The sequence below is a fragment of the Flavobacterium flabelliforme genome (genome assembly GCF_017948675.1).
GTDB classification, from domain to species: Bacteria; Bacteroidota; Bacteroidia; order Flavobacteriales; family Flavobacteriaceae; genus Flavobacterium; species Flavobacterium pygoscelis.
In genome coordinates this window covers 1-57671 of record NZ_JAGFBU010000007.1, presented here as the reverse complement: position 1 = coordinate 57671, position 57671 = coordinate 1, and the positions used below count along the sequence as shown (strand labels likewise).

Here is a 57671-nt window from a genome sequence, read left to right as displayed (position 1 = left end):
TATGATGAACAAGTAACTTCGCTTCAGTTGTTTGCTTATTCTTTAATTTTAGTTTCAATTGTTGTTTTTAATGAAAGAGCTTTGTTTTCTAAAAGAAAGAATGCTTTATCATCAAAAATGTAATGTTCAAAATAATTTATACTTCAGAAAAATGAAAAAAATATATCTCGATAACGCTTCTACTACAGTATTGCGTCCGGAAGTAATTCAGGAAATGACTCATGTTTTGACTGAGGATTATGGAAATCCTTCTTCTACTCATAGTTTTGGTCGTACTTCTAAAAGTATTTTAGAGCTTTCTAGAAAGTCTATTGCTCAAAATTTGAATGCCACTGCACAAGAAATTATTTTTACTTCTTGCGGTACAGAAGCTAATAATTGGATTCTTCGTTCTGCCGTTAAAGATTTAAAAGTAACGCGTATTATTACCAGTAAAATGGAGCATCATGCCGTTTTATATACCGCATTAGTTTTAGAAAAAGAATTTGGAATTCAAATTGATTATGTTGCTATAAAACCAAATGGTGAAATTGATTTGACACATTTAGTAGAGTTACTTTCACAAGAAAAGAAAACATTAGTTAGCTTAATGCATGTGAATAATGAGACAGGAACTGTTTTAGATTTAGAAAGAGTTGCAATCATTTGTAAGGAACATGATGCTTTATTTCATTCTGATACGGTTCAATCTGTAGGGAAAACTATTATCGATTTACAAAAAACAACAGTTGATTTTATTGTAGCAAGTGCTCATAAATTTCATGGACCTAAAGGTGTTGGTTTCGCATTTGTTCGTAAAAACTCAGGTTTACAACCGCTATTTTTTGGTGGTGAGCAAGAAAAAGGATTGCGTGCAGGAACGGAAGCTTTACATCAAATTGCTGGAATGGCAAAAGCATTAGAACTTTCCTATAGCAATCTAGAAGAGGATAAAATTCATATTTTAGAATTAAAAACAGAGCTGATTTCAAAACTAAAAACTGCATTTCCTACGTGTAAAATTAATGGTGGAACAAACGGTTTTTATACGATTTTAAATGTTCTATTGCCTTTTTCTGAAGACAAAACAGCGATGATTTTATTTCATTTAGACATGAAAGGAATTGCAGTCTCTAGAGGTAGCGCCTGTCAATCAGGAAGTATCAAACCCTCTCATGTTTTAGTAGAAATCCTTTCTGAAGAAGATTTAAAGAAACCAAGTTTGCGTATTTCTTTTAGTCATTTCAATACCAAAGAAGATATTGATAGTCTTATGGATGCCTTGCAAAAGATTTAAAAAGAGTAGCCAAATCAAGCATTAACTTTCGTAGAGACGCAATCTGTTTTTAACGGAAACTAGCTCCCTTTGCAGGTTGTCTATTTTTTGTAAAAGATTAAAAACAACATCAATTCCTTCTGTGTTAACAGCCAATTCTTGATGCATGCGTATCATCTTTTCTATTTCATATATAGCATCCGATTCTATATATGAAGTAGTTTCGATTGTTTTTATTGAGACTAATCCCATTTCGTTAAGATTCGTAAAAAAGGATATTTCTACTTTATAATGAGAGCACAATTCTGTTATCGGAATTAGTTTTTCTAGATTCATAAGGTTTGCATTTTAGCTAGTTCTGTAAATAATTCCTTTTCTTTTTCTGAGAGTTTTTCAGGAATTTTTATTTGATACGTAAGATACAAGTCACCAAATTCTCCCTCTTTTTTATATACAGGAAATCCTTTTCCTTTCAGTTTTACTTGAGTCCCATTTTGAGTTCCGGGTTTTACCGTCAGTTTTACTTTTCCTTCAAAAGTAGCTGCAGTAATTTCTCCTCCTAATACGGCGGTGTATAAGTCTAAAGCAACATTGGCATAAAGATTATTTTTATCTCTTTTAAAATCAGTATGGTTTTCTATAGAAAAAGTGATAAATAAGTCACCTTTTGGACCATTGTTGGAGCCTTCGCCACCTAAGCCACTTATTTTTATTTGCTGTCCGTTTTCGACTCCTGCTGGAATTGTAATTCGGATGTTTTTTCCATTTATCGTTAAAGTTCTTTTGTTTGTGGTGTAAACATCTTTTAGATCAAGTCGAAGTTCAGTACTAAAATCTTGTCCTTTATAGGGTGTATTTCGGCGACCGCCACCAGCAGATCTTCCGCCAAACATTGATTCGAAAAAATCAGAAAAATCACCACCCTCAGAAAATCCTCCTTGTTGGCTATTGCCTTGGTATTGCTGTTGTTGTCTTGATTTTTCAAACTGTTCCCCGTTTTGCCAGTTTTCACCATACGAATCATATTTTTTACGATTTTCGGGATGGCTTAATACTTCATTTGCTTCATTTAATTCTTTAAACTTCCTTTCGGCTTCTTTGTCGTTAGGGTTTAAATCAGGATGGTATTTTCGAGCAAGTTTACGATAAGCCTTTTTTATTTCGCTTTCAGTTGCCTTTTTATCCACTTCAAATACCTTATAATAGTCAATGAATGCCATTTTGTTTTTGTTTAGTTGATTTTGTTATCGTACAAAAAAAGGAGTAGTAGAAGTACAAAACCAAATTTAATCATTTTTTTGATGTAAAAACAGGCAAATTTATTTTATTGTACTTCTTTTTAGTGCGTAAAGTAGCTCAAACAAATTTCCGCATTAAAGTTTTGAGATCGAGCTTTTAGGTTTTACTCTAGGAATTGTGTAGTACTTAAAATTGAATTTAATAAACTAAAAACATAAATTTAATCTGCACAATGAGGATTAGAAATCAGGTAAATATCTTTTTATTCTAGAAAAAAGAGTATCGAGTTTCTATCATTTCCGGTCTTTATTTTTAGCTTTTTACAAATTTAAAATTCAATATTTCTAATTTATAATTTTTATAAACACTTAATATAATGGTATTAAAAGCATCTTAATTCAAAAATAATTTTATTTTTGTAGAAAGCGTTTTAACTATAAAATTGAGTTCACCAATTTGACTTTGCGTTACTTTACGGAATCTAGTGCTGTTCTTATTCCTTTCTCCTATATTAAGATATAAATTACTATTGAATGAAAATAAATCCTATACCAGCCAATGAAGTTGAAAGATTAAAAGAACTCAAAAAGTATTCAATTTTGGATACTTTATCAGAAGTAGAATACGATTCAATTACTCAATTAGCCTCATATATTTGTGATACACCCATTGCTTTAGTTAGTTTAATAGATGAAGAAAGACAATGGTTTAAATCAAGTGTCGGTATTGACGTTAGCGAAACCTCCAGGAATATCTCTTTTTGTCAATATACAATTATGGGTGATGACATTTTTGAAGTTCCAAATGCTTTAGAAAATGATTTGTTTGCAAAAAATCCTTTAGTTACAGGAAACCCTAATATTCGTTTTTACGCCGGATCACCGTTGCGAACCAAAAATGGTCTTAATATGGGATCCTTGTGTGTGATTGATACTAAAGCAAGAGTGCTTACGGAACAGCAAAAAAAGGCTTTGCAATTATTATCCAATCAAGTGGTCACTTTGTTAGACTCTCGAATCAAACATTTTGATTTTCTTGAATCTCAAAAAGAACTTCAGAATTTTATAGATTTGTCTAAAGATTTGGTCTGTATTGCAAATGTAAACGGATTGTTTTACAAAGTAAATCCTGCTTTTACAACTGTTTTAGGCTTTTCTAAAGAGGAGTTAGAAGGCGTTCCTTTTACCAATTTTGTACATATAGATGATTTGCCTTCTACACTAAATCAAGTAGAAAAACTGTCAAAAGGGGAGTTAACAATCAGTTTTGAAAATCGTTTTCGTTGCAAAAACGGACAATATGTTACTCTAAGTTGGAATACGTCTCCCGATCCAGCTACTGGAAACCTTTACTGTATTGCTCGAAACATGACTAAAGAAAAAGCAGTTGAGCAAAAATTAATTGATAGTAATAATTTATTAGATGAATCTCAGAACATTGCTAAAATTGGAAGTTGGAAATTTGATTTAATAACTAATGACCTTATTTGGTCAGATGGTCATTATCGAATATTTGAGTTAGAAAGACAGCCTTCAGGACAACTTTTTGAAAGTTATAGAAGCAGAATTCATAAAGATGATTTAGAATTATTAAACAAGACTTCAGAAATCGCCTTAAAAACGGGAAAGAACTTTAAAATAAAATATAGAATTGTACTTCCAGATCAAAGTATTAAGCATATTCTAGAAATTGGTCAACCTTTTACAAATGATAACGGTGAAGTAATTGAGATAAAAGGGATCGTTCAAGATATAACTGAAATAACTATTGCCGAACAAAAAATCATATTAAAGTCGAAAGAAATCAACGATATTAGAGCAGCTTTAGACGAATCTGCAATTGTTTCTATATCAGATAAAAAAGGAATGCTTACGTATGTAAATGATAATTTTTGTTCAATTTCTCAATATACAAAAGAAGAATTGATAGGAAAAGATCAAAGTACTATAACCGGTTCTTTAGACAAGGACATCTTAAACACTATAATAAAAGGGAAGGTTTGGAAAGGTGAAATTAAAAACTCATCAAAAGATGGTTTATCCTATTGGGAGAAAATGACAATTGTTCCTTTTTTAGGTGAAAACAATAAACCCTACCAATACGTTTCGATTAGTACTGATATTACCGATCAAAAAATAGCCGAAGAAAGTTTAAACAACGCATTAGCAGATCTAGAAAAAAAGAATAGAGAACTTGATGAGTTTGCTTACGTAGTTTCTCATGACCTGAAAGCACCTTTAAGAGCTATTAATAATCTTGCCGAATGGATTGTTGAAGACATGCCATCAATGCCGGAAGAAGTAAGTTCTAATTTTGATTTACTACGTGGAAGAGTCTTGCGAATGGAAAATTTAATTAACGGTGTGTTAGAATATTCGCGTATTGGCCGCGTTGCAATTGAAAAAGAAACAATAGATATGACCTTGATGCTCGATCAGATTATTGATATTATGGTTCCAAAGCTCGATTTTGAAGTTATAATTGGCCAAAATTTCCCTACCATACTGTCTGAGCGAATACTGTTAGAACAAGTTTTTAGTAATTTAATTAGTAATGCTGTTAAATACAATAACAAACCCATAGGAATAATTGAATGTTACTATGAATCATTACCAGATTTTCATCAATTTACGGTAAAAGATAATGGGCCAGGTATTGCAGAGGATTACCATAATAAAGTTTTTAAAGTTTTTCAAACTATTGTAGCCCGCGATGTAAAAGAAAGTACTGGAGTAGGATTATCTATCGTAAAGAAAATTATTGAAGAAAAAGGCGGATCCATACGTATTGAATCTAAAGAGAATGAGGGATGTAGTTTTATTTTTACAGTTCCTAAATAAATAAAAATGGAGAAATCGCAACAAGATTGCCAAGAGGAATTGGCTGCTTTAAAAAAAGAATTTGATGATTTTGTATATATCGTTTCTCACGATATAAAATCGCCCATGAGAGCAATAGCTAATATTGCCACTTGGATAGAAGAAGATTTATCCAATGGGCTCACACAAGATGTAACCAGTAATTTCGAATTACTTAAAAATAGAGTAAATCGATTAGAAAATATGATGAATGGGTTGTTAGAGCTCTCTCGTGTAGAACGAGCAGAATTAGAATTTTATTGCGTTAATATCCCTAAAATGATGTCTAGTTGTTTTGATTTGTACCGTAATAACCATGTAGAATTTACTTTAGACACTACAATTGTTACTGAAAACTTCATTACCTTAGGTGCAAAGTTCCAAAAAGTCATACTTGGTTTATTAGACAATGCAGTACGATTTAATGACAAAGAGCAGATAAAAATCAGGGTAACTATTTTAGAAAGTGATGACGAATTTACTATAGAAATTACCGACAACGGACCAGGAATTCCCGAAGAAGTAGTGCCTAAAATATTTTCTATTTTTTACACTGTAAATTCTAAAGATGTTGTCAATACAACAGGAGCGGGATTAGCAATTAGTTGTAAAATTTTAAAATTAGTTGGAGGTAAATTGAAATACACTGCGGGAATCAGTAATGGTTCAATTTTTACGTTAAATTGGCCCAAGAATATAATCTTAAAAAATTAAATTTATGAACCAAAAATTGGTGAATATCTTGCTAGTCGAAGACGATGAAGTAGATGTTATGAATGTAAAAAGAGCATTCTCTAAGAACAATATAATGAACCCTCTTTTTGTTGCTGGAAACGGTATTGAAGCTTTAGAAATGCTAGAAAATCAAATAATTCCGCTTCCAAAAATCATAATTTTAGACATCAATATGCCAAAAATGAATGGAATTGAATTTCTTAAAATTATGAGAGAAAAAGAAAAACTTAAAAACATATCCGTTTTTGTTATGACTACTTCAAACGAAGATACCGACAAAATTAACGCATACAATTTGAATGTTGCAGGATACATTCTTAAACCATTATCTTTTGAGAAATTTCTGACTTCAGTAGCAACTCTTAAAAACTTTTGGCAGTTATGTGAAATGTAAAAGTTCTAATTCATTTTTTATGGGGAATTTCAGTATCTTATTGGTCGAAGATAGAGTAACTATTATAGAAAATATAAAAGGTTTTTTTTCAGAAAATGAAACAAGACCTACTTTATATTCTGCCACCAATACCATTGATGCATGGTCTATGCTAGAAGGTTTTTCTAAATTAAATCCAATTCCTAAAATTCTTCTCATTGATGTAAATAGAACAAAAGAGGAAGGCATACTTTTATTAAATACCATTCGGAACCATCCCGATTTAAAATCAATTTTAGTTTTTGTAATCACAGATGCTGCTCAAGAAACAAATAAAGCAGCAGTTTTGAAATTGAATATTGCAGGTTATATTCCCACTTCGTTTCAAAGTCAGGAATTATATTACTGCTTTTCAGTACTAAATGACTATTGGAATATGATTGAATTCTAAGTTAAATAATTCACCACTATGGCAGTTGTTTTAAAAATATTAATAATGGACGATGATAAAATCGATTCCATAACCATCAGCCGTTCCATAGCGCAATCTGGAATTATAGCTGACGTTGATACCGTTTTTTCTGCAAAAGAAGGATTGGTGCTTATCCTGTCTTTACAATATGATCTTATTTTTTTAGATTATATGATGCCAGATACAGACGGAATTTCCTTTTTGAAAAAAATTAGAGATCTGGAAATTGAAACACCTGTAATTTTTGTAACTTCTCAAGGAGACGAAAAAGTGGCCAGTCAAGCCATTTTAAGCGGAGCATCAGATTATATTCCGAAAACTTTATTGACTCCAGATGGAGTATCACAAAGCATTAGAAATGCAATTAAATTACATGAGAGCTTAAAGCTTAGAAAAATTACCGAACTAGAACTCAAAGTAAATTCAAACCGACTTTTAGAAGCACAAAAATTAGCTAAAATTGGAACTTGGGAAGTGAACTTAAGCAACAATGAATTGTTTTTTTCTGAAGAATTCTTTACCATTTTTGAAGTTGAAAAAGATAATTCTCCTACGATAGAATTTATTAATTCCTGTTTTACGAATCCGAAAGATTTAGCCCTTTTTGAAAAAAATCTTAATATAGTTAAGAGAAAGAATAAAGAAGTACAATTTCATCATAGCATCACTACTAAAAAAGGAAATATAAAATATATCAATCAATTTATTAAATGTTTGAATGATGAAAAAGACAAGCCTTATAAGATTTTAGGAACTATTCAGGACATTAGCGAACAAAAACGAACTGAAGCGGAGCTTATAAAAGCGAAAGAACTTGCCGAAGAAGCTGTTGTCATAAAAGAGCAGTTTTTGACTAATATGAGTCACGAAATTAGAACTCCTATGAACGGTATCATTGGTTTTTCTAAAGTTTTAGAAAACACTAAATTAGATAATGACCAAAAGCAAAGTGTAGAAGCCATTAAAAAAGCAGGTCAAAATTTGATGGTTATTATTAATGATATTCTTGATTTTTCTAAAATTGAAGCCAATAAAATGACTTTTGAAGAAGTGAATTTTTCTTTATCAAAAACAGTTATTTCTGTGATTGAGTTACTAATCTCTAATGCCAAAGAAAAAAAAATAAAGTTATTATACGATATTGATTCAAATATAAATGATAATTTAATTGGAGATCCAACAAAACTTTTACAAATTTTATTGAATTTAGTGGGTAACGCTTTAAAATTTACAGAAAAAGGTTTTGTAGAATTAATTGTTACTGAACTTCAGCAAACTGCAACAGACTGTTTGTTAAAATTTTCTGTAATTGATACTGGAATAGGAATTCCGGAAGACAAAATCGATTCTATTTTTGAGAGTTTTAATCAAGCCTCTAATGAAACAACTCGTAAATACGGAGGAACAGGACTTGGACTTACCATAACTCGGAAACTGGTTGAGTTGCAAGGCGGTAAAATTACAGTTGAAAGTGACGTTTCAAAAGGAAGTGAATTCTCCTTTTCGTTACACTATAAAAAGGCACAAGACACAATTGGTAATACTAATGATTTAGATGATAAAAAAGTATCACCAGAGTTTCTTAAAAACATTAAAATTCTTTTAGTTGAGGACAATGAACTGAACCAATTGCTTGCCATTAAAGTATTTAAAAAATGGGATAAAGAAATTGATGTAGCTGCTAACGGAAAAATTGCCATCGAAAAGATCACTAATAATAATTATGATATTATTTTAATGGATATTCAAATGCCAGAGATGGATGGTATTGAACTTACAAATTATATTAGAACGCACATGGGAGTCAAAGCCAACACCCCTATAATTGCCCTGACAGCGCATGCAACAGTAGGTGAGGAGCGAAAATGCATTGATAATGGTATGAATGATTATCTATCGAAACCCTATGATTTTGAGGTTTTATTATCTAAATTAAATCAAAATTTGAAGTCATCTAAGGTTCAATCTTCTGTTTTAAAAGTTTATAAGAACCCAGAAATCACTTCGGAAAATCTATTTGATTTTAAATATTTAAAAGATTTAGCGGAGGGAGATTTCGCTTTTATAAAAAACATGGTGGCTCTTTTTTTAAATAATACACCACAAACATTAGATGCAATTTTAGATTCTAACCAAAATGATGACATAAAAGTGTTAAATGACGAAATTCACAAACTGAAATCTTCTCTAAGTTTATTGGGTATCACAAAGGCTTCGGAGAGCGTTGCTATTATCGAAAACGAAATGCTAACAAATCCTTTAGGAGACCTAAGAAAAGAAGAAGTTGTTAATTTGAATGAAATTTGTAGATTGGCAATTAAACAATTAGAGTTAATCGAAGAATTTTAAAGCCTTAAACAACATTTGATTTGATTAAAATAAAAAATAAACTATCGATTTCCTTACTATAATTCACCAAAAAGAACTGCGCTATGAAAACAATATTAATTGCTGATGATGATGAAATGACGCTTAAAGCGATGGAATTTAAAATGCTTAAAGAAGGCTATCATGTTATTTTATGTGGAAATGGTCAAATCGCTTTAGACAAAATTGTTTCTGAAAATCCAGATTTAATTATTTCGGATATTATGATGCCTCACATTAGTGGTTTAGATATTGTTAAGAAGGTTAAAGTGGAACTAAATTTGAACATTCCGATAATTATGCTCTCAGCAGTAGGATTAGAAAAAACGGTTTTAGAAGCTTTTGAGCTAGGAGCGGATGACTTTGTGACTAAACCGTTTATTCCAAATGAATTATCGGTGAGAGTAAAACGACTTTTATTACAAAAATAATTATTTTGCAATTATATAAATGTAACCAAAAAGAGCTTACAAATAGTATTAACTATAAGTAAGCTCTTTTTGATTTGAAAAGGTATTGAAGTATCCCTATTATTGTAATGGGAAATGAGCTTCGAATGTTTTAAAACGACGGTCTAAATCAGCTTTTAATTCTTTTTTTACTTTTTCCTCTTTTATAAAACTGTAGGTAATACTGTTGTAAACAAACTGTTTTATATCGGCATAGGAAACATCTTTATATCTTTTGGCTAATAACACATATTGCTCTGTCATATTCGTACGTAAAATACCTGCATCATCAGTGCTTATTACAATAGGAACCCCAAATTCTTTATACAATGTAAAAGGATGTCTACTTTCTTTAACTTTTAAAATAAACTCATTACTCACTAAGTTAATTTCTATGGGAATTGATTTCTTTGCCATATAACGCAGTAAATTGTAGGAGTCTTTCTCATAAGCCATCGCAACACCGTGTCCAATTCGATTGGCTCCTGCGGTATAAACTGCCGCTCCAATATGCCAAGTAAGTTCTTCGGGCTGAACCAAACCTAGGGTAAGTTCACCAGCATGCATCGTGTATTTTACGTTTGGATATTTAGAATGACAGTACTTAAACATCACCATATGCAACCAATAATCCTTCATTGAAGTTTCACCGTCTTCAGGGGAAACTATATTTACACCAGCCATAAGTGGGCTTGTATCTGCAGAAATAAAGGCAGTTACTAAATTTTTAAACAAATCAACAGGTTCCATAAAACGCAATACAAAATTCTGATAACGCATGGTAAATTGCGAGTCATCCATTTTTAAATCTTTGTGTAATGGAGCAACAAAGTTATTATTAAAATTTTTCGCATCCGCTTCTGCTCCTTTTTTCAATAAAGAGTTGTATAGAGAGTCTAGTGATTTTAGAATTGTCTTTTCGTCTTTTACAACTGCTAATTTTCGCAATCTCAGATTGAATTTTGTTAAATCATTGATGTTGATTTGTGTAGGAATTGTAGATAATTGAGTTTCAATATAACTTACATTTTCAGAGAGTGCTCTTTTTTTTAATTCTAATAACCCTTGACCAAAATTTCCTTGAATTGCTGGTTCAAACTTCATGAAAGATTCAAAAAATAGTTTATCTGAAGGATAATCCACAAAATTATAGTCTTTTACAGACCACTTTTGCATAATTTTTTGCTTGTAACTATCAATCGTTCCATTTTTTATTAAAGAGGAGAATTGCTGCCAGTTTCCAGTTGCTGGTTTTTCTTTTAATACATCCATGGTTTCTGTATTCAAATAAAAATCATCTTGTATTGCATGTTCCAATAAGGGCTCAGCATATATGGAACCTGAAAAATGATGATGTAAATCACCGCCTTTTGGCATTTGTGAAAAAAAAGCGGTCAATGCCGCTTCATTATCTCTTATTTTTTCAAAATAATCACTAGTGGCTTGCGCACAGATAGTGTTTATTATTAAAATGAATAACAATGTATATAGAGATTTCATAGTGCTTTAAGTTACTATTTTCAAAAAACTTCCTCATTAAAGAGATGTAGTTGTCTAAAAAATAAAATTTGTCAAAGATGAATATTTTTGATTGATTTTAAAAATTTATAGGCTAAACTATTAGGGTAAGTAGTATAATTTAATCTTAACAGGAAAATTTAATATCTATATTAGGTGTTTGGAGAACGGTTTTAAAAGTTTTATTTTTGCTCTTCCAAAAATAAACGCTCCACTCAGAACCTACTTTAATTTATAGTAGTTAAATTCAACAGCTTCTTTTTCAGAAATTTTATTTGTTTTGAAATCATTTCTGTTTGTTCCAGTATAGCCAGAATCACTTACTATTTATGAAAAAAGTATTTAATTTATTTGATTTTTCACAAAAAGTCAATTTTAGAACCGAGATTTTAGCAGGCTTAACAGTTGCTATGACAATGATTCCAGAATCACTTTCATTTGCAATATTAGCTGGTTTCCCCCCTTTAATGGGTTTATATGCCGCTTTTATTGCAGGTTTAGTTACAGCTGTATTTGGAGGAAGACCTGGAATGATTTCTGGAGGAGCAGGAGCTACCGTAATTGTCTTAATTGCTTTAATGAAATCAAACGGATTAGAATATGTATTTGCAGCTGTGGTATTAGCAGGAGTTTTACAAATTTTAGTTGGTATTTTTAAATTAGGAAAATTTATACGTTTGGTACCACAACCTGTAATGTTTGGATTTGTAAACGGGTTGGCCGTTGTCATTTTTATGTCACAGTTAGAACAATTCAAGAAAGTAGTTAACGGTCAAGTAGAATGGCTTTCCGGAACTCCTTTGCTAATCATGTCAGGATTAGTAGCTCTTACTATTGCAATCATTTTGTTTTTTCCTAAAATAACTAAAGCAATTCCACCGTCATTAGTGGCAATTATAGTTTTATTTGCTTTAGTATTTTTCTTTGGAATCGAAACCAAAACTGTCAAAGATATTGCTTCTATAAGTGGTGGTTTTCCGCCGTTTCACATTCCCAATATACCTTTAGATTTAGAAATGCTACAAATTATATTTCCCTATGCTTTAATCATGGCTTGTGTAGGACTGACAGAAGGACTTTTAACTTTAACTTTAGTAGATGAAATTACGGAGACAAAAGGGAATGGTAATAGAGAATGTATAGCACAAGGAAGTTCTAATATTCTAAATGGATTTTTCTTTGGTATGGGAGGATGTCCAATGATTGCCCAAACGTTGGTGAACCTTTCGGCAGGATCTCGGGCCCGCTTGTCTGGAATTATAGCAGCATTAACAATTTTGCTAATTATTTTATTTGGTGCTCCTGTAATTGAGCGATTGCCAATGGCAGCCTTAGTTGGCGTTATGATTATGGTAGCGATTGGCACTTTTGAATGGGCAAGTTTTAGAATCATCAATAAAATGCCCAAACATGATATTTTTGTTGGAATAACAGTTGCCGTAATAACTATTTTACTTCATAATTTAGCTCTAGCGGTTTTGATTGGAGTGATAATTTCTGCATTGGTATTTGCTTGGGAAAGTGCTAAAAGAATTCGTGCTAAGAAATATATCGATGAAAAAGGCGTGAAGCATTATGAAATATATGGTCCTTTGTTTTTTGCTTCTACAACTGCTTTTCTAGAAAAATTTGACGTTTCTAATGACCCAAATGAAGTAATAATTGATTTTAAAGAAAGTAAAATTACAGATATGAGCGCGATTGATGCCGTTAATAAAATTACCGAAAAATATGCGAAGCTAAATAAAAAAGTGCATTTGCAACATTTGAGTGCAGATTGCAAAACCTTATTAAAAAATGCAGATCAAATGATTGAAGTAAACATTATCGAGGACCCTACTTATAAGGTGGCAACGGATTAATTAAAAAATATTACTTCACCTTCTTTATCCTCTTTTTTATATCATTAGAACAGGTGAAGTTTTACTTTTTGGATATCAGTTTTAAAATAAAAAATTATCGTGTCATGGCTTCCGCTGCTAATCTTCCAGTTTTTAAGGCGGCATTAATAGAACCGTTTAGCAAATTATCTCCACAAATATATAGCGTATCTGAGATTTTAATTTCAGAACTCTTGATGTCATTTCGTACACTTTCCTGACTTGGCAATGCATATTCAATTCGATATGCTTTTAGCATTTTCCATGAATCTACTTTTTCACCGTACCATCTTTTAAGTTCTTGTTTCATGTTTTCGGCAAGAGTAGAATCATCAAGAGGTGGAATTCCGTTGTAAGAAACAGAAATAAGCACTTTCCCTTTTGGAGCATAAGTTTCAGCAACATTTGACATTATAGTCAAATTATTTACCCATTTTTTATTGGTTGAGGCATTAAGTATGACTACGGCTTTATCAGTAGGTGCTTTATTCGCTTCAAAATAGATAGTAGTTACTTGATGTGAAGTCATTTTTTGTTTAGGAAAAAATTTTTGACTTAATGAATTAGCGTTGGTAGCCAAAAGAATTTGATTGGCTTCAAAAACAGTTCCATCGGAAGTGATTACACTATTTTCATTTATTTCAACTACTTGTGTGTTGTAACGAATACTATTTTCAGGAAGTATTGCAACTAATTGTTTTGGAATTTCTTCCATTCCTAAAGCGGGAACTGCTACATCGCCATCAGAAAACATTTTCATCACGAAATCAAACATTCTACTCGAGGTTTGTAGCTTGTTTTCTAAGAAAATTCCAGATAGGAAAGGACCATAAAAACGATCAATCATTTTGTTGCTAAACCCATAGTCTGATAATTGCTTTCGAGTCGTTTGTTCTGGCTGTTGAAAAATTTCTTCTATAGTTAATTTTTGTAATTTATTTTTTAGCCAAAGTGTCTTTATTTTATCTTTTAATGTACCAACAGGAGCAAAAAGAGTAGCGAAGGCCGCTGACGGTCTTCGGAAAGGATCTGCAATCTCAAATTGACCATTATCATAAAGTACAGTCGCACCAGGTAACAATTTTTTTAGATTTAAATCCTTATAATTGAGCAATGATTTTGACTCTGGATAGGCAGTCAAAAGAACCTGAAAACCTCGATCGAAAAGAAAACCTTCATGGGAGTCAGTTTTTATTCTTCCTCCTGCTCGCTCTGTAGCTTCTATAATTAATACTTTTAGTCCTTGACGGTGTAAATGTACAGCTGCAGAAAGTCCTGCTAATCCTGCTCCAATGATAATTACATCTTGTTTCATGTTTTTTGATAATCTTTCCACAAAAATACATTAAATCTAGTTCATCTCGATTCGAAATAAGAAAATTTTAAATTATCCAGAACTCTTCAAAGCTTTTTTTATTGAATTTTAATCTTCATTAATAAATCAGTCTGTTCGTCATTTCCTAATCTAAAAATATGTTTATCAAAGATTACAAAACCATGTTTGTTATAAAATTGAAGTGCTCTTTTGTTTTCTTCCCACACACCCAACCAAATCATTGAGCTGTTATTATTTAGTGCTATATCGATCGCTTTTTGGAGTAATAATTGTCCAATGCTTTTACCATAAAAAGGGTTTATTACATAAATTCTATGTATTTCCAAAGCATTAATATCAATAGGTTCCGTTTGGGCTTCATTACTATTTATTTTTATATAACCGATAGGTTCCTCGTTAGAGTAAGCAATATAAAAGGCAGAATTAACATTAAGTATCTCTGTTGATAATTGCTTTGTGTTAAAACTTTTTTCAATATAGTTTGCAAGATTTTCAGCGGTGTTAACCGATTCAAAGGTTTCTGTAAATGTTTGAATACTTAATTTTCGCAGGGTTTCTAAATCAATTATTGTTGCTAATCGGATTTCAATTGGATTCATTTATGCAGAAAATTAAAATTTATTTAAACTCAAAAATAAGCAAATAAAGCCAGTTTGCACTTAATAAATCTATGGTGTTATTATAAAAATCAATTTGATTAGTTTCTATTTATTAATTTCTATCACTACTTTTATAGAATCAATAAAAAAGAACTAAAAGTAGAGTATATGAAAATTGTGATATCGCCAGCTAAATCTTTAAATTTCGAAAAGGAATTACCAACTGCACAACATACAGAACCGTCTTTTTTAAAGGAATCGAGAGAGGTTCATAAAATTTTAAAAGATAAAAAACCTGCTGAATTAGCAAGTTTAATGAGCATTTCGGATAAATTAGCAGATTTAAATTGGAAAAGAAATCAAGAATGGAAAGCACCTTTTACTACAGCAAATGCACGTCCAGCGATTTATACTTTTGATGGAGATGTTTATACGGGATTAGATGCTTTTTCGATTCCTTTAGATAAATTAGATACTTTACAAGATCGTTTAAGGATTCTTTCTGGTTTATACGGTTTGCTAAAACCACTAGACTTAATGCAAGCGTATCGTTTAGAAATGGGAACAAAATTAGCTATTGATGAGAGTCAAAATTTATATCATTTTTGGAAACCAATCATCACAAAAGCATTAAATAAAGAACTTCAGGAAGGGGAATTATTTGTTAATTTAGCGAGCAATGAATATTTTTCAGCTATTGATGTCAAAGCTTTAAAAGTTCCAGTAATCACTCCAGAGTTCAAAGATTATAAAAATGGTAAATTAAAAATAATTAGTTTTTTTGCCAAAAAGGCTAGGGGAATGATGGTGCGTTATATTATTGATACCAATGCAGAAACCATTGAGGATTTGACAGGATTTAATTATGATGGCTATCAATATGATGCTAATTTGTCAAAAGAAAATCAGCTTGTTTTTACTCGTTAATAATTTAAAATAAAAATAAAAACGCCGAAATCATAATGATTTCGGCGTTTTTTATTAAAATCAAATTAGTGCATTGCATCTGCAGGATTGATTTTGTTTTTTCCTTTTTTAATAAAAAAGATAATTGGAATACAACAAAGGAACATAATACCTAAGTAGAGAAAAATATCCATGTAAGCCAAAACGGTACTTTGCTTTAATACCGAATAATCGATTACTTGATAGGCTTTTTTCAGAGCCTCGTTAGTACTAAAACCCTTAGACATAAACCCTTTTTGTAATAAGGCAATCTTTTCTTGTACTTCAAGTTTAGTTCCGTCAAGATTAGAGATTAAATCTACACGATGCTTCTGACTGAATCTTGTAATAAAAGTGGTAATGATAGCAATACCAAAAGAACCTCCAAGTTGTCTCATCATACCTGTAAAAGCAGCACCTTCTCCAATATGTTTTCCTTTTAAGGTAGAAAGAGATAAAGTGGTTATCGGTACAAAAAGTAAACCCAATCCAATTCCTCTTAAAATTAAAGGCCAATATAAATGTTCAGTACCGGTGTCTGGTGTCATATTATTATACATCATTAAGGTAAAGAAAAAGAAAATTAAGAATCCAACTCCAACCATATATCCTTGCGGAACCCCTTTTTGAATCAATCGACCAACAATTGGCATCATAAAAGCTGTAGTTATTGAACCTGGAATAAGTAACAATCCTGCATCAGTAGCAGTCCACCCTAGAACAGATTGTGTATAAATCGGGATAATTAAAGTTGATCCATAAAGTCCGAATCCAAGAATAAAACACATGATTGTTCCAATTCTTAAGTTTCCGTCCTTTAAAACACTTAGATTAACAATTGGATATTTATAAGTCAATTCTCTCCAGATAAACAATACCAAACCAAAAACCGATACCACACTAAGTGCAGTGATTGTAGTATTATTAAACCAATCGTCTTGCTGACCGTGTTCTAAGACAAATTGTAAAGAACCAATGAAAGCCGATAAAAGTACAATTCCCCACCAATCGACTTGACTTGCTTTTAGCTTTTCACCATATTTTGGACTTCTTACAAAAGTAAAAGCTAAAATAGCAGCTATAATTCCAAGCGGTATATTGATATAAAAAATATAAGGCCAAGAAAAATTATCTACTAAATAACCTCCTAATGGCGGGCCAAGTGTAGGCCCAACAATTACACCCATTCCGTAAATAGCTTGCGCCATTCCACGTTTAGCCATCGGATAACTTTCGGTTATAATGGTTTGAGCCGTAACTAATAAAGCTCCACCACCAAGTCCTTGTATAAATCGAAAAGCTATAAGTTCCCAAATATTAGTGGCGTTTCCACATAAAAAAGATGCAGTTGTAAAAATAATAATGGAAACCACAAAATAATTACGTCTTCCAAATTGTTGTGAAAGCCAGCTCGTCATCGGAATAACAATAACGTTTGCAATTGCGTATGCGGTAATTACCCAAGCTACATCAGTTAATGTGGCGCCAAGGCTTCCCCTCATGTTGGTCAAAGCTACGTTGACAATAGTAGTATCTACAATCTCCAACAGCGCACAAAGTACTGCTGTTATCGTAATGATTACTCTTCTAAAGCCATATTCTACTAAATCGTCTTCAGTTCCTGTCATTTTATTTTACATGTACGTCAACATCAACATTCATCCCTGGTCGTAATAATTTTATTTTTTCAGCATCGTTTGAAGCATCTAAACTTATTTTTACGGGTAATCTTTGAATTGTTTTTACAAAGTTTCCAGTGGCATTATCTGGAGGTAAAATAGAAAATCGAGATCCTGTAGCAGGTGAAAAAGAAGTAATCGTTCCTTGAAATTTGTAATCTGGATACGCATCTACTTTTAAGGTTACTTTTTGTCCCATTACCATTTTGTTCAATTGTGTTTCTTTGAAATTAGCAATTACCCAAGCTTCTTGGTTGTTGATAATATAAAATAACGATTGTCCTGGTTGTACTAATTGTCCTGGTTGAATATCAATTTTTGATACTTGCCCATCAATTGCTGCTGTAATAACAGTATAGGAAATATTTAATTTTGCAGCATCTAGTAAAGCTTGTGCTCTTTTGATATTGGCAGCAGCTACTTCAGTTAATTTATCTGAAGCTTTAGATTTTGCTATAATAACTGATTTTTGATACGCACTAGCTTTTTGTTGCTGTTGCAAAATATGAACTTGGTTTTCTGCTTCTTGTTTTGCTGTAGACGCTTGTTCGTATTGTTGTTTAGTAATCGTATGACTTTTATATAAATTACTGTAACGATTATAATCACTTGTTATTTGTGCCAATCTAATTTTAGCACTTTCTATATTTCCGCTTGCAGATTGTACATTGGCATCTGATGCAGAAACACTTGCAAGAGCACTACTAATGTCTGCTCTTGAAACTTCAAAGTTTCCTTCGGCAGCAGCTAGTGCCGCTGTAGCTTCAGCAATTTTTAATTGGTAATCTTTTTTATCGATTGTAAATAAGGTATCACCTTTTTTTACAAAATCGTTATCCTTAATATATACTTTGTTTACATAGCCTGATACTCTTGGAATAATCGGGTTCATGTTTTTCTCAATTTGAGCGTCATCTGTTTGCTCATGTGCTAGTGAGTGAATGTATTTGTAACTTCCATATCCTCCTCCTAATACGACCAATACCACTAGGATAATAATAAATTTTGTATTTGTTTTTTTCTTTTCCATGTGAGTAATTATTATATTTTTGAAAGGTTGAAAGTTTTTGATAATTGTCCTGTTACTGAAAGTAACTCATAATATTTTTGAACGACATTAGCTTTGGCTAAAGCTTTATTAATGGTAGCGTTTAATTGCTCTACATCTGCCTCTAGCAAATCATTAGTGTCTGATAATCCGTTGTCGTATTTATCTTTTATAATTCTATAGTTCTCAGTAGATTGCTCTACTGCTTCCCCATAAACATTACTTTGTTTAAGGGCTAATTGATAATCTTCTATTGATTTTTGAACTTGTATTTTAATATAATCAGTAAGCATGTCTTCTGAATTTTGTACTTCAGATGCTTTGCTTTCCGCTAGTTTTACCATTGTTCCATTTTTTAGAATCGAACTCAAATCATAAGAAACTCCAACACCAAAATTCATTGCGTTTTGAACTGTAACTACATTCTTAACATCTAATATCGTATATCCAGCAATAAGGGATAGAGAAGGATAGTAAGCACTTCTGGCAACTTTTATATTTGCTTCACTTGCTTTTTCCTGAAAATGTATTGCTTCTAGGTCCTTACGATTTTGCAAAGCAGGTTCTTCATTTGTTGGAATATTATCCATCCTAAAATCAACAAAATCACTTTCTTTTACTTCTAATTTAGTATCAGCAGGTAATTTTAATAATGTTGTTAAAGAAAAATTGACAATGTTCAAATTATTGTTGGCTTCATCTAAGGAAAGTTGCACTTTAGAAACCTGTAATTGTGATTTTAATAAATCATTTCTAGGAATGATCCCGTTTTTCTCTAATTCTAAAAAATCAGTTACACGTTGTTGTGCTTTCTTTTGGTTTTCTTTTAGAAGTTCTACCGTTTTTTGTGCTTTGTACAAGCTGGCATAATAATTTACAACACTCATGGCAACATCTTCTTTAGTTTGCAAAGAATTGGCTGTTTCTGCTTGATAGAGATTATCGTAAACCTTTATACTGTTTTGAATTTTGAATCCTGCAAAAATTGGTAAGTTGGCATTTGCCTGAGCAATCATCAATTGGTTTACAACTGGAACAGAATTAGTAGAACCACTGTTTTTATTGATTTTTAAATCGACAGAAGCTTTTGCTAATCGTTGGTACTGTCCAGAAACCTTAAAATCAGGATACTGATTGTTTTTTACAGACTGTAATTCATATTTTTTGGTATTCACTTTCGTGTTTGCCAAAGAGACCTCATTACTTTTGGTCCAAGCCATATGAATGGCTTCCTCAAGGGAAAAACTCGTTCTCTCTTGTGCTTCAATAGAATTAATTCCGATGAAGAAGATTCCTAAGAACATTATTTGACTAACTTTCATATACCAGTAGTGCTTTTATTGTTTGTTGAATGTGTTTTGTGAGAATTGTTTTGATGTAATTATTATATAAAGCTTCCGTATTCAAGTTTAATAAGTTTTCAAAAAAGGGCTTATTCATCTGAAAATGAAAAAATGTACCTAAAATAGTGGGAGTGATCAGCGGAATGACAATATCCTTTTTAAAAACACCTTTGGTTTGTCCTTCTATTATAATGGCTTCTAAGGACTTGAGATTTCCTTTTTTGAGTTCAGAGAAAGCCTCGTGATTTAAATTTCTCTTTTTTGAAGTAAATTCGAAATGTAAAATTCTGTAAATTCCTCTATTGCAATTGACACGATTAATGTAAAGTTCAATTAGCTTATTTACTTTTTCAATGGGCTCTAGATTTTCTAGTATCAAGTAATCTAATTGCAATTTTAAGTCGGATGTTCTATAAATAATTAAATCTTCTAGTAGCCTTTCTTTAGATCCAAAATAGTAAGAAATCATAGCGATATTTATTTTCGCCTCCTTAGATATATCTCGTATCGAAGTACCATCAAAACCTTTTTCCGAAAACAGCACTTCTGCTACTTCGAGTATCTTGATTTGTTTATCGTTAAAATTAGTTTCCAAGTACTGATTTTTTTAGGAGAGCAAAATTAAACAACTGTTTAAATTAAACGTTCGTTTAATTTAATTTTAACATATTTTTAACAATACTAATATCGTACAAATGTATTTATATTTCCCTGTATTAATATGTGAATTAATGCTTTACGTAATTCATTTTTTATTAGTTCGATAGAAAGTGTAGGTTTTATTTTGTTGTTTATGAGTTTTTTAACGAATAAAAAAACATAAAATTTGAGGTCTAAAATTGTTTCAGAATTATTCATTTATAGATTTTATTGAAATAATAATTTTATTTAAAATAAATTAAAATATAAATTTATGAACGTTCATTCTTTTTTTATTTTACTTTTGTACTCTTAAATAAATAGAAATATGGAGAATGTTGCAAAAAAAATATGGAGTGTAGTTCTAATTATCATGGCTATTTTTATCATTTATGGAGGTATAAATCATTTTATAAAACCTGAATTTTATATTCCTTTTGTTCCAAGTTTTCTTGGTTTTAAAACAGCAATAATTTATGTTTCTGGTGTTGTAGAAATTGGTATAGGATTACTTCTTTTAATTAAAAAATACAGAGGAGTTGGAGCTTTTTCATTATTGGTATTGATGCTTGTTTTTTTACCCATTCATATTTGGGATGTTTTCTCAGATACACCAGCAATTGGAAGTCATCAAGCAGCTTTAATTCGTTTGCCTATTCAGCTTGTGTTTATTGGCATAGCATGGAAATTGAAAAATATCTATTTTAATAAAAATTAATATGGCATTACTCCAAAAAAGTATTGAAAAACGAATGGCACTTTTGAAAGCTACACTGAATTTAGTTAATAATGGTGGTATTCAAGGTGCCTCTATGTCTAAAGTTGCCAAACTTGCCAATGTTTCTCCAGCAACTATTTACCTATATTTTGAGAGCAAACAAGATATGGTTAATCAGTTATATTTAGACGTAAAAGCTTCTTTTGCCGAAGCTGCATTCAAAGAATATGATCCTGAAAAAAGTGTAAAAGAACGTTTTGAAAAAATATGGTTTAATATGGCAGATTTTAAAATAAATCAGAAAGAAGAAGCTTCATTTTTATCTCAATGTGATAACACACCAATGATTGATGAAGAAACCAGACAAGAAGGATTGAAATTTATTACCCCACTTTTTGATTTGTGGACCAAGGCAAAAGAAGATAGAATTATAAAAGATAGCTCTCCCTATTTATTGTATGCTTTTACCATTTATCCGTTAGCTTTTTTGATGAATATGGAAAATAGAAAGCTTTGTCAACTAGGTGATACTGTATTAAAAGATGCTTTTCAAGCGGCTTGGGATAGCATCAAACTTTAAAATTTTACCGCATTATAAATAAACAAGAATAAATAAATAAAAATGGAATTAATAGATAAATTAAAATGGCGTTATGCTACTAAAGCAATGAATGGTCAAAAAGTCTCTCAAGAAAAAATTGACAACATCATTGAAGCAGCTTCATTAGCACCAACTTCAAGTGGTTTACAACCTTTTGAAATTATAGTGATTACTAATCAAGAAGTTAAAGAAAAAATAAGAGTTATCGGATGGAATCAGCCAGTAATTACCGATTGTTCTCATTTATTAGTTTTTGCTGCTTGGGATAATTATACTGAAGACCGTATTAATAAGGTTTTTGATCTAACAAATGAAATTCGTGGTTTCAAAAATGAAGGTTTTGAAAATTACCGACAAATGCTTCTAGGACTATATCCTCAAAGAGATCCAGAATTAAATTTTCAGCATGCAGCAAGACAAGCTTATATTGCTTTTTCGCAAGCAATTGCAGCAGCAGCTTTTGAGGAAGTAGATAGTACACCTATAGAAGGTTTTGATGAGAATGCCTTAGATGAGATTTTGGGACTAAGAGCAAAAGGACTAAGAAGTTGTGTAATTCTCCCTATTGGTTACAGAGATGTTGAAAATGACTGGTTGGTTAATTTAGAAAAATTTAGAAAAAGCAAAGAAGATTTAGTTACGCTAATTGACTAACTCCATTCACAATTAATTAAAATAAAAAAATAGCCTTTTGTCACGAAAAGGCTATTTTTTTTACTTTCTATTTAGATTTAGAAATAGTTATTTTAGAATTATTTTTTTAAAATTGTGAATATCTATTTTTAGATAATTACTTTTTTGCAGCATTAAAATCTATCTTTGACATCCTTAAAAATAAATAGAGATGAGCACAATTTGGTATGAATGCAAAGTAAAATATAGAAAAACAGACGAAACGGGAAACCAAAAAATTACAACGGAACCCTATCTTGTAGATGCTTTATCTTATACTGAAGCTGAAAGTAGAATTACAGAAGAAATGTCTGCTTATATTAGTGAAGAGTTTAAAATCACGAATATCAAAATGGCTAATTATGCAGAAATACACCCTTTTGAAAATGCAGACCGATGGTTTAAATCTAAAGTGTCGTTATTAGCATATGATGAAGAAAGCGGAAAAGAACGTAAGACAAATATGTATTTACTAGTACAAGCAAATGACGTAAAAGAAGCTTTTGATAATACAACAGGTATTATGAAAGGGACAATGGGCGATTACAGCATTCCAGCAATCTCCGAATCACCAATTATGGATGTTTTTCCTTATTTTTCAGGTGAAGAAGGGGAGTTAGAGCAATTAGAAAAATTCAATGCGCTGAAAGCTTCAAAACCAGAAGTGGTAGCAGAAATTGAAGATCACATGGAGTTTGTAGAAGAAGAGGAAGCAGTATCCTAAAAATTTCTGCGAAGAGATATTACAAAGATTTTAATCATTAAATTCTTGATTTAATTTTTAGCAAAAGCGAATTAAAATTGCAATAAAAAAACCGTTATACATTAATGTATAACGGTTTTTTTGTATAAAAATAAATAAATTTATTTTGGCATAATCACCGTATCAATTGCGTGTATTACTCCGTTTGAAGCAGCTACATCCGCTAAAATAACTGTTGCCATTCCTCCATTTGTGTCTTCCAACATTACTTTTCCATCTTTTAAACTTAAAACAATTTTGTCACCTTGAACTGTGGTCACAGTGTATTTCCCTTTGTTTTTGTTAATCGCATCAGTCACAGTTGCTGCATCAAATTTTCCTGCAACTACATGGTACGTCAAGATTGATTTTAATTTTTCTAAATTTTCGGGTTTTAATAAACCATCTACAGTCCCAGCAGGAAGTTTTGCAAATGCAGCATTATTGGGTGCAAATACAGTAAAAGGACCTTGTCCGCTTAATGTTTCGGCTAAACCTGCTGCTTTGACAGCTGTTACAAGTGTAGAGAAATCTGGGTTTTCTGATGCCACTCCCACAATAGTAGGTACTTCTGCTACCACAGTTGTATCCATTGCTACTGCAGTTGTATCTGCCATTTCGGTCGAATCTGCTGTTTTTTTCTCGCCACATGAAGTAGTTACTACTCCTACTAATAATAATGCACTAATTGTTTTTACTAATTTCATAGTTGTTATATTTAAATTATAATAAATTAAGATACTCAAATATAGTGTTTTAATTATTTTGTTTCATCTTTTTAACAAAATATTAAACAAAATTTTTAATTTAAATTATTTTACTATTATAGGAAAAACCTAAAGTAACAAATTATGCAAATATTTCCTTAAGTAGTGACTAAGTTTAAAACTCTAAATTTTTTTTCTAAGGCTATAATAGACCTGCTTTTGCAATACGTACATCCTCGGAACCATGAGCTCCGCCAACACCTATACCACCCACGACTTTACCATTAATATAAATAGGAATTCCGCCATCCATAATTAATATATTCTCATCTAGAAAACGAATATCTTCTGGAATAGTTCCGTCTTTTATTCCTTTCGCAATTACAGCCGTTTCTCTTTTTTGAGAGCAAGCGGTATATGCTTTCTTATAACTAGCACGTATGGTATGCACTCCAGCATTCTGATGTCTTGAAACGGCTAAACTTTGTCCTGATTTATCAACGACGGTTATCGTAACATACAGGCCGTCTTTTTCTGCTTGTGTTATAGATTTTTGCACTATTTTAAATGCCATTTCTCCAGTAAGTATTGGTTCTTGAATTAATTTTTCTTGTGCGTTTGTCATTATTGTGATAAATAGTATTAAAATTAGAGTCGCTCTCTTTTTCATTTTTTTTCTTGTTAGAGATTAATTTGTGATTGTTAGAATTTTATAGCACTAAATTTTGAAATTTTTTTATTTTATTGAATTCAACCATATTGATATATTGTGTTTTATAAGAGCATTGATTAAAATATGAATACACTTTTCAATATTCAAACTTCAAAAGCTATTAATAACAAAACCGATGCTTTTGATCTTGTTTGTGGTTCGTATATAATTGGAAATTAAAAAAGTTCAATCAAATAAATTCAGTTCAGCGATAAATAAAATTTATAAGATTTTCATTCTGTCTATAATTGTCTTAATCAATTTAGAATCCTAATATTTTGCTTTAGATTTTTTTTGCTTTTTTACAGTCTTTGTTTGTAATGGAAAGGTGATAAAGTCTTAAAATAGGTATCATTTTATTAATTCAATTTTTTCAAAAAGGGAACATAAACAACTTTAGGTAGATCGCAGGCTACTAATTTGTGCCAAAACAAATACAATTTTAGCACTAATGCAACCTCTTTATATATACTTTAATAAACTCAATTTTTTAGCTTTATTGTATTTGCTTCTTAAATTAAAGAATGAAATCTACATAAAAAAAGCTTGTTTTTAGTTCAAAATTTAATCTTATTTTCTTAATAATAAGAGCGATTAATCTGATATAAGCCCGAATTTATTATTAAGAAAATTGAACAAGGGCTTGTCATGTTATTAGATCGCGATTTTGGATCTCAAAAAATATACTTATAATGAAATAGAAGCAGTTTGTAATATAATTGACAAATGTGGTTCTAAAGTTCAGATAGAAATTGAGTATGGTGTAAACCTACAGAATGTCAAAAATCTCATTAGCTTGAAGTAGTATCTTTAAATCAGAAAATCACAAATAAACTATAGATAAATTTAAATTTTAAGTGATTGCAACTTTATAAATCCTCTTTTTTTTATAATAAATAGTTCATTCAATATACTAATTTTTTAGTTTCTATTTTAGTTTCTAGATTTGTTCTTTCTCATAAAAATAGAATTTTATGATATTTTTATAATTTTACCTCATTGAATATGAGTACCTTACTACAACCTAATATTTGGGATTTTGTTTTTGCGATTTATATTAAAATCTAAAAACAAAAATGGAAAAAATGAAAGCTTTGTTTTAAAAAATAATTTGAAGTTCCTACTTTAAATACACTTTTGCTACTTTCTCAATCAGGAAGTATCTCGACACTATTTTTTTATGTGTCATCAACACGCGTTCATCAACAAAGCGAATTTTTATTTCGAAACAACAATTAGTTTACTTATCAATTATTTACAAAATACTAATTTCATTTTCCGAATTACTTTTTTAAAATAGAGAACATATGGAAATACAACTCTTAAAAGATACAATTGAAGAACTTTTTAGTAATGGAAAAGGTATTCTTGCCATGGACGAAAGTACACCAACCTGCGACAAACGTTTTGAGGCGAACGGAATTCCACAAACACCAGAAATGCGACGTAAATTCCGCCAGCTTATTATTAAAACTGAAGGACTAATCGATAGTATTGGTGGTGCTATTTTGTATGAAGAAACCCTGCAGCAACAAACGGATGATGGTGAACCGATGGCAACGGCACTATTAAAATCAGGGATTATAGCTGGAGTAAAAGTAGATCAAGGAACAAAACTTTTAGCAGGATTTGAAAATGAAAAAATTACCGAAGGGTTAGACGGTTTACAACAACGTTTAATATCCTATAAAGGAATGGGTATTCGTTTTGCAAAATGGCGCGCCATAATAACAATAGGTGACGGAATTCCAACAGATGCTTGTATCTATGCTAATGTGCAAGATTTAGCACGCTATGCTGCAATATGCCAGCAAGAAGGAATTGTACCTATTGTAGAACCAGAGGTTTTGATGGATGGGAATCATTCTATTCAAGAATGTTATGAGGTTACAGAAAAGGTTTTAAAATCACTTTTTTATCATCTTTATCTCTTTAAAGTCAACTTAGAAGGTATTATTTTAAAGCCCAATATGATCGTAGCTGGAACAGAGAACAAACATCAAAACACAGTAGATGAAGTCGCTCAAGCAACAGTAAAGTGTTTTCTTTCTGCAGTTCCAGCTTCGGTTCCAGCCATTGCATTTTTATCTGGTGGTCAATCTCCTGAAAAAGCCGCCGCGCATCTCAATGCAATTAATAAAAATTTTAAGAATCATCTTCCTTGGAAAATCTCTTTTTCTTTTGCAAGAGCCATTCAACAACCAGCATTAGAAGCTTGGAAAGGGAATGAAGATAATGTAGCCGAAGCTCAAAAACTACTCTATCGCCGTGCCAAAATTGCATCCGCAGCACATCTTGGAACTTATAAACCGGAAATGGAAAAAAGTAATTAGTATGGGTAATTGCTCCAAGAATAGTTCAATTATAAAAGTTAGAAGAATTATAAAATATGGAATCAGATAATTTAAATCAGAAATGTATTGACACCGTAAGAGTTTTAGCAGCAGATGCGGTACAAAAAGCAAATTCAGGGCATCCAGGAACTCCAATGGCGCTTTCTCCATTAGGTCATATTTTATGGTCTGAAGTGATGCGATACAATCCTAAAAATCCGAATTGGGTCAATAGAGATCGTTTTGTGCTTTCATGCGGACATGCTTGTATGTTGCAATACAGTTATTTGCATCTAACAGGATATGAAATAACGTTGAATGATATTAAAAATTTCAGACAGCTTCACAGTATAACCGCTGGTCATCCAGAATATGGTTTGACTCCAGGAATAGAAGTGACAACTGGGCCACTAGGTCAGGGTTTTGCAAATGGTATTGGAATGGCGATTGCCGAAAAATATATGGCAGCTCGATACAATCAACCAGACTTTAACATTTTTGATTACAAAATTTATGCGATTTGTAGCGATGGCGATTTAATGGAAGGTGTTACTGCAGAAGCAGCTTCTATAGCAGGGCATCTCGGATTGGGAAATGTAATTTATTTCTATGATAGCAATCACATTACAATAGAAGGAAATACTGATTTGGCTTTTGATGAGGATGTCTCCAAAAGATTTGAAGCCTATGGTTGGCATGTTCAAAACCTCCCAGACATTAATGATCTAAAAGCTGTTTCCGAAGCAATTAAAAATGCCCAAAACCAAACTAATCGACCTTCATTAATAAAAATCCGCAGTTATATTGGTTATGGAAGTCCCAATAAACAAAATACGTCTGCCGCACATGGCTCTCCTTTGGGGGAAGATGAAGTTCGTTTAGTAAAAGAAAACTTCGGTTTTGACCCCGACAAAAATTTCGTAATTCCAGAAGATGTTTTAGAATTTTATCGAAAAGCTGGGAAAAAATCAGCTAAGAATGAAGACGATTGGAATGAATTATATAAAATATATAAACAACGTCATCCCGATTTAGCTAAGGAATATGAAGCTATTAGTTCTGGGAAATTGCCTGAGGGTTGGGAGAAAAATCTTCCCGTTTTTGAAGCTGGCAAAGAATTGGCTACACGAAAAGCTTCTGGTAAAACATTAAATGCTATCGCTGCATTTTTTCCTCAATTAATTGGAGGATCTGCCGATCTTTCTCCTTCAACAGATACGAATCTTGATTCATTTAAATCCTTTTCAGTAGAACATCGCGATGGTCGAAATTTCCATTTTGGAATCCGTGAGCATGCTATGGGATCAATTCTCAACGGAATGGCACTTAGCAATTATTTAATTCCGTATGGTGCTACCTTTTTAATTTTTTCTGATTATATGCGACCTCCAATTCGATTAGCAGCCATTATGAAAATTCGATCTATCCTAGTTTTTACCCACGACAGTATTGCATTGGGAGAAGATGGAACTACGCACCAGCCTGTTGAGCAATTGATAGGTTTACGAACTATTCCGAATATGACTGTAATTCGTCCTGCAGACGCTAATGAATCTGCGCAAGCATGGCGTGTGGCGATTGAACACAAAGAGGGACCAGTTGCAATTGTGCTCACCCGTCAAGGCATTCCAATTATCGATCAGAAAAAATATGCGAGTGCCAAAAATTTGGAGAAAGGTGCCTACATACTGTCAGATTGTAAGGGTAAGCCGGATATAATTTTAATTGCTAGTGGATCAGAAGTTCAATTGATCATAGCAGCACAAAAAGAATTAGAGAAAAATAATATTCAAGCTCGTGTGGTAAGTATGCCAAGTTGGAATCTGTTTGATAAACAAGAGGCTGCTTATCGCGAAACAGTTTTGCCAAAAGGAATTAGAAAAAGATTAGCAGTAGAAGCAGGTTCCTCTATTGGATGGATGAAATATACAACTGATGATGGTGCAGTAATTGGTATTGACAAATTTGGCGAAAGTGCACCTGGGGAACAAGTAATGAAAGAGTACGGTTTTACAATAGAAAATGTAGTAAAACAAGCAAAAGCGTTGCTATTATAATTTATTAAATATAAGGAATAATAAAGGGTATAATTATTTAAACATCAGAACATGGAAAGTAATCCTAAAGACAAAAAAGATAAAAAAAATCAACCAGTAGAAAAAGAAATTGGCAATGATAACTTTCCGCAGGAATATGAGGAACAAAGAAGTGAGAACCTTCGGATGGATCCTCAGCCTTTAGAAAATCCTAAAAAAAAATGAAACGTAATGATTTTAAAAAAAAAACTAAAATAAATTTTTAATGACTTCAAAATAGAGATTTGATGATTGTTTTTAAAATTAGTTGGTCTCAAATAAATAAAAGACAATAAAAGCACCCAGAAAAATGACTTCAAAAAAAAAAATAATCGGAATAGCATCAGATCATGGTGGATTTGAACTCAAACAAAAGATTGTATCTTTTTTAAACGAGCAACAATTTGAAGTGAAAGATTTTGGGGCGAAACAATTAAATACGTCCGATGATTATCCCGATTATGTTATTCCGCTTGCAAAAGCTGTTGCCAATGGAGCCGTTTTTAGAGGTATTGCAATTTGTGGAAGCGGAGTTGGTGCATGTATTGCTACGAACAAAGTTTCTGGTGTAAGAGCTGCCTTAATTGGAGATTATTTTTCAGCGCATCAAGGGGTAGAAGATGACGATATGAATTTGATTTGTCTAGGTGGTCGTGTTACTGGATATGAAATTGCAAAAGAATTGATTCTAGCTTTTTTGCAAGCAAAATTTATTGGCGCAGAACGGCACTTAAGGCGACTGCATGAAATTGAAAAACTAGAAAGATAATTAGCCAAATAGCTGGACCATGATACATAATCATGTTTAAGAAATCCTATTTTTTTAGCCCCGATAGTAGTGAAAATCCTTTCACTAAAGTTGCTTTTGCAACGGTAGTTAAAGATTGTAGCGGATAGCGGGAAATAGCTTCTAATAGCTAGTAGAACTACTATATATTGCATTCTATTTTTAAAATATAATTTAAAAAATAAAAAAATGAATCCATTAAATGAAATACGAAATCTTGATCAGAGCATCTGGCTGGATTTACTTGATCGTGAAATTATGAACTCAGGCAAACTAAAAAGCCTAATTGACACTGACGATTTACGCGGACTTACCTCCAATCCCTCTATTTTTGAAAAAGCTATTAGTGGCAGTTCGGATTACGATGAAGATATTACTGAAATTTCAAAAAGGGAAAATGACAATTCGGTTATATTCTTTGACATGGCAATTGCAGATATTCAAAGGGCAGCAGATCTTTTTAAACCTGTTTATGATAAAACGGCAGGCAAAGATGGTTATGTAAGTCTAGAAGTATCGCCTTATTTGGCTTTAGATACGGATGGTACGATTACGCAAGCGCGTGAACTTTGGAAAAAAGTTAATCGTAAAAATGTAATGATAAAAATACCAGGAACAAAACAAGGATTGCCTGCAATACGGGAATGTTTGCGCGAAGGAATTAATATTAATGTCACATTGCTTTTTGGTATTCCTCGTTATATAGAAATTACTGAAGCCTTTATGGGCGGGTTAGAAGATCGACTTAAAGAAGGGAATTCGATTGAAGGAATTGCTTCGGTTGCGAGTTTCTTTTTGAGTCGAATTGATGTGATGGTAGATCCTTTACTAGAGGAAAAAGGATTAGAAAAACGGAAAGGAAAAGTAGCAATTGCCTCCGCCAAAAAAGCTTATCAACTATATCTTAATATGATTTTGAGTGATCGATTTAAAGCTTTGCAAGCAAAAGGAGCAGCTAGTCAACGCATTCTTTTTGCAAGTACTAGCACGAAGGATCCTGCTTTTAGCGATGTTTTATACGTAGAAAATTTGATTGGAAAAGATACTATAAACACGCTTCCTATGGAGACTATTGATGCTTTTAGAGATCACGGAAAGGCAGCGGAAACTTTGATTCAAAATATTGAAGAAGCGGACGCAATTATGGAAGAGTTGAAAAATAAAGACATCAATATCGATACTATTACGGAAAAACTAGAAGCGGAAGGTATTGAGAAATTCAATCAAGCTTATGAAAAATTGATCAAAAGTATCGATAATCAAAAACGTAAAATTAAATAAATCTATGAACGATTTTGATCCAAAGAAAATAAAAGTGATCTTTATGGATATTGGTGGCGTATTACTAACTAATGGTTGGGGACATGAATCACGCCAAAAAGCAGCACAAGTTTTTGATTTTGATTATCAAGAAATGGAAATTCTGCATAATTTTATCTATAATGTTTTTGAAATTGGCAGTATTTCGCTTGATGAGTATTTAGACACGGTTTTATTTCATACCGATAGGGATTTCTTAAAAGATGAATTTATAGCATTTATGTATGCCCAATCACAAGAGTTGCCGCAGCTTTTAGAATGGTTGAAAATTTGGAAACAACACACGGTATTGCCCGTATTTGCTCTGAGTAATGAAAGTAGGGAACTAAATGATTTTCGTATTGAAACTTTTCATTTAAGGGAACTTTTTGATGGATTTTTTTCCTCTTGTTACTTAAAAATGAGAAAACCAGATCCACGAATTTTTATTAGAGCCATGGAAATTGCTCAAGTTGCCCCTAATGAATGTCTTTATTTTGATGACCGACCAATGCTAGTGAATGCAGCTAAAAAACTTGGAATGAATACGATTCTTCATCAAGATTTTGAAACAACTAAAAAGATTCTTGAAAATTTTATACAAACATAAAACTAATATGAAATTAGATAACGAAAATGCATTTGGAATGATCGGTCTCGGAACAATGGGTTCTAATCTATTGCAGAACATTGCAGACAGCGGATACCATTGTGCTGGTTATGATAATAGCACCGATAAAGTTGAGAGTCTAAATAATTTAAAGAGAGATACAATTCAAGGTTTTTCAGATTTAAAAGCTTTCGCAAAGAGTTTAAAAAGTCCAAGAATAGTAATGATGTTAGTACCTGCGGGAAAGATTGTAGATGATGTTATAGATGAGTTGCTTCAAGTTCTAGATCTAGGCGATATTATAATTGATGGTGGAAACTCTCATTTTACAGACACCGAGCGTAGAAATTTATCATTAAAGGAAAAAGGGTATCATTTCATCGGAATGGGTGTTTCTGGAGGTGAAGAAGGAGCTCGTAAAGGGCCGAGTATGATGCCAGGAGGTGATAAAAAAGCCTATGAAATAGTAGCGCCAATTCTTAAGAAAATTGCTGCTCATGTAAATGGAGATGCTACAGTTGCTTACATGGGCGAGCGTTCTGCCGGACATTTTGTAAAAATGGTTCATAACGGAATTGAATATGCATTGATGCAATTGATTTCTGAGACGTATGAAATTTTAAAAAACGGATTGAAATACAGTGATGTAGAAATTCATGATGTATTCAAAAAATGGAATGAAGGCCGATTACAATCCTATTTATTAGATATAACACGTGATATTTTTGCCTATAAACAAGAAGGAAAAACTGATGCTTTGGTGAACGATATTAGCGATCAAGCTAAAGCCAAAGGAACAGGAAAATGGACTTCTCAAGCCGCAATGGATTTAAATTGTCCCATTCCTACCATAGATATTTCAGTTTCTATGCGAGATCTTTCTCATTATAAAGAGTTAAGAGTTAAAGCTTCAAAGATGTATCCAAATAACAACTTGCAGTATGATTCTAAAGGGGAGGACTATTTTGATGTTTTAGAGCAAGCTTTCTACTTTTCTATGGTTTCTGCGTATGCGCAAGGAATGCATTTATTGTTTAAAGCTAATGAAGAATTTAATTATGATTTAAATTTAGATTTAATTGCAAAAATATGGCGTGGAGGTTGTATTATACGATCTGCTTTTCTAGAAGATATTTTTGCAGCTTATCAAAAAGAGGCTAAATTAGAACATTTATTTTTAGATGATTCTATTCACAATAACCTAACAAAAAGTATTGCCGGAATTCGCACTATTGTTTCCGATGCTGTTTTGCAAGGAATTGCTATACCCGCTTTTTCAACCTCTTTAAGTTACTTTGATAATTTTAGATGTGCCATTATGCCAACAAATCTTATTCAAGCACAACGGGATTATTTTGGAGCACATACTTATGAGTTGATAGGAAAACAAGGTGTTTTTCATACGATCTGGGAAATAGAAAATAAAGTAGAATAAAGAGATTTATTCTTTTAAAATATAAGTTTTCAATACATTTAAATTATGGGAAAAACGGCTAATAAAAAAGCAAATTCTACTATTTTTATCATATTCGGTGGTACTGGTGATTTGACCAAACGAAAAATAATGCCCGCGCTTTATAATCTATTTTTAGACGGTTGGTTGCCCGAGAAATTTGCTATCATTGGGACATCGTCAACCAAAATGACGGATGAAAAATACAAAGGCGAATTACTTGCTTCGGTAGATGAATTTTCAAGAAAAGGAAAATCAAAAAAAGAAGAGTGGTCAAAATTTGCCTCCAATATATTTCATCAAGCCGCTGATATTACTGATGCCTCAACGTTTAAGCCTTTTGGCGATTATATTGAGAAATTCAAAAAAGATTGGGAAGAGCAAAAGCCTTCAATAGTATATTATTGCGCGGTAGCTCCACACTTTTTTTGTACCATTGCTCATAATATTTCAATCGCAAAACTAGATAACAACCCTGAAACAGCTCGAATTGTTATCGAAAAACCATTTGGCACTGACCTAGAATCGGCAAAGGCACTTAATGCAAAACTGCTAACTTTATTTCAGGAGAATCAGATTTATAGAATTGATCATTATTTAGGTAAAGAAGTAGTTCAAAATATAATGGCTTTCCGCTTTGCCAATTCGATTATGGAGCCACTTTGGAACAGAAATCATATAGAAAATGTTCAGATTTCGGTAACGGAACAAATAGGTATTGGCACGCGAGGAAAGTATTTCGAGCAAGCGGGGATTTTGAGAGATATGATCCAGAATCACCTATTACAACTCCTTTGTATCATTGCAATGGAACCGCCAATAAGTTTTGATGCTGATGAGGTTCGCAATCGCAAAGTTGATATTCTAAAATCAATGCGTAAAATTATACCTAGCGAAATTGATTCTATGTCGGCTAGAGGTCAATATGGTCCGGGATGGATAGAAGGTATAAAAGTGATTGGGTATCGTGAAGAGGAAAATGTAGATCCACATTCAAACACAGAAACTTTTGCCGCTCTTAAACTTTATGTTGATAATTGGCGCTGGCAAGGTGTACCTTTTTATTTAAGAACAGGTAAAAGACTCTTTAAATCGGCTTCTCAAATTACAATTCAGTTCAAAGAAATTCCTCATAATATTTTCCATTCTGATGAAGGTAACAGCCCTAAAAAAAATCGATTAATTATTAGTATTCAGCCAGATATGGCCATTCAATTTCAGTTGCAAAGCAAAAGTCCAGGTCTCGAAATGAATCTTAATTCAATGAATATGATTTTTGATTATTCTGGTATTCCAAAATCAGAATCTCCGGAAGCTTATGAAACCTTGCTATTAGATATTATATCTGGAGATCAAACGCTCTTTATGCGTGCAGATCAAGTAGAGGAAGCTTGGCAATTGATTATGCCTGTGCTTAATTTTTGGGAAAACAGTAAAACAGCTGATTTTCCGAATTATCCAGCTGATTCTTGGGGGCCAGAAAATGCAGAAGCGCTCATTGCACAAGATGGTTATCATTGGTTTAACCTTCCAGAAAAAAATAAGTAGGAATGATAAGTGCAATAAATGTTTACACGGATATTAATGAACTATTAAATGCTTTGGCAGAGAACATCTGTAGTACTGCACAAGCTGCTATTAGGGAAAGAGGACAATTTAACTTTGTTTTAGCAGGCGGAAATTCTCCAAAGAAATTATACGAATTACTTGCTTCTGAAAAGTTTAGCAATAAGATCGATTGGGATAAAACCTATTTTTTCTTTGGTGATGAGCGTTTTGTTCCGGAAAATGATCCACAAAGAAATTATTTAATGGTAAAAAAGGCTTTATTTGTACCTTTAAAAATTAAAAATTCTAATGTGTTTAATGTTGATACTTCAGAAAGTCCTGAAACAGCAGCATTGCGTTATGATAAATCTATACGATCCCATTTTAAAGAAAAAACAGTCGAATTTGATTTTGTTCTTTTAGGCCTCGGTGATAACGCACACACGGCGTCACTTTTTCCTAATACTACCGTATTAGAAGAAACTGATGCAACAATTAAGGCTGTTTATGTAAATGAAGTGAATATGTACCGCATAACTATGACTGCTCCACTTATTAATCAAGCTAGAAATATTGCTTTTTTAGTTTATGGGAAAGACAAAGCGGCTGCAATTTATCATGTTTTAAATGATTCAAAAGGGACAATAAATGAATATCCTGCGCGATTAATTAGTAGTGACAAACATAAAACGCATTGGTATATTGATAGTGAGTCTGCATCAAAATTATAATCATAAAAAAAGTTAGTACTACTGCTTTAAACTATTTTAGAAAATAAATAATAAAATAATTGAATATGTTACCAAAAATTAATCCTACAGAAACCACCGCTTGGAAAGAATTATATAAACATCAATCTGAAATGAATCAGGTTCAGATGAAAGAACTTTTTAAAAATGATCCAAAACGTTTTGATAAAATGTCAGTTGAATTGGATGATATCCTTTTTGATTATTCAAAAAATATTATTAACGAAAAGACATTGGAACTATTATTTCAATTAGCAGACGAATCTCAAGTGAAAGTAGCGAGAGAAGCTATGTTTAGTGGAGAAAAAATAAATTTAAGTGAAAATCGCGCTGTTTTGCATACAGCTTTGCGAAATTTTTCTTCGGAAACTATTACTTTAGATGGTAACGACATAATGCTAGAAGTTCGAGAAGCTCGTGAAAAAATGAAATCCTTCTGTAAAAAAATTCACAGTGGAGAATGGAAAGGATATACTGGAAAAAAAATTAAAAATATCGTTAATATTGGTATTGGTGGAAGTGATCTTGGTCCAGTAATGGTTACCGAAGCATTAAAACCGTATTGGATTGAAGGCATACAAGCATATTTTGTATCTAATGTGGATGGAACTCAAATTGTTGAAACATTAAAAAATTTAGATCCAGAGGAAACACTTTTTACCATTGCATCAAAAACGTTTACTACTCAGGAAACCATGACCAATGCTCATACAGCGCGTGATTGGTTTTTAAAATCAGCACTTGATGAAAAGTTTGTTGCTAAACATTTTATAGCGCTTTCGACAAACGAAAAAGGAGTGAAGGATTTTGGAATCGATCTTGAAAATAGGTTTGTTTTTTGGGATTGGGTAGGAGGTCGTTATAGTATTTGGAGTAGCATTGGACTTTCGATTGCACTTACAATTGGGTATGATAATTTTGAGAAGTTATTGAAAGGTGCTGAAGCTGCAGATCATCATTTTCAAAATGAAGATTTTAAAACTAATATTCCCGTAATTATGGGCTTAGTTGGTATTTGGTACACTAATTTTTTTGGTGCAGAAACAGAAGCTATTTTACCATACGATCAATATATGCATCGTTTTCCAGCTTATTTTCAACAAGGAAATATGGAAAGCAACGGTAAGCAAGTAGATAGAAATGGAAAAAAAGTGACCTACAGTACTGGACCCGTAGTTTGGGGTGAACCAGGAACTAATGGGCAACATGCATTTTATCAATTAATACACCAAGGTACACACCTAATTCCATGTGATTTTATTGCTCCTGCTGTAAGTCATAATCCCGTTGGAAAGCATCATCCTATTTTATTATCTAATTTTTTCGCACAAACGGAAGCGCTGATGAATGGAAAAACAGCTGAGGAAGTAGCGAATGAATTAAAAGATTCGAAGATGAGTAAAGCTCAAATTGACGAATTAATTCCGTTTAAAGTATTTGCAGGAAATAAACCAACCAACTCGTTTTTAGTAAAAGAAATGACACCATTTTCTTTAGGCAAACTGATAGCACTTTACGAACATAAAATATTTGTGCAGGGAATTATCTGGAATATATTAAGTTTTGATCAATGGGGAGTTGAGCTGGGCAAACAATTAGCATCAAAAGTGCTTCCAGAACTTAGTAATGAGGATGAAATAAATTCGCACGACGCTTCTACAAATGGATTAATTAATGCTTATAAAAAGTGGAGATAATATATTGATTTAATAAATTGATTAAGAGGCAAAATCTATATCAAATAACAATGAAAAAAGGATTTTAGATTATTACAACAGTAGTTATCTAAAATCCTTTTTTAATACTATCGATAAAAAAACAAAGTATTTAAATTATATTTTTTTTATCATTGTTTTCCCATTTCTTTTAGCATTTTCTCTTTTCTGTTATCTCTATCAGGATTGTATGTTTTGTACATTGTGCTCATTTTTGCTAGATATTTCTCCGGATTTGGAGCTCCACGATGGCACATAACGCAATTTACAACCTGTACCTGAGCTGGCTTTGGGTCCGGAAAATGAGGTTGAAAATAAATTTTATTCAAATCATTGGTCATTTTAATCATGCCGCGAGCGATCTCTTTTTCAATTTTATCATCACTTGCAAAATCTAATTTACTGGGATTGTCTTTTTGCGAAGCATGACAATAGTTACATTTTACGCTTAAGGCATTTGTATATCCGTCCATTAAATAGTCTAAGCTATCTTTAGAAATATTTTGAGGAAGGACTTTAAGATTTTTCCACTTTGGTTGTGGCTGGTAGCTATTATCTTCTATAGTCTTTGATTTAAAAGCATAAAGGAGCGTGATTAAGAACACAAAACTTAGACTCATTAATAACGAAAATATTTTTCTTTTATTTTTCATAAATAATTGATTTAAGTATTAACAGGTCTAATTTACAAATTAAAATCACACCATTTATTTAAATTTTTTAATCGATTGAACTTTTAGGTATTACTTATTTTAAAAAGGTTTGCTAAAGTAAAATTGCATTCTATTTACAAACTCTTCCAATATTTTGGCAATACATCTGGTATTGTCATTTTTGCAACGCCTATTCGATTGTCTGCCATTCCGTAATAAACATCAATTCGTTCCGGCTGACCAATATCGTCCCTTCGATCTGTTCCTGTTGGGAAAACTACATTACCAACTATTCCAATTGTCTCATCTTCTAGTTCTGGGACTAATATAGGCTCAGGAGATCGATAAATTATTTCTTGAGGTGAATTCTCAGACAAAACCATAACTCCAGCAGAATAAGTATATCGTGGCTGATCTTCTGTGCAATCATTATGTTTTCTAACACCGTGGTAAATCATCAACCAACCATGTTTGGTTAAAATGGGTGGCGCACCTGCACCAATTTTTAATTTTTCCCAAGGGTAAACGGGTTGTGCCAAACGATAATGCGAAGTAAATTGAGCGTGTTCTAGACAAGTTTCCTGACCTTCTTTTAGATTAAAATAAGAAATCCATATACTTTCTCTATGTTGATCTATTGATCGATTATCATCAAGTTTAACCGTTTTCTCTGGAATAGATTCGGGAAATAACGGTCGGTGTAGCATAGCAATCGAGGTATGATTGTGTGGACTAGGAAGATCCGTCGGGAAAAAACTAGCATCTTTATCATCTACGTTGTTAAAATCAAGTGGCTTATATAACGAGAAACAAACCAATCCCAAGCGTTCCCAACTTAAAAGATCTTTCGATTTAGCCATTGCAATTCGCGGTCCATCTGGTCCGTAAGCCGTATAAGTCATTATATAATTTTCTACAGATTTGACATACGAAATCCTTGGATCTTCACATCCGCCTCCACCATCAGGACGTTTTTCATAATCCATCTCCGGTTCTAAAGCAATTCCTAAACGTTCTACTTCAAATGGATCTCCGTCAGCATTAAATTTAACCTTTCCAATTCCAATTCTTGAGTAATTATCCTTTGCTACCAATCTAGGAAAAATGTATAATTCTCCGTCAGGTCCTCTAGTTACAGCCGGATTTAAAACGCCTTCTACTTCGTATTCATTTCCTGCTTCGGGTTCCATGATGGTACAAATGCGGTTAAGTTTAAATGGAATCATTGTATTTTTATTTTTTAAATATTGTTAGTTTCACAAGCAATAATAGTTTCTATTATTCTTTTAGTTTCTTCTGGATCTCTCACTTGAATACACTTGGCACCAGTGCTTCTAGCTGGAAAATCGTTTCCTCCTTCAAATAGTGCATCTCCAATAAATAACATTTCATCAATGCCAATTTTTAAAATTTCTTTGAGTTTTAAAATTCCGTAGGCTTTATCGATTCCTGGTTTAGTAATATCTATTGATGTTGTTCCGCCCATTCCTATCGAAAATTCTTTTAAAGATTTCTGAAGCGGAGTAACAATTTTTTTTCGTTTAGCAAAATCATTATCCCATGCTTTTTTTTCTTCAAGATGCGCTTCTTGTCCCAAAGCAGAAAAGGTGATTTGACTACCGCGATCTTCAATTTGATTTCCCCAAGTTTTTTTAATTTCAATATCTGAATTCTTTATTGCATTGTTGAGGTTAAAAAGGATTTCCTTTCTTTCTTCATCTGTGAATTTTTCTTCATACACTTTAACCCAATTCTTTTTGTATTGATAATATTTTGTTCCGCAAGTGGGCAGAATCGACAGTTTTGTAAATGAGGTGTATTTTGGTAATTGGTTTATAACTTGTTTTTCAAATTGTGGCCAGTCTCCACCAGAAATTATAGCAACTTGAGTTACCTCTAAAAGCTCCTTAAAAAGAATTGCCATTTCTTTATCTATAGCAGATTTACTTTTAGCCAATGTACCATCCAAATCAAATATTATTAATTTTTTCATTTTTTGAAATCTTACAGATTATAATTTTAAAAAAGTGATATTATTTAATTGGAGTTTTTATCAGGAATAGTGATTTGAAATAAGGTAATTTCATCATTAGGTAAAAGTTCTAATTGCCCTATAATTGCCGGTAAAAGCATCACTTCTCCTTTACTAATGTTATATTCTTGATTGTTATAACTCATACTACCTTTTCCATTAATACAAACTAAAACAGTAGGCATGTCAATAAAACCAACTTTAAAAACCTCTTTATTTTTGATGCGCCATACTTTAAAGTGATTGTTGTCAAAGAGTATTTCGGAATTTTTAATAGAATTATCAATTACTGGAGTTACAGGACCAATCTCACCTTGATTAAAATTGATGCTTTGAATCGCATTTTCAATCTGAAGATCACGTGGCTTACCCGTTTTTGCATCCAATCGATCCCAATCATACAAACGAAAAGTCACATCACTATTTTCTTGTACTTCAAAAACTACAGTTCCACCAAGCGTATGAACGGTTCCTGATTCAATGAATACTGCATCTTCTTGTTTAGGAATAAAACTATGAAGTCGTTCTGAAACTGATTTATCTTTAATCGATGCTACTAAATTTTCTTTATTTGTACCTGGCTTTAAACCCGCAAAAATCTTACTGTCATCACTTGTTTCTAATACAATCCAAGCTTCTGTTTTTCCAGTATCGCCTTCAGGAAGTAGCTCTTTTTGGTGATCAGAAGGATGCACTTGTACTGATAAAACCTCTTTACAATCTAAAAATTTCAGCAATAGCGGAAAACGATCGTAATAGAGACCGTTCTTACCCATTATTTCATACCGATACTCTTCCATTAAGGAAGTAATAGTTTTGTTTTTTAAATCGCCTTCTTGCACTAAACTGGAATGGTCTTTACGATCGCTCAATATCCAAGCTTCACCGATGGGCTCATTATCAGGTAAAGGTTTTGAAAGTAAATTTTCTAATTTTCGGCCTCCCCAAAGTCGGTATTGATAAATGGGTTCAAATTTTAAAGGATAAATTGGAATTTTCATTTTTATTTTTTTAAGAGTTCTAATAATAGCATTTCTTAAAACAGATAGAATTAAATCTATTAATTGTTGTGATTGTAGTTATATATCACAACGAAACGAATGTTTTTTTAAAATGCTCGTTGAACTCAAATTTACAAAAAAAATACTGTAGGTAAATTATAACTGTGCTGATATATAACGATTTGTATTAATTGTGTAAAATTGATTTCTTTTGAACTTACTTTTTTATACGTTTAATTTTAAAATCAAAAAATAAAATCTTTCAAATTTTGATTTAAAATTATTCAGGCAAATAGCTTCTCTAATAAAACGTATTATCAAAAAAATAGTAAGGATTAAATGTGCGTATTTTATAAGCTTCAATATGAACTATATAACACATTTTATTTCTATAACTCTTAATTTTACAAGTATGGAATGATCCTAAAAACTTTTTTATTAATAATTAATAAAATGGATCAATCATTAAAATTCAAAAAAAAGTAACTGTTTCATTATAATGATTCAGTTGATTGTATATTAATTTTTAAATAACAGAGTATGATTGTCGAAAAAGAATTGAACGAAAAGATTTTAAAAATAACTGAAAAAATTAGAAATAATTATCCAGAATTGTTAAAGCATTTAAACGAGCTAACTGAAACGATTCCTGCTAAAGAAAATCCTGAAATTAACTTAAGTAAATATTACGATTCATTGGTTAATTTGGTAAAAAAATACGAAGAAAGTCATGCTGATAAAGTAATTGAATCTGTAAAAACTACTGGTGCAACAAGTGCAAATTCAGATCTTATTGAAGAGATAAATAGTATGTCACTTTCCTATAATTATGCTGGTGAAGGCGAGGTTCCTGTATTGTTTTTGCATGGTTTTCCATTTGATAAATCAATGTGGAAAGAGCAAATAGACAGTTTAAAAGAGTCTTTTTGTACAATAGCTGTAGATATTCGTGGTTTTGGTAAGTCAACTGACGAGGAAACACATTTAGGTATTGATTTGTTTACGGATGATTTAATAGCTTTTATGGACAGGAGAAATATAGAAAAAGCAATTGTTTGTGGATTATCAATGGGTGGTTACATTGCTCTAAATGCTGTAAAAAGATTTCCAGAGCGTTTTGAGGCGTTAATTTTAGCCGATACACAATGTACCGCTGACAGTGATGAAGCTAAAGAAAAACGATTGAAAACGGTTGAAGAAATTAAGCAAAAAGGTACATCCGAATTTAATGAGAATTTTATTAAAAGTGTTTTTCATCCTGATTCTTTTCAAAACAAGCGCGAAGTTGTTGAGAGGTTGCGCGAAGTAGTGGTTTCCAATTCTACAAGATCAATTACTGCTGGTTTAGTGGCTTTGGCAGAGCGTTCAGAATCGTGCTCTACTTTAGGAGCTATTGCAATTCCAACACTTATTATTTGCGGTGCTCAAGATCAATTAACACCCGTTGCACAATCACAATTTATGCATGAAAACATCAAAGGTTCTCTTTTAAAAGTTATTGAAGGTGCAGGACACGTTTCTAACTTAGAACAACCAGAAGAATTTAATAAGCATTTAAATAGTTTTTTAAAAACGGTGAAAGATAAAAGATAGTCTTAATAAATAATTATAAAAAATACAAAAGCCCAACTACTTAAAATTTTAATAGTTGGGCTTTTAATTAATGAAATAATCGTTTTCTATTACATTAAAATAATGCAATCAATCTTCTTTTAGCATTTCTTAGTTTTCTAGCTTAGGATATAAAAATGCTTACTCTAAATTAGATTTTTAGAACATCATTATAGATCATTTTTTTATATTCTATTTAAAGTTTAAAATAGAAATTATAATAATTGGTTATTGATCTTATAGTAGTGAGTGAAACGTATTAATATAATTCAACATATTTTAGCGTACTATTTTCAATAATAAAATCGACTGCTATTTTTACTTTTTTAGAGTCGGTTAATGTTATTATTTTTTTGATTTTCTTTTGATTTTCTTCAATCATACAAATTTTGAAACTTTTAATTGAAACATTTAAATCGGGTTCCCATTTATGAAACACATCAATTTTATAGGAATAAGCATAGTTTGTAGAAAGTTTTCCCGTTACTATCGAAATGCAATCAAATCCAATAATGGGAATTAATTTTTTGTAGATTGGTTTACCAAATAAAAAAATGCCGCTATATAAATTCTCATCAATTATAATAAGCCCTTTTTTAGTAAATAAAATGGCAATAAAGAGTAAAGAGAATAAAAATAAAAAACATTCTATAAGGATATAACTACCAAAATCTAATGAATAGAGCATTGCAAGTAAAGTTATAACAAAACAAAATGTCAAAATGATCAAATTTTGAAATTGCATATAATCTAAACTTTTTTCTAAAATAGCTTTCTTCATTAAAGTTTTTTGGAATATATTCAAAGAAATAAGAATACTTTTTTGGTAAATAAAAGCTTTGAATTTTTCTATATTGTTTATAACTTATCTTATTGGCGCTACACGATGGTTGCGACTTTGTAACAGATTATTTTCTGCTTAACGAATATATGACAATAAACGTTAATTACACTAAATTCGCAACTATTGTGTAATGGCTGTTACCAGCAGTTACTTCTATTTATTGCTATTTCGTTGTCTGTCAGTTTCAAACATTAAAAGCTCAATTGCACGCATAGATGAAATCTCATATTTAAAATTTTTTTGAACTTTGTTATGAAGTATTTGATATTCATTATGCTTTTGAATTTCATTTAAAGCATTTAAATAATTTACATAAGCTTTTGACTTATCAATTCCATATGAAGATTTTTTTCCAGTTAAATATCTGAAAATTCGACTATCCCAAATTGCATAAACTTCAGGATTTATAAAATGCAATAATTTTGAAGTTCCCACAATAGAATTATTAATGCATTTTTTAATTATATCCAATTGGTTCTCTGTAAGTAAACTTCCAGATTTTGCTTTATTCAAATAATCTAAAACTTTTTCGATTTCGTTAATATCTAGATGAATGATTGTAGGCATCCAGCCATAAACAAAGTGACTTCCAATTATTAAATTATGTTTTTCAATTACGTCAATATTATCAAAGTAATTTTTAAACTCATTATATGATTGAAGATAAGAATCATTTTCATTAAGCATAAGATTTTCAGCATCTCTCAATAGATTTTCAAAGCTTAGATTTTTCATTAAATAGGTGTTATTTTTGGCGTAATTGCCAGTAACTAGTATATTACTAATTAAAAGATTTTATTTTTTACCAAACGTCCATTTTAGTGCTTTTACTTTTGTAGCTCTAAAAATAGTATTGTGTTGCTCGTTATCCTCAAATGAATATTCCCAGTTTAAGTTAGAAATTTTTTCATTCTTGAAAATTTCAGCTAATTCTTTTGTAAAAGGAGCTATTGTTTCTTCTTTTGAATTAGCAAACCAAATCTTTTTTTCGGTTTTTGGAAAGTTTTTTAAATGCTCTTTTGCGGTTTTTACTAAGTAATCATTATTCCACCATAATGAGGGATCAAATGCAATATAATTATCGAACATCTCTGGTTTTACAAAAAATGTTTCTACGACAAAAAGTCCTGATAATGATTCTCCTATTATACTTCTATGATTCGTTGTTCTATATCTTTTGTTTATTTCAGGAAAAAGTTCTTGCTCTATAAATGCTCTAAATTTGGTAGAACCACCAACAATTGGCGCAATTTCTTTATCTTTTGCAACAGCAGTAAATCCAGTTAAATCTCTTCTGCGTTGTGTATTTGCAATTCCAACTAATAGCATTGGAGGAATGCTTTTTGATTGAATAAGGGCCGCAATTGTATTAGCAATATGTGGAAAATCTTCGTCGATAATTCCACCGTCAGCCATATATAGTACGGGTAAAGAATCTGTGTTAGTTTTATATTCTGGAGGTGTCCAAACATTAATGGTTCTTTTTTCTCCAACCTCTTTAGATTGTATTGTAAATTCGTCATGAACAGGAATTGAATCCTTATTTTCCTTAGAATTTGTACAACTTATAAAAACTAAGGATAGTATAACGGTGTAAAAAATTAATTTCATGGTTTTTATTTTTTAGATGGTTTGTTATTAAACTTTAACACTATTTCTTATTCTCTTGCCTTTTTTATTTTTTTTATGTAATCGTAACCCAGTATTCCTTTGCTTAAGGTTATCAGTACAATTTGATTTTGGGTTATAGAATTATAAAAATCTTTGCTTATATCTACACTTTCATCAGTATTATAATTCGTTTTAAAATTGATATAATATGATTCACCATATCTATCATTTCTAATATCTTTAGAATAGATTTCTATTAGTTGTTTTCTTTCTTTTTCATAACTTATATTTTTGTTGATCATCACTCCGATGGCAGGAATTAATAGACTAAAACAAATATTTATAGCTATAATATTCTCAAGTTTTTTATCATTTTTGAAATTGTAAAATTGGCTCAACGTTAAAATGGTAATTAAGCTAAATAGTATACTAATAAAGGCTAATTTCCAAAATAAAAAATATCCTTCTATCGTAAAATCATAATCTCTAAAAGAAAATATAATCGGAACAAGTCCAATAAAGAGGATTGACTGTATATTGATATCTTTTTTTGGAGTGATAGTATATTTATAAATTATTTTTAAAGAAAGATCGCAAAAATAATACGATAGCATCATAAAAGTTGGTACTGAAATGAACATATATCCATGATCTTCTATCGAAAAATAGAGAACAGTCAATGATATTGCAATAAGTATTACATTTTTAATCATAATTTAGGGTTAGATTTAAAAATAAGAATAATTTATTTTCATCTTGGAAAACGGCTGTTATGGCCTGTATTTTACGTTCTACTTTTCTTTCTGTTTACAATTTATTCTTTCTGTTACTTTGAACATTTTGTCAGTTTCACGAGGTTTTGAATAATCATAACGTAAAACCTTTTCAACATTGCAATTACAATTTTTGTTTGTCAATGAAACTCTAATAATTTTAGATTCTCCTAACCAATTGGAGTGTTTAATATTATTTATAGTAAATCCCTTTAGTTTTAGTTTTTCCACTATTTCAATTCTTTCATTTTTGTCTTCTACATATGATTCAAATTTATCATATATATCAACCAATACTAGAGGTTCATAGTCGCAAAAATCTTTTTTGTCAAAATCAAATGTCTTATAACTTGTTTTTTTAAATTCATCTTCATTAATAAAACCAAATTCGTAATTGTAATTTTTATCCTTTCCTTCAAAACTACTGATAATTTTAAAAGTTTCAATGTTAGCGCCAAATACAATTTGATTTTTATTAATTATATATTTTTTTGTTTTTCCCCAATCAGCATCAAGCGGAATAAATTTATTTATATCATCAATACTTAAAGTATCTTTTCCGTGAATTAATATATTACCGGCCTTTGCCCACGGATATTTTAATAAATTTATTTTATTAGGATTTATTCCTTTTATGAGGCAATTATTAAGATTGTCATAAAATCCAAAAAAATAAGCTGAATCTTTATCTCTGAAAATATAGTTTCCTATAAACTGAAATGTTTTTGGGTCAATATTTTTAATAATTTGTCCGTTTATAAACAAGTGGTTTTTGTCTTTTCCAAATTCGAAGTCACAATCACAGTCAAAATTCAATTCTTGGAATGTCTTTGCGTCAGCTTGTTTAATTAATTGCTTTCCTTGTCCGCTTCCTTCATTCCAATATTCCTAGTAAACTTTACCATTTTCAATTTTGTATCCACGTCTGCAACTAGTTAAAATCGAAATTGTGAAAACTATAATTATTATTTGTCTTACTGTCATTTTTTCGATTTTTCTTGTAGTTTTCGCTAACGTCTTTGTTATACAAGATGTTTTGGATTAAATAAGGGAGATTTTTCCATTATATAAAAGTTTTTCAAGTACAGAACTATCTTTAAATTGAGCCTAAAAACTAAACATATTGTAAAGGCTATATGCAGTTTTTTTATAATATTTTTGTTTCGAAATATTTAATGATTAAAGCAATACATAATGCAATAATCAATAAAATTAGATTCTTTTTTTTATTTTGAAATTTTAATAGTTCTACTAATATATTTTTTAACTTTTTAAAATCAAAGAATATTATAATTAATACTAAAACTTGGTAGAATATTGCGGAATTTAATGCTGTTACTTCATAAACGAAATCTTGAATAATTACATTTGAAAGTATAACTGTTAAAAGTATACAACCTAAAATTCTTGTGCGGTAAAATAGTAAAGTAATTCCACCAATAATTTCAAAAACACCAATAATAATTGGATAAGTTAAGGAGTATGAATAAAAACTCCACATAAGTTTATGACCTTGGGATAGATTGATATTTGTTGAACTTGTAAAATTTGCAAATTGGATAGGTTTTGCAATTCCATATATAATCATTGAAATTGAAACAATAAAAATTATAGTCCAATATATTATATATTTTAAATTTTCTTTTATATTCTCCATTTTTTTATAATTGCACCTAACGTTTTGCCAAACGGCTGTTAGCGCTAAACCTTTATTCTTTTTCGTTTAGCTGTTTGTTTACAGTTTCAAATTTACTTATTAATTCGTCAAGTTTTATTTGTTGTTTTTTGATGATTTTTGGTCTGATATAAAACCAATTAAATCCAATCCACGTTAATGTAATAAAATATGCAAAAATAGCCCAGCCAGTAGTCATTATTGAACTGTATTCGTACATATATAAACAAATGCCAAGTGATAATGTTATAAAATAAAAACTTAACATTGTTGTTTGCATATATTTTTGTTTAGTTTTTAATTCAGATAAACTTTGTAGATATTCATTATTGTTTTTAGTGTTGTCAATTTTATTAAAAACAGAAAGTAGTTTATTATTAGAAAACACAAATACAACCATTGCTAAAATAGTCAAAACAATTCCGATCTTTGTAGTTATAAATTGTGGTTCATAATAATACCAAATAAAAATAATAAATCCACTTGTTGCAAGAAGTAAAATATTAGAAATAATAAGTTTTTGTAAATTTGACTTTTTAAATTGTTTTAATTTGTTCAATAATTCTTCAATATTAGGTTGATTCACTTTTTGTTGTTGCCAAATAGTTGCGAAGTCTATATCATTATTGTTCATTTTCTTTAATTTTTTGCATTAATTTTTCTTTTATTCTATGAATTTTAACTCTTACATTTGCTTCTGAGAGACCAACGATGTTAGCTATTTCGGCTTGTTTTATTTCCTCTAATTCTAAAGAAATAATGATACGTTCCGTTTCAGGCAATTCAGAAATAAATTTGTAAAGCATTTGAATTTTGGGTTCAATAGACTCTTGGTTTTCTTCTTTTAAATTTATGGGCAATTCAGTTTTTATAATTCTTTTTTCTTTTTCAATTTGTCGTAAACAATTATTGGAAGCGATTCTAAATATCCAAGTTCCAATATTAGATTCATTTCTGAATTTTGGTAATTGTTGCCATACAATTATAAAAGTTTCCTGTGCTAAATCTTGAGCAATATCATTATCATTTACATAACCCATACACAAACGAAATATTTTTTGCCAATACGTATTATATATCTCTTCAAATATCATTATTTCGTTGTTAAGAATTTTTTTAATTGTGCATAATACCATTCGCTATCATCGTACATTATGAAATGCAATCCTTTATTAGCATATTGTAAATTGGCTGTTTTTAAATTTTTGTATTGTTCCTCAATACTTGGTTTTATATTTACAAAGTAAGATTCTAATAAAATCAAATTGGGGCATTTTATATTTTTTATTTTCTCTCTCAAATCGGTATTCCAAAAATCGCAGTACATTTCTGCAAATGTTTTTCGATCTGATTTCACGCTCCAACTTACCACTTTTTCTTGCATTGTTGAATCTACTAAAAGTCTTGGAATAGACAATTTTTGCATATTGTAGAATTGTTCATCTGTCATTGCAGTGATTTGGTTTGCAGCTGCAGAACAGTCATTTTTTTCTTTTGATTTAAAACTTGGGTTTGATAATGCTTGCAAACAAGGAAGTGCATCCACTACAATTATTTTGCTTATTAAATCAGGATAATCTGAAGCAATAGCCAATGCTAAACCACCACCCATACTATGTCCAATTAGAATAGGACTTATGATTTTGTTATCTTTAATAAAATCTACAATTGAATTTTCCCAATTTTTAAAGGTTGAATTATTTTGTGGTTCTACACCTGCAAAACCTGCCATTGTTAAAGTATAACAAATGTATTCTTTTTCAAATTCTGTTTTTGTCTCATTCCAAACCTCGCCCGAACTAGCAAAACCTGGTATGAAAATAATAGCTTGTTTTCCTTGTCCATTTTTTTGAATTTCAAAAAAATACGTTTTATTCTGTCCAAAGACATTTAAGCTTAAGACTGTAAATAAGAGTGTGATAATTGTAATTTTGTACTTGTTCATTTTTCTAAAATTTAAATGGTTAATTTACTAATTTGCCTTTTAGATACAAGTATGTTCAAAATGTTACATTTCTCTTAATATATTTTTATAAGAGGATATTTCTTATTATCTCCTGCGATTTTTCAGGATTACCGCTAACGTCTTGGCGCTACAAGATGTTTGGGATTAAAGACGCGAAATTTTTCCATTAAACACAAATTTTCCAAGTACAAAACCATCTTTAAATTCAGCCTAAAACCCCAATCTCGCCAAACGGCTGTTAGTAGCAGTTTTTTTATTTATGTTTTTCAAACAGCCATTTTGGAATTTCTTCGGTTATCAAGAATGGAATAACTATATTATTATGATTGAGATTTCTGAAGGTTGTGAAAGTCAAATTTTTATCTGAGGATAATTTATTATAAAACTCAACACTTCCAATGTATGGATTTTCAATATCTTGTTCTCCGTGAATTAGCCATATATTTTTATTTTTATATTTTTTAAAATTTGATAAATCAGGAACCGCAGCAACCGAAACTATAGCGGCAAATTTATTTGGTTTCATATTTAGTAGATTTTGTGCAGTTGAAGCACCCATAGAATAACCTATTAAATAAATTCGATTCTTATCAATATTTTTATATTCTTTTTCAACATTTTTAATTAATTCCAATATTTCAGTCACATCATTTGAAGGTATTGAAGTTTGAATGTTATCAACGTTATTCTCATAATTTGAAGAGCGTTTATTGAATTGTGGTGCTATAACATAACATTGATATTTACTATATATTTCATCTCTCAACCATATTTTTGCAAATGGTTCAAGTTGATTTTCATTATCGTATCCTATTCTTGATGAATTATGAAAAGTGATAACTAAAGGAAACTCTTGTTTCTTATTGTTATTTTTGGGAGTCAATATTCTGTATGGAATTTCTACAGAACCTTTTGTGAATATTTTTTTTTGAAAAATTTCGGTATTTAAATTATTTAGTTGTTTTCTATTATTTAAAAAAGTCAAACTATCTACTTTGGTATCTCGGAATTCTTTCTTTTGAGCAAAAGTTAAACTAGGAGATGAAAAAAGGAAATTAAAAAACAATATTTGTATGAAAATATTTCTATTCACGAGATTATTTTTAAAATGACAGATAACATCTTGGCGCTTGGCAAGGTCAGGAATTAAAGATGCGAGATTTTTCCATTAAAGACAAATTTTACAACTACAAAACCATCTTTAAATTAAGCCTAAAACCTAGACATATTGTAAAGGCTGTTGGCAGTAGTTTTTTATTAATAATTTTCAATTGGCAAAAAATCTAATTCCTTTATCTTTTCAGTTTTACATTTATTTTTGATTATTCTAAATTTTGCATAATTTTCTTTAGGTGTCATAAACCATTTTATTCCATCAAAATCCCATAAAACTATTCCATTTTTATAATCAACTATTTTAGCTTGAATCTCAAAGCTTTTTCTCATTTCTGCATTTCCTGCATCAAGTCTAAAAGCGTCATTGCCAGTTATTCGTGTGAATTTTTCATAATTATATTTCTGGCTTTCAATTCTATAGTTTATAACAATACCTGAATTTTCAAATTTTATGTTTTCAGTATTTCCGTCACAAGGTTCGTAAATTAGATAACCATCTTTGTCTTTTTCCAATTTTATCCATTTTTTTTAATTGCATTTAAACTTTTCCAAGTTTTAGGAATTTCACGAAGATTTGTTTTTGGTAATGTTACTGTAATATTAGTTTCATCATTTTTATTCTCAATAATTTCATTTTTTTTTATATTTGATTGTCCATTGCAAGAGAATAAAATAAATGAACTAATAATATAAATTAGATTTTTCATATTCACAATTTTCTGTTTTTTTTGCCCAAATTACTGCTAAAACTTCTCGGCTATGCGATATGGCGGAAATCAAAGTACAAAACTTCCAATTTTGAACTAAAGTTCAATTGGAAAACTGAACTTGATTCTAGCACTAAACCCGCCATTTTGCTAAACGGTTCCTGCGAGGTTTCTTTTTACTCCAATTTTCTTTTGTAAAAAATATAATCAGTATTAATTGGTTCAATTCCGCAAATTTTTAACTCAGTTGCAATTTGAGCACGATGATAAGTTGAGTGATTAATTATGTGAAATAAGATATCTTTAATTTTATTCGAGAATTTAATTTCTTTTGAATTTGTATATTCAATTATGTTATCAATATCTATTTCATTAATAATATTTAATGATTTTGAGTAGTTTTCCTTATTAATATTTTCAATTATATTCCAATTATTTATTTGCCAAACTTCAAATTCCTTTTCATTTTTTATTCTTGCATTCCAAATTTGTTGAGCGTTAATTAAGTGATTCAGTAATTTAAAAATCTTTGCAGAAACACTTTGAGTGTTTTCAGAAATAATTTTAATTAATTTCTCGTTAAAATGATAATTATATTCGAACAGTTCTTTAAATTCTTCTTTCATTTTTTCGGTTTTTTTTAAAATCTCCCAAAATAGGTTACATCTTGGTCAAGTTTATGATTTATAATTACTTAAGTTCAATTTGGCACTAAATTTCACTAGGAAAAATGAACTTGATTTTAGCACTAAACCCAACATTTTACCAAACCGCTGTTAGCGGCAGTATTTTTTATTTTTGTAAAATTACATCAACATTTATTGATGGTTCTCCAACTGAAAATTTCTTCCATTCCCCAAAATAATTTCTGTAATAAGTATCTTTTGAAAACGCAAAAATATTTCCTGCAAAAGTGAGTTTGCCTTTAAAGTCTTCTGCTATTCTAACTGTTACATAAAAATCTTTATCAGTCCAAATATTTTTGTCAGATACATCTAAGGATACTTTGTTGTTCTTTATATCATTTTCATTAACTGTTAATTGTAGATTTTCATTAATTAAAAATTGTTTATCATCTGGAAATCCATTTTTATCACCTTGTATATCAAAAATAAATGTTGCCGTTTTTTCAATTTTATAATTAACAATATTAATGTTTAGTTTCTTAATCATTAATTTCTTTTTGTTTTTAATTTTTATGGCAATTTCACGATTAACATCATTTGGGTCATTGGAATCAAATGTGCTATACCGCTTTGTAGAATTTGAAGTTCCGAAATTCTTATGAACATATTTTTTAGAGTTGATTACTACTGTTTCAAGCTGTATGTTTTTTTTCTATAATATAATATTATAATTTTTAGATTTGATAAAGTCAGAAATCTCAATAGTGAATATATCGTATTCAGAGCCTAGAACTTTTACATTTTTGTTTTCGTCAATGTTAGTTAAGTTAATTGTATAATTTCCATTGCTGTTAGTTACATCTCCAATTTCTTCGTTTTCAATTCCGATTCTAACTTCGGAAATAGGATTGTTATTTTCATCTAAAATTTTCCCCGAAATTTTTTGAGCTTGAAAACTAATTGTAATTAAAATAAATAGTAGTGTTAATTTTATTTTTTTCATTCGTTGTTTTATGTTTTTGAATTTTCCATTTTTTGGTAAAATGACAGATAACGTTCTCACGCCTCGCGCAGTTTGCGATTTACACGGGTATTTTGGTCTAAATGAAAATACGATAAAAAACGGTAATACCGCTAAATCCGCAAATTATGCGAGAGGTGTGTTGGCAGTAGTTTTTATATTTAGTTTTATTTTCAGGCAAAATAATTTCATTTTTCACTTATAATCCTCATTTAATTTTGTTCACTTATACCTACAAATCCTTTCAATTTTAAATGTTTCTCCATTAACATTAAATGTGAAATAATTTTATTTTTACACGATAGAAATTCCTATCCAATAAAAAATAAGCATTATTACAGCTGTTATTCCGAAACTGCACAAAGTGAGAATACGCCAATATGTAGACCTTCCGTTTCCATATCTCCAAATTCTTTCACCTGTTTCTTTTCTATTTTCTTTCAATGTAAATTTCGACAGTATATATGTTGAAGGAATAAAAATCAATATTGCAATTATCCAAAATTTTATCATAATTTATATTTTTAAAATGTTGTTGAATTTACGTTTTTGGTGGATTCAAAATCTCCTCCAACTTCTTGGCGCTTGGCGAGTTATGGAACTTTAAAGCAGAGTATATTCTGCTAAACTAAGATATGATAAAAAACGTTAATTCCACTAAATCTCCAATCTTGGCAAACGGCTGTTGGCAGTAGTTTTTTATATTTTGTTTTGTAAGTTGATAAATCTGAAATTCATAAAATAATATCTAAATAGTAAGAAAGTAAAAACTAAATATGTCGTTAAAATAATATAATAACCTTTTTCAGATAGCAAAATTAATGCAACAGAAAACATAATTAAGTTAAATATCCAAACTCTAACAAAATGAGATGTTAAAACTTTTTTTAAGCCTTGTGAGTAATCATTAATAATTTTGAAATCATCTAATATAAATAGAATTGCAAAATTCAATATGCTTAAAAAGATGTTTTTGTACCCAGTTATTATAAAAAATTCTGCTAGAGCAATATTTATGATGTAAAAAGAAATTTGCGAAAAGAATAATGTTTCGTGTTTTTCAAAATTTATATTTCCTCTATAATTTTTAATTGTTCTTATAGGCAATATTCCAATAAGAAGAAATGATATAATATCTTTATTTAAGACTTCTTTGTATATATATGACAATAAATATATTACAATTAATAAAGAGGAAATCCTTATTGGTAATATTCCTAATACATTTTCTTTTGTAATCCAAGTTGATAAATTTGAATTAACTAAATTATAAAACCCATTAAATATTGAGAAAAAACCAAAAAATAATCCAAGACTTAAAATTATTGTAATGAAGAAGTATTTGATGAAATCAAATTTTATTTCTCGATATTCCCAATCTCCACTATTTTTTTTAATAAAGGAATTATTGAAAAGAAAAAAAATGATAATGGTTAATATTAATGAAAAATATACTCCTTTGTTGTAATTGTCTACATTGCTTGAAGTAATATTTAACCAATCAAATACAAATAAATTATTTTCATTTAATTTGATATTGATTTTAATTATATATTCTATAGTGTATTTAAATATAAAAAGAGTTACTAAATAAGATATACTTCTAAAGAAAATATATTTAATATTTGCGAAAAATTTATTTAATGTTTCGTTGTCAATAGAGTAATCTTCTAATTGTCTAAAAAGTTCTTTAGAGTTTGTTATTATTACTATTATTGAAAAAACTGCAGAAGGAACAAAATAAACTGCAAAGTTCTTGGTGTCAATATTTATTATTTTGTCATTTATTATTTCTGATAAAAATTTCGATTTGTCTAAATTTAACAAAACATATATGGTGCTAAATAAAACACTAAACTTAAAAAGATTAAATAGTGTTTTTATGCTAAATAAATATACAATACGCTCAATAAATCTTCCATAATTTTTCAAATGTGTTTCTGAATATATTTCAATAAAGAGAATAATTATTGAAAAAAGAATAATAGGTAATATTTCATTCATTTATTGATGTTTTTCGGTTTTTTGGGGCAAACTGTCTGCCAACGTCTTGGCGGCTTCATTAATTGGCGAACTTCGTAACCGATTATTTTTGGCTATGATAAAATTTCTTGCGAAAGATAAACGTGAATTTACCACATATTTCCCCATTTTTGCAAACCGCTGTTGGCGGTAGTTATTTTTATTTATAAACTTCTCTACGTTATGACTTTCTTTTTCTTTAGAATATAATAACCAATACCAACAGTTACAAAGAATAATCCCGCATAAATGTCAAAATTGCTATTCTCTTCTGGAATAGTTTGTTCAAGGCTTAAAAAAGTAGTTGAATTTTTAGAAACGGAAAGAATAAAAACATTCTTATTTCTGTCCCAAATTTGGCTTTGAAATTCTTTTGGGATAGATAATGTTATTTTGTCTCCTATTTTAACTTCATTTTCAAATTCTGTTTGATAGAAATATGAAAGGAAGTCTGCTTTAATTTGGAAAGCACAAGGATAATTCTCAAGCCAAATGTAATATTGTTTGAGTGTTGATTTGAAACTTGGTTTGAGTTTAAATGAATAGTTTATAACTTTCCCTTCTAATTGCAAGATGTCATTTGATGTATTTAGTTTAGGTCTTTCAAATTCGTGATAAAAGAAAAACATTCCAAAGCTAACTACTGCAATTGTAGCAGTATAAGTGTTCATCCATTTAAATATTTTGTTGATTTTTGTCACCTAGTTTTTTCGTCTTTTATAATTAAAGCCAACGTTTGCGGCTTTGCGGGGTTGCGAACTTCGGAACCGAGATTTTTCTGCTAATATAAAATTTCTTGCGAAAGATAAACTTGAATTTTGCACTTATTTCGCAATCTTGCAAAACCGCTGTTATAGCCAGAGCTTATTCTTATTTTAATTTTCTAGTGTTAAATGCTTACATTATTAAATAAGTTAGCGGAGTAAAAATCAATCCAAATATTTATGGTAAAAACCATACTCCAAGTCCTTCTAATTTTATATTTTAAATTGCTTTAAGCGCAATAAGTCCGAAAACAACAACGACAATTAATTTCAAATATCTTATCAGTCGTGTTGCGTTTGTATATTGTGTAAATGCGTTTTCTTTTGTTATGTTGATTGGATAGTTATATATGTGAGGAAATTTGTTTAAGATCGTCATTCCAACAAATAGAACTGTCACAACCAATGGTAAAGTAAAAATAATCCATTTTTCGACAAGTTCGTCGGTATCTACTGCATCATTGTAATGTGTTGCAATTATGTCAGGAAAGTTTAAGTAGTTTGTAATTGTCAAAATCCAAATATAAATAATTAAAAACCAACTAATAATTTCAGAAGCCATGTCCACTTTTGTAAGCTCTAATTTTATTTTTATTCTTTCTACCATTTTATATTTTCAATTAGAATTTCGATTTTTTGGGCGTTGGCTATAACGTCTTGACGCTTGGCGAGGTTGTGGAGTAAAGACGCGACATTTTTCCATTAAACACAAATTTTCCAAGCACAAAACCATCTTTAAATTCAGCCAATTACCCAAATCTCGTCAAAAGGCTGTTAGCAGTTGTATTTTTATTTATCCAATTCAGTTTCCATAATAATTAAATTTTTTGTGTACTTATTTTCAGATTTCGACCATTTTTCTGCTTCAGTTTTCCACGTTTTAAATTTAGTCTTATCTTTTATTTTAAAATATTCGTAAGCTAAATTATAAGCGGTTTCTTGAATGAAGTTTTGCTCTGTACATATTTTGGTCATTGTTGTATATGTTTCTACAACTTTTTCAAAATTCACAAGTTTTGTATAAGTGTAAGCTAACTCTTTATATGTGTAACATTCTTTTGGGTTTTCTGCAATTGATTTTTTTAATGATATTTCAGCTTTGTCGAATTTTCCTAAAGCATTATAAGAAAATGCTAATTCAGTTTGCAAGCCTTTAAATTTTGAATCTATTTTTTCTGCTTTTTCTAAAAATGTTAAAGCTTTTTCACACTCGTTCCAACCGTTATATATATAACCCCAACGAAATAATCTGTTTACTGAATTCTCATCAGTTTTATATGATTTTAACCAACTTGGTGTTTTATCAATATTTAGCTCTTTAAATTTTGATTGAGGTATTTCAGCAATTGCAGTTTTGCTTGGTTCAAGTCTAACCTTAATAAAGCCAACTTCATTTTTAGTTTCACTTTCTATTCTGTTGAATTTACCATTATTATCAATTTTAAATTTCCCTTCATAGTTTAGTGTTAATCCCGCTTCTGAATCAATGTAAATAAATCCGAAAACATACGTGCTGTCTTTGTCTATTTGGTATGAAATCCATTTGTCTTCACATTCAGTATTTTTTTTGTCAAATTTCAGAATATTTTGTGCTGTTAAATTAATTGAGAAAAATGTAAAAAGAATTAAAATGTATTTCATAGAATGTTGTTTTTTAGTTGATTGGTGTAAAGTCCTGAAATAGGTTGACACATTTTTACTGTGTTTTCAATTCAAATTTAGATAAATAATTTCTTTATTCCTACGATAGGATTTGTATGGAATGTTAGCCTTTATATGAACACTAACAGGAG

The 57671-nt window shown here is 30.5% G+C and carries 59 protein-coding genes (1 of these 59 running past the window's edge); 25 read left to right on the top strand and 34 right to left on the bottom strand.

The genetic code is table 11. From position 1 onward, the window contains the following. Positions 1–123: the end of an EamA family transporter gene (locus J3S90_RS14480; RefSeq protein ID WP_210646787.1), read on the top strand. The gene continues 786 nt to the left of window position 1, outside the view; 123 of the gene's 909 nt are visible here — the last part of the coding sequence; the start codon falls outside the window, past its left edge; it ends in the stop codon at positions 121–123. Positions 124–151: 28 nt separating this feature from the next. Next, on the top strand, positions 152–1276 hold the full coding sequence (locus J3S90_RS14475) for a cysteine desulfurase family protein (RefSeq protein WP_210646786.1): 1125 nt from the start codon (positions 152–154) through the stop codon (positions 1274–1276). 21 nt (positions 1277–1297) lie between these two features. Here the strand turns inward: J3S90_RS14475 and J3S90_RS14470 are convergent, their stop codons facing one another. Beyond that, positions 1298–1591 (bottom strand): chaperone modulator CbpM, encoded by a 294-nt coding sequence (locus J3S90_RS14470; RefSeq protein ID WP_210646785.1) that lies wholly within the window; start codon positions 1589–1591, stop codon positions 1298–1300. Beyond that, positions 1588–2475, bottom strand: a complete 888-nt coding sequence (locus tag J3S90_RS14465; protein WP_210646784.1) for a DnaJ C-terminal domain-containing protein — start codon at positions 2473–2475, stop codon at positions 1588–1590. The genes J3S90_RS14470 and J3S90_RS14465 overlap by 4 nt, the downstream gene beginning before the upstream one ends. A 552-nt stretch (positions 2476–3027) precedes the next feature. On the opposite strand from J3S90_RS14465, the gene J3S90_RS14460 reads away from it, so the two are divergent. From J3S90_RS14460 to J3S90_RS14435, 6 genes are all read left to right on the top strand, one after another. Further along, on the top strand, positions 3028–5334 hold the full coding sequence (locus tag J3S90_RS14460; protein WP_210646783.1) for a PAS domain-containing protein: 2307 nt from the start codon (positions 3028–3030) through the stop codon (positions 5332–5334). A 6-nt stretch (positions 5335–5340) separates the two neighbouring features. Beyond that, on the top strand, positions 5341–6066 hold the full coding sequence (locus tag J3S90_RS14455; RefSeq protein ID WP_210646782.1) for a sensor histidine kinase: 726 nt from the start codon (positions 5341–5343) through the stop codon (positions 6064–6066). 4 nt (positions 6067–6070) lie between these two features. Continuing rightward, complete coding sequence (locus J3S90_RS14450; protein WP_188051508.1) at positions 6071–6481, top strand: response regulator; 411 nt, start codon at positions 6071–6073, stop codon at positions 6479–6481. Positions 6482–6500: 19 nt separating this feature from the next. Continuing rightward, a complete protein-coding gene (locus J3S90_RS14445) occupies positions 6501–6911 on the top strand; it encodes a response regulator (RefSeq protein ID WP_188051507.1) in 411 nt (136 codons plus the stop codon). A gap of 45 nt (positions 6912–6956) precedes the next feature. Next, positions 6957–9281 (top strand): hybrid sensor histidine kinase/response regulator, encoded by a 2325-nt coding sequence (locus tag J3S90_RS14440; protein WP_236023973.1) that lies wholly within the window; start codon positions 6957–6959, stop codon positions 9279–9281. An 83-nt stretch (positions 9282–9364) separates the two neighbouring features. After that, entirely contained in the window at positions 9365–9730 is a 366-nt protein-coding gene (locus tag J3S90_RS14435) for a response regulator transcription factor (RefSeq protein ID WP_210646780.1), read from the top strand. A gap of 99 nt (positions 9731–9829) precedes the next feature. On the opposite strand, the gene J3S90_RS14430 is transcribed toward J3S90_RS14435, so the two are convergent. Continuing rightward, positions 9830–11248 carry an amidohydrolase family protein gene (locus J3S90_RS14430; protein WP_210646779.1) on the bottom strand — a complete coding sequence of 473 codons (1419 nt, stop codon included), beginning with the start codon at positions 11246–11248 and terminating at the stop codon, positions 9830–9832. A 347-nt stretch (positions 11249–11595) separates the two neighbouring features. Here J3S90_RS14430 and J3S90_RS14425 point away from each other — a divergent pair, with 347 nt between their 5' ends. Beyond that, the gene (locus tag J3S90_RS14425; RefSeq protein WP_210646778.1) at positions 11596–13128 is read left to right on the top strand and encodes a SulP family inorganic anion transporter; all 1533 of its coding nucleotides are present in this window, start codon (positions 11596–11598) and stop codon (positions 13126–13128) included. 94 nt (positions 13129–13222) lie between these two features. On the opposite strand, the gene J3S90_RS14420 is transcribed toward J3S90_RS14425, so the two are convergent. Both J3S90_RS14420 and J3S90_RS14415 read right to left on the bottom strand, forming a co-directional pair. Next, entirely contained in the window at positions 13223–14482 is a 1260-nt protein-coding gene (locus J3S90_RS14420; RefSeq protein WP_317192550.1) for an NAD(P)/FAD-dependent oxidoreductase, read from the bottom strand. A 77-nt stretch (positions 14483–14559) separates the two neighbouring features. Further along, on the bottom strand, positions 14560–15081 hold the full coding sequence (locus J3S90_RS14415; RefSeq protein ID WP_210646776.1) for a GNAT family N-acetyltransferase: 522 nt from the start codon (positions 15079–15081) through the stop codon (positions 14560–14562). A gap of 168 nt (positions 15082–15249) precedes the next feature. On the opposite strand from J3S90_RS14415, the gene yaaA reads away from it, so the two are divergent. Further along, complete coding sequence (yaaA, locus tag J3S90_RS14410; RefSeq protein WP_210646775.1) at positions 15250–16008, top strand: peroxide stress protein YaaA; 759 nt, start codon at positions 15250–15252, stop codon at positions 16006–16008. A 65-nt stretch (positions 16009–16073) separates the two neighbouring features. Here the strand turns inward: yaaA and J3S90_RS14405 are convergent, their stop codons facing one another. The 4 genes from J3S90_RS14405 to J3S90_RS14390 are packed head-to-tail and all read right to left on the bottom strand — an operon-like array spanning position 16074 to position 20691. Next, on the bottom strand, positions 16074–17654 hold the full coding sequence (locus J3S90_RS14405) for an MDR family MFS transporter (protein ID WP_188051499.1): 1581 nt from the start codon (positions 17652–17654) through the stop codon (positions 16074–16076). Between the two features lies 1 nt (position 17655). Beyond that, on the bottom strand, positions 17656–18735 hold the full coding sequence (locus tag J3S90_RS14400) for an HlyD family secretion protein (RefSeq protein WP_210646774.1): 1080 nt from the start codon (positions 18733–18735) through the stop codon (positions 17656–17658). Positions 18736–18746: 11 nt separating this feature from the next. Further along, a complete protein-coding gene (locus J3S90_RS14395; protein ID WP_210646773.1) occupies positions 18747–20075 on the bottom strand; it encodes a TolC family protein in 1329 nt (442 codons plus the stop codon). Further along, positions 20065–20691, bottom strand: coding sequence for a TetR family transcriptional regulator (locus J3S90_RS14390; protein ID WP_210646772.1), 627 nt, complete (start codon positions 20689–20691; stop codon positions 20065–20067). The genes J3S90_RS14395 and J3S90_RS14390 overlap by 11 nt, the downstream gene beginning before the upstream one ends. Positions 20692–21063: 372 nt before the next feature. Between J3S90_RS14390 and J3S90_RS14385 the strand changes: the two genes are divergently transcribed. From J3S90_RS14385 to J3S90_RS14370, 4 genes are all read left to right on the top strand, one after another. Then, positions 21064–21453 (top strand): DoxX family protein, encoded by a 390-nt coding sequence (locus tag J3S90_RS14385; RefSeq protein ID WP_210646771.1) that lies wholly within the window; start codon positions 21064–21066, stop codon positions 21451–21453. 1 nt (position 21454) lies between these two features. Then, positions 21455–22033 (top strand): TetR/AcrR family transcriptional regulator, encoded by a 579-nt coding sequence (locus J3S90_RS14380; RefSeq protein WP_210646770.1) that lies wholly within the window; start codon positions 21455–21457, stop codon positions 22031–22033. A gap of 42 nt (positions 22034–22075) precedes the next feature. Further along, entirely contained in the window at positions 22076–22708 is a 633-nt protein-coding gene (locus tag J3S90_RS14375) for a nitroreductase family protein (RefSeq protein ID WP_210646769.1), read from the top strand. Positions 22709–22898: 190 nt separating this feature from the next. Next, positions 22899–23450 carry a DUF4494 domain-containing protein gene (locus J3S90_RS14370; protein ID WP_188051492.1) on the top strand — a complete coding sequence of 184 codons (552 nt, stop codon included), beginning with the start codon at positions 22899–22901 and terminating at the stop codon, positions 23448–23450. Positions 23451–23590: 140 nt separating this feature from the next. Here the strand turns inward: J3S90_RS14370 and J3S90_RS14365 are convergent, their stop codons facing one another. Beyond that, a complete protein-coding gene (locus J3S90_RS14365) occupies positions 23591–24175 on the bottom strand; it encodes a fasciclin domain-containing protein (RefSeq protein ID WP_188051491.1) in 585 nt (194 codons plus the stop codon). Positions 24176–24377: 202 nt separating this feature from the next. Next, positions 24378–24845 (bottom strand): GlcG/HbpS family heme-binding protein, encoded by a 468-nt coding sequence (locus tag J3S90_RS14360; protein WP_236023972.1) that lies wholly within the window; start codon positions 24843–24845, stop codon positions 24378–24380. A 1349-nt stretch (positions 24846–26194) separates the two neighbouring features. On the opposite strand from J3S90_RS14360, the gene J3S90_RS14355 reads away from it, so the two are divergent. The 10 genes from J3S90_RS14355 (at position 26195) to pgi (ending at position 37438) form a co-directional block, all read left to right on the top strand. Beyond that, positions 26195–27220 carry a class I fructose-bisphosphate aldolase gene (locus tag J3S90_RS14355; protein WP_210646768.1) on the top strand — a complete coding sequence of 342 codons (1026 nt, stop codon included), beginning with the start codon at positions 26195–26197 and terminating at the stop codon, positions 27218–27220. Between the two features lie 56 nt (positions 27221–27276). Beyond that, the gene (tkt, locus tag J3S90_RS14350) at positions 27277–29277 is read left to right on the top strand and encodes a transketolase (RefSeq protein ID WP_210646767.1); all 2001 of its coding nucleotides are present in this window, start codon (positions 27277–27279) and stop codon (positions 29275–29277) included. 51 nt (positions 29278–29328) lie between these two features. Continuing rightward, complete coding sequence (locus J3S90_RS14345; RefSeq protein WP_210646766.1) at positions 29329–29481, top strand: hypothetical protein; 153 nt, start codon at positions 29329–29331, stop codon at positions 29479–29481. A gap of 124 nt (positions 29482–29605) precedes the next feature. Then, positions 29606–30064: an RpiB/LacA/LacB family sugar-phosphate isomerase gene (locus J3S90_RS14340; RefSeq protein ID WP_210646765.1), complete on the top strand. Its 459-nt coding sequence runs from the start codon at positions 29606–29608 to the stop codon at positions 30062–30064. Positions 30065–30271: 207 nt separating this feature from the next. Then, a complete protein-coding gene (gene tal / locus J3S90_RS14335) occupies positions 30272–31363 on the top strand; it encodes a transaldolase (RefSeq protein WP_210646764.1) in 1092 nt (363 codons plus the stop codon). Positions 31364–31367: 4 nt separating this feature from the next. Then, positions 31368–31991, top strand: a complete 624-nt coding sequence (locus J3S90_RS14330) for an HAD family hydrolase (protein WP_210646763.1) — start codon at positions 31368–31370, stop codon at positions 31989–31991. A 7-nt stretch (positions 31992–31998) separates the two neighbouring features. After that, positions 31999–33426, top strand: coding sequence for an NADP-dependent phosphogluconate dehydrogenase (gene gndA / locus J3S90_RS14325; protein WP_210646762.1), 1428 nt, complete (start codon positions 31999–32001; stop codon positions 33424–33426). Positions 33427–33471: 45 nt separating this feature from the next. Beyond that, positions 33472–34992, top strand: a complete 1521-nt coding sequence (gene zwf, locus J3S90_RS14320) for a glucose-6-phosphate dehydrogenase (RefSeq protein WP_210646761.1) — start codon at positions 33472–33474, stop codon at positions 34990–34992. 2 nt (positions 34993–34994) lie between these two features. After that, on the top strand, positions 34995–35723 hold the full coding sequence (gene pgl, locus J3S90_RS14315; protein ID WP_210646760.1) for a 6-phosphogluconolactonase: 729 nt from the start codon (positions 34995–34997) through the stop codon (positions 35721–35723). Positions 35724–35788: 65 nt separating this feature from the next. Further along, on the top strand, positions 35789–37438 hold the full coding sequence (gene pgi, locus J3S90_RS14310) for a glucose-6-phosphate isomerase (protein ID WP_210646759.1): 1650 nt from the start codon (positions 35789–35791) through the stop codon (positions 37436–37438). Between the two features lie 149 nt (positions 37439–37587). Here the strand turns inward: pgi and J3S90_RS14305 are convergent, their stop codons facing one another. From J3S90_RS14305 to J3S90_RS14290, 4 genes are all read right to left on the bottom strand, one after another. Continuing rightward, on the bottom strand, positions 37588–38109 hold the full coding sequence (locus J3S90_RS14305) for a c-type cytochrome (protein ID WP_210646758.1): 522 nt from the start codon (positions 38107–38109) through the stop codon (positions 37588–37590). A 134-nt stretch (positions 38110–38243) separates the two neighbouring features. After that, positions 38244–39335, bottom strand: coding sequence for a glycoside hydrolase family 130 protein (locus J3S90_RS14300; protein ID WP_210646757.1), 1092 nt, complete (start codon positions 39333–39335; stop codon positions 38244–38246). Positions 39336–39349: 14 nt separating this feature from the next. Continuing rightward, complete coding sequence (locus tag J3S90_RS14295) at positions 39350–40102, bottom strand: HAD-IIB family hydrolase (RefSeq protein ID WP_210646756.1); 753 nt, start codon at positions 40100–40102, stop codon at positions 39350–39352. A 44-nt stretch (positions 40103–40146) separates the two neighbouring features. After that, positions 40147–41142, bottom strand: a complete 996-nt coding sequence (locus J3S90_RS14290; protein ID WP_210646755.1) for a type I phosphomannose isomerase catalytic subunit — start codon at positions 41140–41142, stop codon at positions 40147–40149. 540 nt (positions 41143–41682) lie between these two features. On the opposite strand from J3S90_RS14290, the gene J3S90_RS14285 reads away from it, so the two are divergent. Further along, on the top strand, positions 41683–42735 hold the full coding sequence (locus J3S90_RS14285; RefSeq protein WP_210646754.1) for an alpha/beta fold hydrolase: 1053 nt from the start codon (positions 41683–41685) through the stop codon (positions 42733–42735). A gap of 277 nt (positions 42736–43012) precedes the next feature. Here J3S90_RS14285 and J3S90_RS14280 read toward each other — a convergent pair whose 3' ends face one another. The 19 genes from J3S90_RS14280 to J3S90_RS14190 form a co-directional block, all read right to left on the bottom strand. Further along, positions 43013–43534 (bottom strand): hypothetical protein, encoded by a 522-nt coding sequence (locus J3S90_RS14280; protein WP_210646753.1) that lies wholly within the window; start codon positions 43532–43534, stop codon positions 43013–43015. 216 nt (positions 43535–43750) lie between these two features. Continuing rightward, a complete protein-coding gene (locus tag J3S90_RS14275; protein WP_210646752.1) occupies positions 43751–44332 on the bottom strand; it encodes a hypothetical protein in 582 nt (193 codons plus the stop codon). A 60-nt stretch (positions 44333–44392) separates the two neighbouring features. Continuing rightward, a complete protein-coding gene (locus J3S90_RS14270) occupies positions 44393–45208 on the bottom strand; it encodes an alpha/beta hydrolase (protein WP_210646751.1) in 816 nt (271 codons plus the stop codon). Between the two features lie 47 nt (positions 45209–45255). Next, a complete protein-coding gene (locus tag J3S90_RS14265; protein ID WP_210646750.1) occupies positions 45256–45921 on the bottom strand; it encodes an MraY family glycosyltransferase in 666 nt (221 codons plus the stop codon). 78 nt (positions 45922–45999) lie between these two features. Further along, entirely contained in the window at positions 46000–46830 is an 831-nt protein-coding gene (locus J3S90_RS14260) for a DKNYY domain-containing protein (protein WP_394369413.1), read from the bottom strand. Positions 46831–47128: 298 nt separating this feature from the next. Further along, positions 47129–47638 (bottom strand): hypothetical protein, encoded by a 510-nt coding sequence (locus J3S90_RS14255; protein WP_210646748.1) that lies wholly within the window; start codon positions 47636–47638, stop codon positions 47129–47131. A 52-nt stretch (positions 47639–47690) separates the two neighbouring features. Next, positions 47691–48290 carry a hypothetical protein gene (locus J3S90_RS14250; protein ID WP_210646747.1) on the bottom strand — a complete coding sequence of 200 codons (600 nt, stop codon included), beginning with the start codon at positions 48288–48290 and terminating at the stop codon, positions 47691–47693. After that, positions 48280–48750, bottom strand: a complete 471-nt coding sequence (locus tag J3S90_RS14245) for an RNA polymerase sigma factor (protein WP_210646746.1) — start codon at positions 48748–48750, stop codon at positions 48280–48282. Before J3S90_RS14245 ends, J3S90_RS14250 begins: the two co-directional genes overlap by 11 nt. Next, a complete protein-coding gene (locus J3S90_RS14240) occupies positions 48750–49601 on the bottom strand; it encodes an alpha/beta fold hydrolase (protein ID WP_210646745.1) in 852 nt (283 codons plus the stop codon). The genes J3S90_RS14245 and J3S90_RS14240 overlap by 1 nt, the downstream gene beginning before the upstream one ends. A gap of 274 nt (positions 49602–49875) precedes the next feature. Next, positions 49876–50715, bottom strand: a complete 840-nt coding sequence (locus J3S90_RS14235; RefSeq protein WP_188051466.1) for a carboxylesterase family protein — start codon at positions 50713–50715, stop codon at positions 49876–49878. Positions 50716–50879: 164 nt separating this feature from the next. Next, positions 50880–51251 carry a hypothetical protein gene (locus J3S90_RS14230; RefSeq protein ID WP_210646744.1) on the bottom strand — a complete coding sequence of 124 codons (372 nt, stop codon included), beginning with the start codon at positions 51249–51251 and terminating at the stop codon, positions 50880–50882. 2 nt (positions 51252–51253) lie between these two features. Beyond that, positions 51254–51445, bottom strand: coding sequence for a hypothetical protein (locus J3S90_RS14225; protein WP_210646743.1), 192 nt, complete (start codon positions 51443–51445; stop codon positions 51254–51256). Positions 51446–51621: 176 nt separating this feature from the next. Further along, the gene (locus tag J3S90_RS14220; protein ID WP_210646742.1) at positions 51622–52071 is read right to left on the bottom strand and encodes a DinB family protein; all 450 of its coding nucleotides are present in this window, start codon (positions 52069–52071) and stop codon (positions 51622–51624) included. A gap of 166 nt (positions 52072–52237) precedes the next feature. Beyond that, positions 52238–52618 (bottom strand): hypothetical protein, encoded by a 381-nt coding sequence (locus J3S90_RS14215; protein ID WP_210646741.1) that lies wholly within the window; start codon positions 52616–52618, stop codon positions 52238–52240. Between the two features lie 165 nt (positions 52619–52783). Then, positions 52784–53074: a carboxypeptidase-like regulatory domain-containing protein gene (locus tag J3S90_RS14210; RefSeq protein ID WP_210646740.1), complete on the bottom strand. Its 291-nt coding sequence runs from the start codon at positions 53072–53074 to the stop codon at positions 52784–52786. Positions 53075–53791: 717 nt separating this feature from the next. Then, positions 53792–55096: a hypothetical protein gene (locus J3S90_RS14205; protein ID WP_210646739.1), complete on the bottom strand. Its 1305-nt coding sequence runs from the start codon at positions 55094–55096 to the stop codon at positions 53792–53794. Between the two features lie 194 nt (positions 55097–55290). Next, on the bottom strand, positions 55291–55785 hold the full coding sequence (locus J3S90_RS14200; RefSeq protein ID WP_210646738.1) for a hypothetical protein: 495 nt from the start codon (positions 55783–55785) through the stop codon (positions 55291–55293). Between the two features lie 313 nt (positions 55786–56098). Next, on the bottom strand, positions 56099–56485 hold the full coding sequence (locus J3S90_RS14195) for a hypothetical protein (RefSeq protein ID WP_210646737.1): 387 nt from the start codon (positions 56483–56485) through the stop codon (positions 56099–56101). 182 nt (positions 56486–56667) lie between these two features. Further along, positions 56668–57519 carry a tetratricopeptide repeat protein gene (locus J3S90_RS14190; RefSeq protein ID WP_210646736.1) on the bottom strand — a complete coding sequence of 284 codons (852 nt, stop codon included), beginning with the start codon at positions 57517–57519 and terminating at the stop codon, positions 56668–56670. Positions 57520–57671 lie beyond the last annotated feature (152 nt).

Coding starts and splice junctions, on each gene's coding strand:
- J3S90_RS14430 (WP_210646779.1), bottom strand. CDS start 11,248: ATGAAATCTCTATATACATTGTTATTCATTTTAATAATAAACACTATC.
- J3S90_RS14295 (WP_210646756.1), bottom strand. CDS start 40,102: ATGAAAAAATTAATAATATTTGATTTGGATGGTACATTGGCTAAAAGT.
- J3S90_RS14345 (WP_210646766.1), top strand. CDS start 29,329: ATGGAAAGTAATCCTAAAGACAAAAAAGATAAAAAAAATCAACCAGTA.
- J3S90_RS14455 (WP_210646782.1), top strand. CDS start 5,341: ATGGAGAAATCGCAACAAGATTGCCAAGAGGAATTGGCTGCTTTAAAA.
- J3S90_RS14205 (WP_210646739.1), bottom strand. CDS start 55,096: ATGAATGAAATATTACCTATTATTCTTTTTTCAATAATTATTCTCTTT.
- J3S90_RS14405 (WP_188051499.1), bottom strand. CDS start 17,654: ATGACAGGAACTGAAGACGATTTAGTAGAATATGGCTTTAGAAGAGTA.
- J3S90_RS14380 (WP_210646770.1), top strand. CDS start 21,455: ATGGCATTACTCCAAAAAAGTATTGAAAAACGAATGGCACTTTTGAAA.
- pgl (WP_210646760.1), top strand. CDS start 34,995: ATGATAAGTGCAATAAATGTTTACACGGATATTAATGAACTATTAAAT.
- J3S90_RS14365 (WP_188051491.1), bottom strand. CDS start 24,175: ATGAAATTAGTAAAAACAATTAGTGCATTATTATTAGTAGGAGTAGTA.
- zwf (WP_210646761.1), top strand. CDS start 33,472: ATGGGAAAAACGGCTAATAAAAAAGCAAATTCTACTATTTTTATCATA.
- J3S90_RS14415 (WP_210646776.1), bottom strand. CDS start 15,081: ATGAATCCAATTGAAATCCGATTAGCAACAATAATTGATTTAGAAACC.
- tkt (WP_210646767.1), top strand. CDS start 27,277: ATGGAATCAGATAATTTAAATCAGAAATGTATTGACACCGTAAGAGTT.
- J3S90_RS14300 (WP_210646757.1), bottom strand. CDS start 39,335: ATGATTCCATTTAAACTTAACCGCATTTGTACCATCATGGAACCCGAA.
- J3S90_RS14250 (WP_210646747.1), bottom strand. CDS start 48,290: ATGAACAATAATGATATAGACTTCGCAACTATTTGGCAACAACAAAAA.
- J3S90_RS14270 (WP_210646751.1), bottom strand. CDS start 45,208: ATGAAATTAATTTTTTACACCGTTATACTATCCTTAGTTTTTATAAGT.
- J3S90_RS14460 (WP_210646783.1), top strand. CDS start 3,028: ATGAAAATAAATCCTATACCAGCCAATGAAGTTGAAAGATTAAAAGAA.
- J3S90_RS14395 (WP_210646773.1), bottom strand. CDS start 20,075: ATGAAAGTTAGTCAAATAATGTTCTTAGGAATCTTCTTCATCGGAATT.
- J3S90_RS14255 (WP_210646748.1), bottom strand. CDS start 47,638: ATGGAGAATATAAAAGAAAATTTAAAATATATAATATATTGGACTATA.
- gndA (WP_210646762.1), top strand. CDS start 31,999: ATGAAATTAGATAACGAAAATGCATTTGGAATGATCGGTCTCGGAACA.
- J3S90_RS14290 (WP_210646755.1), bottom strand. CDS start 41,142: ATGAAAATTCCAATTTATCCTTTAAAATTTGAACCCATTTATCAATAC.
- J3S90_RS14280 (WP_210646753.1), bottom strand. CDS start 43,534: ATGAAGAAAGCTATTTTAGAAAAAAGTTTAGATTATATGCAATTTCAA.
- J3S90_RS14245 (WP_210646746.1), bottom strand. CDS start 48,750: ATGATATTTGAAGAGATATATAATACGTATTGGCAAAAAATATTTCGT.
- J3S90_RS14305 (WP_210646758.1), bottom strand. CDS start 38,109: ATGAAAAATAAAAGAAAAATATTTTCGTTATTAATGAGTCTAAGTTTT.
- J3S90_RS14425 (WP_210646778.1), top strand. CDS start 11,596: ATGAAAAAAGTATTTAATTTATTTGATTTTTCACAAAAAGTCAATTTT.
- J3S90_RS14210 (WP_210646740.1), bottom strand. CDS start 53,074: ATGAAAAAAATAAAATTAACACTACTATTTATTTTAATTACAATTAGT.
- J3S90_RS14190 (WP_210646736.1), bottom strand. CDS start 57,519: ATGAAATACATTTTAATTCTTTTTACATTTTTCTCAATTAATTTAACA.
- J3S90_RS14330 (WP_210646763.1), top strand. CDS start 31,368: ATGAACGATTTTGATCCAAAGAAAATAAAAGTGATCTTTATGGATATT.
- J3S90_RS14440 (WP_236023973.1), top strand. CDS start 6,957: ATGGACGATGATAAAATCGATTCCATAACCATCAGCCGTTCCATAGCG.
- yaaA (WP_210646775.1), top strand. CDS start 15,250: ATGAAAATTGTGATATCGCCAGCTAAATCTTTAAATTTCGAAAAGGAA.
- J3S90_RS14340 (WP_210646765.1), top strand. CDS start 29,606: ATGACTTCAAAAAAAAAAATAATCGGAATAGCATCAGATCATGGTGGA.
- J3S90_RS14445 (WP_188051507.1), top strand. CDS start 6,501: ATGGGGAATTTCAGTATCTTATTGGTCGAAGATAGAGTAACTATTATA.
- J3S90_RS14275 (WP_210646752.1), bottom strand. CDS start 44,332: ATGAAAAATCTAAGCTTTGAAAATCTATTGAGAGATGCTGAAAATCTT.
- J3S90_RS14375 (WP_210646769.1), top strand. CDS start 22,076: ATGGAATTAATAGATAAATTAAAATGGCGTTATGCTACTAAAGCAATG.
- pgi (WP_210646759.1), top strand. CDS start 35,789: ATGTTACCAAAAATTAATCCTACAGAAACCACCGCTTGGAAAGAATTA.
- J3S90_RS14220 (WP_210646742.1), bottom strand. CDS start 52,071: ATGAAAGAAGAATTTAAAGAACTGTTCGAATATAATTATCATTTTAAC.
- J3S90_RS14465 (WP_210646784.1), bottom strand. CDS start 2,475: ATGGCATTCATTGACTATTATAAGGTATTTGAAGTGGATAAAAAGGCA.
- J3S90_RS14225 (WP_210646743.1), bottom strand. CDS start 51,445: ATGAAAAATCTAATTTATATTATTAGTTCATTTATTTTATTCTCTTGC.
- J3S90_RS14285 (WP_210646754.1), top strand. CDS start 41,683: ATGATTGTCGAAAAAGAATTGAACGAAAAGATTTTAAAAATAACTGAA.
- J3S90_RS14240 (WP_210646745.1), bottom strand. CDS start 49,601: ATGAACAAGTACAAAATTACAATTATCACACTCTTATTTACAGTCTTA.
- J3S90_RS14470 (WP_210646785.1), bottom strand. CDS start 1,591: ATGAATCTAGAAAAACTAATTCCGATAACAGAATTGTGCTCTCATTAT.
- J3S90_RS14215 (WP_210646741.1), bottom strand. CDS start 52,618: ATGATTAAGAAACTAAACATTAATATTGTTAATTATAAAATTGAAAAA.
- J3S90_RS14360 (WP_236023972.1), bottom strand. CDS start 24,845: ATGAAAAAGAGAGCGACTCTAATTTTAATACTATTTATCACAATAATG.
- J3S90_RS14355 (WP_210646768.1), top strand. CDS start 26,195: ATGGAAATACAACTCTTAAAAGATACAATTGAAGAACTTTTTAGTAAT.
- J3S90_RS14200 (WP_210646738.1), bottom strand. CDS start 55,785: ATGAACACTTATACTGCTACAATTGCAGTAGTTAGCTTTGGAATGTTT.
- J3S90_RS14370 (WP_188051492.1), top strand. CDS start 22,899: ATGAGCACAATTTGGTATGAATGCAAAGTAAAATATAGAAAAACAGAC.
- J3S90_RS14435 (WP_210646780.1), top strand. CDS start 9,365: ATGAAAACAATATTAATTGCTGATGATGATGAAATGACGCTTAAAGCG.
- J3S90_RS14195 (WP_210646737.1), bottom strand. CDS start 56,485: ATGGTAGAAAGAATAAAAATAAAATTAGAGCTTACAAAAGTGGACATG.
- J3S90_RS14400 (WP_210646774.1), bottom strand. CDS start 18,735: ATGGAAAAGAAAAAAACAAATACAAAATTTATTATTATCCTAGTGGTA.
- J3S90_RS14475 (WP_210646786.1), top strand. CDS start 152: ATGAAAAAAATATATCTCGATAACGCTTCTACTACAGTATTGCGTCCG.
- J3S90_RS14265 (WP_210646750.1), bottom strand. CDS start 45,921: ATGATTAAAAATGTAATACTTATTGCAATATCATTGACTGTTCTCTAT.
- J3S90_RS14450 (WP_188051508.1), top strand. CDS start 6,071: ATGAACCAAAAATTGGTGAATATCTTGCTAGTCGAAGACGATGAAGTA.
- tal (WP_210646764.1), top strand. CDS start 30,272: ATGAATCCATTAAATGAAATACGAAATCTTGATCAGAGCATCTGGCTG.
- J3S90_RS14385 (WP_210646771.1), top strand. CDS start 21,064: ATGGAGAATGTTGCAAAAAAAATATGGAGTGTAGTTCTAATTATCATG.